Annotated in this window: 44 protein-coding genes and 1 tRNA gene (2 of these 45 only partly in view); 28 read left to right on the forward strand and 17 right to left on the reverse strand. The window is 64.6% G+C overall.

Going from position 1 to position 57671, the window contains the following annotated elements; genetic code table 11:
* The 4 genes from galT to B843_RS13790 form a co-directional block, all read left to right on the forward strand.
* Positions 1-198 carry the end of a galactose-1-phosphate uridylyltransferase gene (gene galT, locus B843_RS05600; RefSeq protein WP_025252536.1) on the forward strand. 933 nt of this gene lie to the left of the window's left edge, so only the last 198 of its 1131 coding nucleotides appear in the window; the start codon falls outside the window, past its left edge; its stop codon occupies positions 196-198.
* On the forward strand, positions 198-1409 hold the full coding sequence (gene galK, locus B843_RS05605) for a galactokinase (protein WP_025252537.1): 1212 nt from the start codon (positions 198-200) through the stop codon (positions 1407-1409). Before galT ends, galK begins: the two co-directional genes overlap by 1 nt.
* A 527-nt stretch (positions 1410-1936) precedes the next feature.
* Positions 1937-2329 carry a hypothetical protein gene (locus B843_RS05610; RefSeq protein WP_025252538.1) on the forward strand — a complete coding sequence of 131 codons (393 nt, stop codon included), beginning with the start codon at positions 1937-1939 and terminating at the stop codon, positions 2327-2329.
* A gap of 75 nt (positions 2330-2404) precedes the next feature.
* Positions 2405-4351 carry a hypothetical protein gene (locus B843_RS13790; protein ID WP_155895111.1) on the forward strand — a complete coding sequence of 649 codons (1947 nt, stop codon included), beginning with the start codon at positions 2405-2407 and terminating at the stop codon, positions 4349-4351.
* Between the two features lie 234 nt (positions 4352-4585).
* On the opposite strand, the gene B843_RS13475 is transcribed toward B843_RS13790, so the two are convergent.
* Together B843_RS13475 and B843_RS13480 are read right to left on the reverse strand one after the other, a co-directional pair.
* On the reverse strand, positions 4586-5497 hold the full coding sequence (locus B843_RS13475) for a NaeI family type II restriction endonuclease (protein WP_081751505.1): 912 nt from the start codon (positions 5495-5497) through the stop codon (positions 4586-4588).
* A 9-nt stretch (positions 5498-5506) separates the two neighbouring features.
* On the reverse strand, positions 5507-6610 hold the full coding sequence (locus B843_RS13480) for a DNA cytosine methyltransferase (protein ID WP_244877358.1): 1104 nt from the start codon (positions 6608-6610) through the stop codon (positions 5507-5509).
* A 306-nt stretch (positions 6611-6916) separates the two neighbouring features.
* Between B843_RS13480 and B843_RS05620 the strand changes: the two genes are divergently transcribed.
* Entirely contained in the window at positions 6917-9061 is a 2145-nt protein-coding gene (locus B843_RS05620) for a DEAD/DEAH box helicase (protein ID WP_025252540.1), read from the forward strand.
* A 57-nt stretch (positions 9062-9118) separates the two neighbouring features.
* On the opposite strand, the gene B843_RS05625 is transcribed toward B843_RS05620, so the two are convergent.
* The 4 genes from B843_RS05625 to B843_RS05640 form a co-directional block, all read right to left on the reverse strand.
* Positions 9119-9949 (reverse strand): sulfurtransferase, encoded by an 831-nt coding sequence (locus B843_RS05625; RefSeq protein ID WP_025252541.1) that lies wholly within the window; start codon positions 9947-9949, stop codon positions 9119-9121.
* A gap of 73 nt (positions 9950-10022) precedes the next feature.
* Positions 10023-11045, reverse strand: a complete 1023-nt coding sequence (locus B843_RS05630; RefSeq protein WP_025252542.1) for an alpha/beta hydrolase family protein — start codon at positions 11043-11045, stop codon at positions 10023-10025.
* Positions 11046-11223: 178 nt separating this feature from the next.
* Entirely contained in the window at positions 11224-11658 is a 435-nt protein-coding gene (locus B843_RS05635) for a hypothetical protein (RefSeq protein ID WP_051483557.1), read from the reverse strand.
* Between the two features lie 179 nt (positions 11659-11837).
* Positions 11838-13178 (reverse strand): helix-turn-helix domain-containing protein, encoded by a 1341-nt coding sequence (locus B843_RS05640; RefSeq protein ID WP_025252544.1) that lies wholly within the window; start codon positions 13176-13178, stop codon positions 11838-11840.
* A 242-nt stretch (positions 13179-13420) separates the two neighbouring features.
* Here B843_RS05640 and prpD point away from each other — a divergent pair, with 242 nt between their 5' ends.
* The 4 genes from prpD (at position 13421) to B843_RS05660 (ending at position 21017) form a co-directional block, all read left to right on the forward strand.
* Positions 13421-14917, forward strand: a complete 1497-nt coding sequence (gene prpD / locus B843_RS05645) for a 2-methylcitrate dehydratase PrpD (protein ID WP_025252545.1) — start codon at positions 13421-13423, stop codon at positions 14915-14917.
* Positions 14917-15846 (forward strand): methylisocitrate lyase, encoded by a 930-nt coding sequence (prpB, locus tag B843_RS05650; protein WP_025252546.1) that lies wholly within the window; start codon positions 14917-14919, stop codon positions 15844-15846. The genes prpD and prpB overlap by 1 nt, the downstream gene beginning before the upstream one ends.
* A gap of 486 nt (positions 15847-16332) precedes the next feature.
* The gene (locus B843_RS05655) at positions 16333-17505 is read left to right on the forward strand and encodes a bifunctional 2-methylcitrate synthase/citrate synthase (RefSeq protein ID WP_025252547.1); all 1173 of its coding nucleotides are present in this window, start codon (positions 16333-16335) and stop codon (positions 17503-17505) included.
* An 89-nt stretch (positions 17506-17594) separates the two neighbouring features.
* Complete coding sequence (locus B843_RS05660; RefSeq protein WP_025252548.1) at positions 17595-21017, forward strand: pyruvate carboxylase; 3423 nt, start codon at positions 17595-17597, stop codon at positions 21015-21017.
* Here B843_RS05660 and B843_RS05665 read toward each other — a convergent pair.
* Positions 21001-21633, reverse strand: coding sequence for an HNH endonuclease family protein (locus B843_RS05665; protein ID WP_025252549.1), 633 nt, complete (start codon positions 21631-21633; stop codon positions 21001-21003). The two genes, B843_RS05660 and B843_RS05665, sit on opposite strands and share 17 nt — an antisense overlap.
* 49 nt (positions 21634-21682) lie before the next feature.
* Positions 21683-23245: a sodium/proline symporter PutP gene (gene putP / locus B843_RS05670; protein WP_025252550.1), complete on the reverse strand. Its 1563-nt coding sequence runs from the start codon at positions 23243-23245 to the stop codon at positions 21683-21685.
* 354 nt (positions 23246-23599) lie between these two features.
* Here putP and B843_RS05675 point away from each other — a divergent pair, with 354 nt between their 5' ends.
* The 4 genes from B843_RS05675 (at position 23600) to B843_RS05690 (ending at position 31446) form a co-directional block, all read left to right on the forward strand.
* Positions 23600-26716, forward strand: coding sequence for a DEAD/DEAH box helicase (locus B843_RS05675; protein ID WP_025252551.1), 3117 nt, complete (start codon positions 23600-23602; stop codon positions 26714-26716).
* A complete protein-coding gene (locus tag B843_RS05680; protein ID WP_025252552.1) occupies positions 26713-27558 on the forward strand; it encodes an SWIM zinc finger family protein in 846 nt (281 codons plus the stop codon). The genes B843_RS05675 and B843_RS05680 overlap by 4 nt, the downstream gene beginning before the upstream one ends.
* Positions 27559-27638: 80 nt before the next feature.
* On the forward strand, positions 27639-28865 hold the full coding sequence (locus B843_RS05685) for a metallophosphoesterase family protein (RefSeq protein WP_025252553.1): 1227 nt from the start codon (positions 27639-27641) through the stop codon (positions 28863-28865).
* Position 28866: 1 nt separating this feature from the next.
* Positions 28867-31446: an AAA family ATPase gene (locus tag B843_RS05690; protein WP_025252554.1), complete on the forward strand. Its 2580-nt coding sequence runs from the start codon at positions 28867-28869 to the stop codon at positions 31444-31446.
* A 99-nt stretch (positions 31447-31545) separates the two neighbouring features.
* On the opposite strand, the gene B843_RS05695 is transcribed toward B843_RS05690, so the two are convergent.
* Positions 31546-32082, reverse strand: a complete 537-nt coding sequence (locus tag B843_RS05695) for a YceI family protein (RefSeq protein ID WP_025252555.1) — start codon at positions 32080-32082, stop codon at positions 31546-31548.
* Between the two features lie 212 nt (positions 32083-32294).
* On the opposite strand from B843_RS05695, the gene B843_RS05700 reads away from it, so the two are divergent.
* The 7 genes from B843_RS05700 (at position 32295) to metS (ending at position 38442) form a co-directional block, all read left to right on the forward strand.
* The gene (locus B843_RS05700; RefSeq protein WP_025252556.1) at positions 32295-32783 is read left to right on the forward strand and encodes a MarR family winged helix-turn-helix transcriptional regulator; all 489 of its coding nucleotides are present in this window, start codon (positions 32295-32297) and stop codon (positions 32781-32783) included.
* Between the two features lie 244 nt (positions 32784-33027).
* Positions 33028-33273, forward strand: a complete 246-nt coding sequence (locus tag B843_RS05705; RefSeq protein ID WP_025252557.1) for a PspC domain-containing protein — start codon at positions 33028-33030, stop codon at positions 33271-33273.
* Positions 33274-33568: 295 nt separating this feature from the next.
* Complete coding sequence (locus B843_RS05710) at positions 33569-34435, forward strand: cation diffusion facilitator family transporter (RefSeq protein ID WP_210766210.1); 867 nt, start codon at positions 33569-33571, stop codon at positions 34433-34435.
* Between the two features lie 142 nt (positions 34436-34577).
* Positions 34578-35753: an Nramp family divalent metal transporter gene (locus B843_RS05715; RefSeq protein WP_025252559.1), complete on the forward strand. Its 1176-nt coding sequence runs from the start codon at positions 34578-34580 to the stop codon at positions 35751-35753.
* A 316-nt stretch (positions 35754-36069) separates the two neighbouring features.
* Positions 36070-36204 (forward strand): hypothetical protein, encoded by a 135-nt coding sequence (locus tag B843_RS14180; protein WP_269319741.1) that lies wholly within the window; start codon positions 36070-36072, stop codon positions 36202-36204.
* A gap of 462 nt (positions 36205-36666) precedes the next feature.
* On the forward strand, positions 36667-38253 hold the full coding sequence (locus B843_RS05720; RefSeq protein WP_025252560.1) for a sodium-dependent transporter: 1587 nt from the start codon (positions 36667-36669) through the stop codon (positions 38251-38253).
* 15 nt (positions 38254-38268) lie between these two features.
* A complete protein-coding gene (gene metS / locus B843_RS05725) occupies positions 38269-38442 on the forward strand; it encodes a methionine/alanine import NSS transporter subunit MetS (protein WP_025252561.1) in 174 nt (57 codons plus the stop codon).
* A gap of 155 nt (positions 38443-38597) precedes the next feature.
* Here the strand turns inward: metS and B843_RS05730 are convergent.
* The 6 genes from B843_RS05730 to B843_RS05755 all read right to left on the reverse strand — a co-directional run bounded on the left by B843_RS05730 (position 38598) and on the right by B843_RS05755 (position 44189).
* Positions 38598-38670, reverse strand: a tRNA-Arg gene (locus tag B843_RS05730).
* A 68-nt stretch (positions 38671-38738) separates the two neighbouring features.
* Positions 38739-40292 carry an alpha/beta fold hydrolase gene (locus tag B843_RS05735; RefSeq protein ID WP_051483461.1) on the reverse strand — a complete coding sequence of 518 codons (1554 nt, stop codon included), beginning with the start codon at positions 40290-40292 and terminating at the stop codon, positions 38739-38741.
* Positions 40293-40389: 97 nt separating this feature from the next.
* Positions 40390-41028 (reverse strand): Ltp family lipoprotein, encoded by a 639-nt coding sequence (locus tag B843_RS05740; RefSeq protein WP_025252563.1) that lies wholly within the window; start codon positions 41026-41028, stop codon positions 40390-40392.
* Between the two features lie 204 nt (positions 41029-41232).
* Positions 41233-41862 (reverse strand): LutC/YkgG family protein, encoded by a 630-nt coding sequence (locus B843_RS05745; protein ID WP_025252564.1) that lies wholly within the window; start codon positions 41860-41862, stop codon positions 41233-41235.
* Between the two features lie 15 nt (positions 41863-41877).
* Positions 41878-43407, reverse strand: coding sequence for a LutB/LldF family L-lactate oxidation iron-sulfur protein (locus tag B843_RS05750; protein WP_025252565.1), 1530 nt, complete (start codon positions 43405-43407; stop codon positions 41878-41880).
* Positions 43404-44189, reverse strand: coding sequence for a (Fe-S)-binding protein (locus B843_RS05755; RefSeq protein WP_025252566.1), 786 nt, complete (start codon positions 44187-44189; stop codon positions 43404-43406). Before B843_RS05755 ends, B843_RS05750 begins: the two co-directional genes overlap by 4 nt.
* Before the next feature lie 1190 nt (positions 44190-45379).
* Here B843_RS05755 and B843_RS05760 point away from each other — a divergent pair.
* The 5 genes from B843_RS05760 to thrB all read left to right on the forward strand — a co-directional run bounded on the left by B843_RS05760 (position 45380) and on the right by thrB (position 52737).
* Complete coding sequence (locus B843_RS05760; RefSeq protein ID WP_025252567.1) at positions 45380-47029, forward strand: L-lactate permease; 1650 nt, start codon at positions 45380-45382, stop codon at positions 47027-47029.
* Between the two features lie 11 nt (positions 47030-47040).
* Positions 47041-48693, forward strand: coding sequence for an arginine--tRNA ligase (gene argS, locus B843_RS05765; RefSeq protein WP_025252568.1), 1653 nt, complete (start codon positions 47041-47043; stop codon positions 48691-48693).
* A 1-nt stretch (position 48694) separates the two neighbouring features.
* The gene (gene lysA, locus B843_RS05770) at positions 48695-50023 is read left to right on the forward strand and encodes a diaminopimelate decarboxylase (protein ID WP_025252569.1); all 1329 of its coding nucleotides are present in this window, start codon (positions 48695-48697) and stop codon (positions 50021-50023) included.
* A gap of 347 nt (positions 50024-50370) precedes the next feature.
* On the forward strand, positions 50371-51723 hold the full coding sequence (locus B843_RS05775; RefSeq protein WP_025252570.1) for a homoserine dehydrogenase: 1353 nt from the start codon (positions 50371-50373) through the stop codon (positions 51721-51723).
* A gap of 90 nt (positions 51724-51813) precedes the next feature.
* Positions 51814-52737, forward strand: a complete 924-nt coding sequence (thrB, locus tag B843_RS05780; RefSeq protein WP_025252571.1) for a homoserine kinase — start codon at positions 51814-51816, stop codon at positions 52735-52737.
* Between the two features lie 94 nt (positions 52738-52831).
* On the opposite strand, the gene B843_RS05785 is transcribed toward thrB, so the two are convergent.
* Entirely contained in the window at positions 52832-53551 is a 720-nt protein-coding gene (locus B843_RS05785; protein WP_025252572.1) for a helix-turn-helix transcriptional regulator, read from the reverse strand.
* 195 nt (positions 53552-53746) lie between these two features.
* On the opposite strand from B843_RS05785, the gene B843_RS05790 reads away from it, so the two are divergent.
* From B843_RS05790 to B843_RS05800, 3 genes are read left to right on the forward strand one after another with little or no spacing between them, the layout of a single operon-like run.
* Complete coding sequence (locus B843_RS05790; protein WP_025252573.1) at positions 53747-54844, forward strand: hypothetical protein; 1098 nt, start codon at positions 53747-53749, stop codon at positions 54842-54844.
* The gene (locus tag B843_RS05795) at positions 54841-56046 is read left to right on the forward strand and encodes a hypothetical protein (protein ID WP_025252574.1); all 1206 of its coding nucleotides are present in this window, start codon (positions 54841-54843) and stop codon (positions 56044-56046) included. Before B843_RS05790 ends, B843_RS05795 begins: the two co-directional genes overlap by 4 nt.
* Before the next feature lie 13 nt (positions 56047-56059).
* Positions 56060-56563 (forward strand): cupredoxin domain-containing protein, encoded by a 504-nt coding sequence (locus B843_RS05800; RefSeq protein ID WP_025252575.1) that lies wholly within the window; start codon positions 56060-56062, stop codon positions 56561-56563.
* Positions 56564-56657: 94 nt separating this feature from the next.
* Here B843_RS05800 and B843_RS05805 read toward each other — a convergent pair whose 3' ends face one another.
* Positions 56658-57671, reverse strand: the 3' portion of a protein-coding gene (locus B843_RS05805; RefSeq protein ID WP_038595329.1) for an MFS transporter. The gene runs 318 nt beyond the window's last position; 1014 of the gene's 1332 nt are visible here — the last part of the coding sequence; the start codon falls outside the window, past its right edge — the gene reads right to left on this strand; the stop codon is at positions 56658-56660.

Genomic DNA, 57671 nt, shown 5'->3' on the forward strand with positions numbered 1-57671 from the left:
TACATCGCGGGCTGGAACCAGGCACCGGTCGACCCGGCGCTTCGCCCGTATTCCCGGCTGCACCTGCAGCTGTTCTCGCTCATGCGCTCGCCGAACCGCATGAAGTTCCTCGCTGGCAGCGAGTCCTCCCAGGCCGTGTGGATCAACGACACCACCCCGGAGCGCATTGCCGCACGATTCAAGGAGGTCTGGCACTAATGCCACGCTGGATTCACACCCGCACCCCGGACGCCATCGCCCACGACGCCGCCCGCCTGTTCAAGGAGGCCTACGGCTACGAGCCGAAGGGCGTGTGGGGCGCGCCGGGCCGCGTCAACGTCATCGGCGACCACGTCGACTACGCCGACGGCGTCTCCATCCCCTTCGCGCTCGAACAGCTCACCGCCGTCGCGATGGCGCCCAACGACAAAAACGCCTACCGCCTGGTCTCCGTCGCCCCCGACGGGAAGAAGATGGAGGCGACCGTCCCCGTCGACCAGGTCGGGCCGCTGAGCCCCGCCGACTGGTCCGGCTACGTGGTGGGCACCATCTGGGCGGGCACCGAGTCGAAGGTCATCGGCGCCACCCAGGGCTACGACATCGCCATCGTCTCCGACGTGCCGCTCGGCTCCGGCCTGTCCTCCTCGGCCGCGCTCGAGTGCTCGACCGCCGTCGCCGCCTTCGAGCTGGCCAACGGGCACGCGCCCACCCACGCGGACCTGCCCGGGCTCGTCGACGCCGCCATCCGCGCGGAGAACGAGGTCGTGGGCGCGTCCACCGGCGGGCTCGACCAGCGCTCGAGCCTCTACGGCGAGCACGGAAAGGCGCTGGTCATCGACTTCCGCAAGGGCACCACCACGCCGGTGCCCTTTGACCTCGAAGCCCACGGCCTGGCGCTGCTCATCGCGGACACCAACGCCCCGCACACCTTGAGCGACGGCCAGTACGCCTCCCGCCGCGGCGTCATCGACGCCTTCACCTCTTACCAGCCGGAGGACTCCTTCCGCGACATCGACGACGCGCCCGCCAAGGCCCGCGCGTGGGCCACGGCCCAGGGCCGCGACGTGGACGAGGTCTTCCGCCGCGTCAACCACGTCGTGGAGGAGACCAACCGCACCATCGCGGCCGCAGGCGCGCTCGAGGCCGACGACATGGACGCCTTCCGCCAGCTCATGCAGGACTCCCACGAGTCCCTGCGCGACCAGTACGAGGTGACCACGCCCGAGCTCAATTCCGCCTTTGAGGCCGCAGGCCGTTACGGTTCGCGCATGACCGGCGGCGGCTTCGGCGGCAGCGTTATCACGCTTGTCGACGCCAAGGCCATCGAGGACACTGCCCAGAAGATCGAGGACGCCGCCCTTGCCCAGGGCTTCCCGGCGCCGACCTTCCTCGTGGCGCGCCCCGGCGACGGCGCACGCCGGCTCAGCTAGCAGTAAAAAGAGAAACGCTCGATCCGAAACAATCCGGACCGGGCGTTTTCTCTCGTCCACAAGCCCTTAGCCGTTGATACTGCGGCGGACATGGTGAAGAGCGTGAGCATGCCGCGTGAGGCGGTCTTGCCCACAGTGAGCTTCTGGGTTCCGTCCTCACATAAGCGCTAGGAACAGACTGGGCGCAAAGGCTCGCCGTCGTTGCTTACAACCGTCTTCCCAAAAGGGCCGCGTGGGGGAGTGCGGCCTCACCCTGCCACAATCTAGGTCGGGAACGGCCACGACTACTCCCACCCTGATCCGCGCAGGATGCCTGCTGCGCCCGCCGCCGACACGCGGCGCGGCCTACGAGCCAGTCTTCTTCGTTGTGTGGCGTCCCAAAAAGATCTAGCGGTGATGGTGAAAAACGATTCCAGTTAGTTCTTAGTAAAGCTTAGGGCAAGCCGCCCGCCGACACCCCCACCGGCAACCCGACCAGCAAGACGTATCACCCGCCGTTTGTATGATGGTGGCGAAAGGGGAGCCCCATGACCATCAGCCACTTCGGAAACACCGAGCCGCTCCGGCTTGTCGACATCTGCACCTTCGACCTCATCGCCGAGATCGTCTCCAGCTTCTCCACCACCGAGGTCTACTCGATCCTCAACGCGCTCGCCAACGCAGGCAAGTACGACGCCGTGGTCTGGGCGATGTACAACTGGGTGCGCAACGACCCCGACTCCCGCATGCTCATCCCGCAGGCCGACGATCCCCACCCCACACTCACCGCCGAGTGCCCAACGGAAGACTTCAGCTTCTCCATCGCCGCCCCCTACGCCGAGCTGGAAACCCTGTCCGGGTTCCACGAGATCGTGGGGGAGGAGCGGACCTTAATGCGGTTGGGGGAATCAGCTCTAAAATCCCAAAGCGCAGGCTCATAATTGGTTGGTGGAAAGAACCGGGTAAAGCATTTATGGGGCGGAATAGGAGTGAAAGCGCGAGTGAAATACTATCCAATGAGTGACTTGGCATACGGCTACGCATTGAATAGAGCAGTTGAGAGAATCACCGATTCCAATCTTCACTTCAATTACGAAGATGTGAATGACATCCTTGAACTAGAGAACATTCGAATGTACTTGGATGACTTAGCTCGTCATCAATTCAAGTTGGAACGTAACGTGCCGGATTCCAAAACCATGGCCGATTCTATCAGGGAACGGGTTAGAAGATTCTTTGGTGCACTTGAGTTGAGTGGTCTGCCACTGCAAGCACAGAAAGTGAAACCAGTGTACAGAGATGACTTTCTTCGTTGTCTTTTGGAAACTAAGAAAAATCCGTGGTTCAGCGGCAACGACATCGCTGATGTGCTGGTGCGCATGGGATTTCCGTTAAAGATGCTCCTAAAATCGCGGCGACTTGTTCGACTTCAAGGAAACCAACTTTCGGCTGCAATTGAGGAATCGATTGGGAGCGCTGAAATGCTCATCGATGCGGAGTATGAAATGGGCGAATTTAAGGAAATTTACTTTCCAAGCTGCCTGGGTTTAGACGCGAAGAGGGGGCTCATAAAGAAATACATTGATTGGGAGAATGCGAACCCCAACTACTTGAAAGTTCTTGCGCAATGTAAGCCTAAGAATGATGAACTCGTAGACCCCGTACTACGTTTGAACGCAAGTAGGCGGCACCGACAACTTGTGGATGATCTTTTTTCTACGCAAGAGTGCATCAATCAAACTTCCGAAGTCGTATTTGATCCGAGTGAGGAGATGGAATCAAAGCTCATCGAGTACGACCTGAACGGAAGTGACATTCGTGTCACAATCTCGACCAAATACTTATTGTCTTCGTTGGATTTTGAATCAATTTTGGACAATTTTGTCTACTTATTTGGCTACACGAGATTTGATGGAATGCTATCTTACGTACCCATTCGCGGGCAAGAATCAGTTTTTGAATCCATATTAGGTATGAACAGACCACAAGATTTTCCGGATACTTGGGTATCCATGTCTTCGGTGCAACTCGGGATTCTTTTGGCACAAGGGTATTTCAATTTCCTCAGGAGCCAAAACATCGAGCTTGAAGAAGTGATTAGTTGGTTCTTCAAAGAATACCTGAATAGAGAGTTTGGAATAGAAAATTTCGAATTCGTTGCGAACAGTAGGGATTCGGACTATTACACCAGGTGCCACCAGCTTTTTCCGCAGTTTGATGGTGTACTTTCCCAATTTGTTCAAATCGCAAGGCACGGCCACATCGAGCAAGAATTGCGTCGATTCGAAAGGCAGCCTATAAACTTTCGGGAAGTACCTTCATTGCTTAAGGGGAAGTATGTCAGAGTCCCATCATCAGACCCTATTCTTGTCAGCATTCTGAAAGATCTTTTCTCACAGAATTCCGACCTAGGCTTGGTCTCGATGAAATCTCAATCCAGTTGTCTTGTGGACCTTGTTTCAGATTGGAGAGTTTCCATAGAAGATTTCCATCCATATCGACAGAATTTGCTCGAAGAACTCCTAGCTAGAGGAATTTTGGTCATGCAGGATGAATCAAAATCAACTCTTGCATTCAAATCAACGACTCAGCTCGAGGTACTTCGGATGATCTATGAAGCTGGCGCAGTAATGAGACTTGGTCTACGGGGGAACCTTCTTGATGCGTGCAATGAGCTTGTAAAGTCCGGCGTCCTGCAGTTCGAGGATTATCTACTTTCGAAGGAGGAAGGAGAGTATTTTGACTACTGTCTAAATGACAAGTTTCCCAATTCTCTTTTCATTCGAAACTCCTATGCTCATGCACGAACTTCCGCATCCGGGGATGACGAAGAACATTTCCAGAATTACTTACTGGGTGTTCAACTGATGATATTTCTGGTGATCAAGATCAACGATGAGCTTTGTATTCGCTCAAGAATTCGGGAACGAGTAGATAATTCGCTAAAACAAAATAAACATTGAGTCTCACTCGTCGGATTGCTTTGCGTAGGGTGGCGCGTACTGGATGCGGCACTGAAATTTACATAATATAATCAGTTTCTCGCAGCCTGAGACTCCTTTGAGCAAGAAATGCATTGATGGATCGTGCATCTCTCTACACAAGTGTAAGATGCCCCAAATCCAGCGGAATTGTTTCAATGGCGATCTTAGGTGATGTAGAACGAGACTGGGGAATTACCGAAGCAAAAATAGAAATCATATTTCGGGAGCTGGTTCTATTGGGTCATCCTGAGTTGCTACTCTCCAGGAGCTACCTAAGAGATCTACTTTTGGTCCGAGAAATCCTTCCTCACATCGTACGACTCGCACGGAGACTGATTCGCCTCTCAAGGGAACCGGAATCTCGAGTCTTGCGGCTATTTCCTGGTCTTTTTCGTACTGTCCAAGGACAAGGATTCCCTCAGCGGCTAGGTTGGTTCGAGATCCTCCATTCTTCCGTGCCCTCTTCATGAAGTCCTTTTGCTGTCCGACAGTTGCAAGCACGCCGCGGGGAATACGCATTTTCTGAGCTCGTCTGAAGAGTTCGTCAATTCGCTTTTGTCCAGATTTGGGAGCCATAATAGCCTCAACATCCTCTTTCGGAAGATGAAGGAGAGTGTTTGGCGGAAGCGCTGCGTTGTACCATGCCCAGGAGATCGCATTCCTTCCTTGCGCTGAAATCGTGCGCTTTTGGTCACGGTTTCCGCCTTTATTAAGGATTTCATTAGTGATCGAAACAAAGCCAAGTCGCCAACTGGATTCGTGATCATTTGCATGGCAGACCATCGCGGTGTGCCCAAGAGCTTCGTTTGGGATCATCCAACCGAACGGGTGCTTGGAATATTTGCAATCGACTTCATGTCCGAGGATCTCAAAATCCATTACTTGTCCGTCTTTTATGAATCCGTCGAGTGCTCGGCGAATATTGATTTCGACAAGAGACCCAATGTGAGCAGATTCGGTCTTTGACAATTCCTCGGGTCTAAAGCGGCCAGTCTGCTGGCCGTTGTAGGCGTAGTCCATCGATTCACGAATTGCGTTCGCGATTTTAGAGCCGTCGGGATCTTCTTTTCGAATTGCCTCAGTAAGCTCCAGTGCAACGGGGGACGGGGAGAATGAACCTTCCAAAAATAGTCCTCAATTCTTGACGGTTGGTTTGGCAGGAACCAGATTTGTAGACAGTGGTGTCTTGTTTAGTGCACGCGAAATAGATATGCCAAGGGCCTTAGCCACAGGCGGGGGAAAAGCATTTCCTACCTGACGCCATTGTGCAGTCTTGCCTCCAGCCCACTGCCAGTCGTCAGGGAATCCTTGGATCACCCCGCCCATCCGGACGGTGAGTCGTGGAAGGTGCGAAGGGTCATTTACAGGGAAGTCGTGTCCAGGTGCTTCTTCTGCAATTGAAGTCCCTTTCACGCCCAATTTCTTCCATGCCTCTTTCGCACGGGTCGGACCAACATCTGGGCCACCGTGCTTCTTGGAACCACCAACAAGGGTAGGCGCAACAGTATTTGCGGTGCGGGCCCAAGTACGAGCTCCAGGCCATCCATTCTCTGCCATCAAATGACCGATTGCCTCGCCGACAGTCTTTTGTGAGGGAAAGGGGGTAGGCCAGGAAAAATAGGGGCTGTACTCATGCTTTAGCGCAATCAAGACGAAGCGTGGTCGTAGCTGTGGGACTCCAAATTCTGAAGCATAGATGAGCTGCCAAAAGGCATCGAAGCCCAATGAATTGAGGCGATCGATGATGCTGGATCGATAGTTGTCAAAACGTCGCTGTGACAAGCCTTTGACGTTTTCAAGTAGGACTGCTCGAGGGTTTACCTGCTCGATAAGGTCTAGCGCACGGGGAAAGAGGTCGCGCTCATCGTCTGCGCCAAGCTGCTGGCCGGCGATTGAGAAAGGGGGGCAAGGTACTCCACCGGCGAAGAGGTCAATTTTTCCCTCCCACGGAGAAATGTCGAACTCGTGGACATCCATCTCGAAGATGGGCCAAGGGGCAACGGTGTTTGGATTCTCCCTGTTGAGTCGGAGTGTTTCTGCTGCCCAGTTGTCGATCTCGACTACCGCATCGTGGATAAAACCTGCTTCTTCGAGACCTAGAGCTTGGCCGCCGGCACCGGCGCAAATCTCAATAGATCGAAGAGGCTTGGTCACGGTTGTACTTTCACTAAGTTGAGACTTTCCACGGGTGCTTGGTGGAAAAAAATTTGGGATTGGATCTTGGTAGATCATAGTCATTTCTTGCTCAAACTCCTACTTCGAGGAAGAACGCTTCTTGAACTTAAATTAAGTGGTGGACAAGGAGTGTGAAATTCGAACAAATGTACTAACCGTATGTAAGTCTTACACATCCTCAACGGCTATTCAAGGGGCATATTCCCCAGGAAGGGGGGTGTCTTGAATATGGTTCAATTCCAACTTCAGCCGTAGACAAGCACCCTGCGTGACGTGACCGCGATCGCACTCGCAGTTGGGCGGTGGGGTTGTCACGTTTGTGGCGGTAAATAGGAAAAAGGGGGTCGTTTAGCGTAAGTTTGAGGGGCAATGAGTATTACCGATGACGCCACCAGCGGCGAGAACGAGCTGGACGTGAATAATGTGTCGGAATCTCAGGAAAATTCGCAGGTAGACAATGGCCCCACGTCCTTGGAGGACGTGCTGGGCGATGTAGACGACTCCAGGGTTGCGAACACTTCTGAGGGCACCGGCTCCGCGGACGACGCGGACAATGAAGAGAACAATGTAGATAAGGGTGACTCAGAAAGTGACTCCTCTTCGGAGGAGGCCCAGGGCGAGTCGAACGAGAAGAGCGAGGGGCCAAGCTTCGATAACTTGGGGCTGCCCAAGGATGTGCTGAAGGCCGTCGCTAAGGTCGGTTTTGAGACCCCGTCGCCGATTCAGGCGCAGACGATCCCTCTGCTCATGGAAGGCCACGACGTGTTGGGCCTGGCCCAGACCGGCACGGGCAAGACGGCGGCCTTCGCGCTGCCGATTCTTTCGCGTATCGACGTCCATGTGCGCCACCCCCAGGCCCTCGTGCTGGCCCCGACTCGTGAGCTGGCCCTGCAGGTGGCCGACTCCTTCCAGTCGTTCGCCGATCACCTGGGTGACATCCACGTGCTGCCCATCTACGGTGGCCAGGCATACGGCATCCAGCTGTCGGGCCTGCGCCGCGGCGCGCAGATCATCGTGGGCACCCCGGGCCGCGTCATCGACCACCTGGAGAAGGGCTCGCTGGACATCTCCGAGCTGCGCTTCCTGGTGCTCGACGAGGCGGACGAGATGCTCAACATGGGCTTCCAGGAGGATGTCGAGCGCATCCTCGAGGACACCCCGGAGGACAAGCAGGTCGCTTTGTTCTCCGCGACGATGCCCAACGGCATTCGCCGGATCTCCCGCGACTACATGAAGGATCCGCACGAGATCCAGGTCAAGAGCGAGACCCGCACCAACACGAACATCACCCAGCGCTACCTCAACGTTGCCCACCGCAACAAGCTGGACGCGCTGACCCGCATCCTCGAGGTCACCGAGTTCGAGGCCATGATCATGTTCGTGCGCACCAAGCACGAGACCGAAGAACTGGCCGAGAAGCTGCGCGCCCGCGGGTTCTCCGCGGCGGCCATCAACGGCGACATCGCCCAGGCCCAGCGCGAGCGCACGGTCGATCAGCTCAAGGACGGCCGCCTGGACATCCTGGTGGCCACCGACGTCGCCGCCCGCGGCCTCGACGTCGAGCGCATCACCCACGTGTTCAACTACGACATCCCGAACGACACCGAGAGCTACGTCCACCGCATCGGCCGCACCGGCCGTGCCGGCCGCTCCGGCGAGGCGATCCTGTTCGTTACCCCGCGCGAGCGTCGCATGCTGCGCTCCATCGAGCGCGCGACCAACGCAACGCTGGTGGAGATGGACCTGCCCACCGTCGACGAGGTCAACGAGTCCCGCAAGGCGAAGTTCGCCGACTCGATCACCGAGTCGCTGGAGGATTCGCAGATCGACGTCTTCCGCACGCTGGTCAAGGCGTACTCCGAGGAGCACGACGTGCCGCTGGAGGACATCGCCGCGGCGCTTGCCACCCAGGCCCGCGCGGGTGATGAGTTCCTCATGAAGGAGCCGCCGCAGGAGAAGCGCCGCGACCGCCGCGACCGCTTCGACCGCGACGACCGCCGTGGTGGCCGCGATCGCTTCGATCGTGACGATCGTCGCGACCGTGACCGCGGGGAGCGCGGCGCCCGCTTCGAGCGCAACGACAAGGACATGGCCACCTACCGCCTCGCGGTGGGCAAGCGCCAGCACGTGCGCCCGGGTGCCATCGTCGGCGCCCTCGCTAACGAGGGCGGGCTCAATCACAAGGACTTCGGCCGCATCACCATCGCCGTGGACCACACGCTGGTGGAGCTGCCCAAGGACCTGCCGAAGTCCGTCTTCGACAACCTGCGCGATACGCGCATCTCGGGCCAGCTCATCCACATCGAGAAGGACAACGGCGGCCCCCGCGGCGGTCGTGGGGACTACCGCGACCGGGACGATTACCGCGGCGGACGCGGTGGTTACCGCGATGATCGCCGTGGCGGTTACCGTGACCGGGACGAACGCCGTGGCGGACGCGGCGGCTACCGTGACCGCGACGATCGCCGTGGCCGCGCCGACCGCGAGCGCGGTGAGCGCGGCTGGCGAGACTAGCCCCTAGCACTTATGAGTTAATGCCCCTTCCTGCTTCCGCAGGAAGGGGCATTGGCGTTAGTCGGTCACGATCTCGCAGCCGGGAGTGCCGGCCCATTCGGTCCACGAGCCGTCGAAGATGGCCACGTCCTCGTAACCCGCGAGGCGAGCGCCGAGCCCGATGATCGCGGCGGTCACCCCTGAGCCGCAGGAGGTGACAAGCGCCTTCTTCTCGCCCGCGAGATCGGCGAAGATCTCCTTGAGCTCCTCGGGGCTCTTGTAGAGCCCGCCCTCGAGCACCTCGGTGAACGGCAGGTTCTTTGCCCCCGGCATGTGGCCAGACGGTACGCCTTCGCGCGGCTCCGGGTCGGTGCCGGCAAAGCGGCCCGCGGAGCGGGCGTCGAGCACGGGCTTCTCGCCGCTTGCCAGGTAGCCCTTGAGCTCGTCGACGGGGATGACGTACCAGCTCGGGTCGAAGCGGGCGGTGAAGTCGCCCTCGGCAGCAGGCTCCTCGCGGTGGCCGACGGTGTCGAAGCCCGCGGCCTTCCACGCGCGCATGCCGCCGTCGAGCACGTAGGTCTCATCGTGGCCCATGGACTTCAAGAGCCACCAGGCGCGCGGGCTGGCGAACACGCCCTTGGCCTCGTAAACCACGATGATCGAGTCGTCGTTGAGGCCGAGCCTGCGGGCGGCGGCCTGGAACTCCTCCGCAGACTGCAGCCCGTGGGGGAAGGGGTTGGCGAGGTCGGAGAAGTCGCGGTCGATGTCGAAGTAGCGCGCGCCGGGCAGGAACTCGGTGGCCTTGGCGGCGCCGGCCATGGAGGCGTCGAGGACGACGAGGCGGGGGTCGCCGAGCAGCGGTGCCAGCTGCTCGCTATTGATGACGGGGGTAGCGAAAGCGTTGGTCATTGGCCCATCGTAACGCGCAGTCGGGCGGCCGCGCGCGGGATTGAGAGGGAAGCCATGGGCGTCTGCACGCGCGCTACAGAACGCCGTGCCAGCGATTCAAACGGTCGAGCAGTACCGCCTGTGACTCGCGGTAGGCCGTGGCCGCGCCCGCGGCCGTGCCGCCGAACATGATCTCCCAGCCCGTGCCGAAGGACGCGATGTCCTCGGAGAACAGGTGCCCGGCGCCGGGGTAGACGATCGCCTCGAGGTTGGGCGCGCTGCCAGACAGCCCGGTCGCGGCGAGCTCCGACTGCCACATCGCGTCCTCGGCGCCGGCGAAGAGGAGGCCGTTGCCTTTGAAGTTCCTCAGGTCGATCCGCGTGGAGGCGTCGGCGCACTCCGCGGCCTGGACGTAGGTCTCGCGGTAGCGGGGCGGGCGGCCAATCATGAGGTCCCAGATCATCGCCCGCGACGTTGCGCCGTCGACGGTGCGGAAGGAGGCGAAGGGGACGTCCTCGCCGCGGTAGGCAAACGAGGGCTTCTCGTCGCGGGAGGAGAAGTCGAGGCCGGCGTAGGTGTGGTCGGCGGGAGCGTAGTTGACGAGGTTGTCGAAGGCGTAGCCGTGCGCGGCCAGCTCCGCGGTGAACTCCGCGCCCTTCGAGGAGCCGATGAGCGTGATCGGGGTGGGGCGCTCGATGTTCGCGTGGATATACTCGCTGACCTCGTCGAACTGATCGAGCGGCACGCGCGCCAGCGTGGGCACCTGGTTCGGTTGCCCGAAGAAGAACAGGGACAGCACCTCGTAGCCCTGCTCGCTGAGCGCCTTGGCCTGCTCGTAGTTGGGCGAGCCCTCCGAGCCGCCGAAGACCACGAGCGTGCCCGGGTGCTGGCGGCGCTCCGGGATGAAGTGGAAGCCGTTGAGGTACTCGCCCTCGATGGGCACGACGTGGTCGTTGGTCTGGTAGGTGGACTTGTCCTTCAGCGGCGCGGAGGTGGACATGATCGTGTACTTGTCCGCGTTGTGCCTGCGCACGGCCCACAGCGCGACCCCGCACAGCACCACCACGAGCACGATGACGCCGAAGATAGAACCGAGGATGGTGAAGGCTTTCCTCATGATCAAGCCTGCTTCCGGGAAGGTGAGTCGGTACGTGCCCCAGTCTAGTTCGGCCCGTTGGGATTTGTTTTCGCTTGTCGACGCCTACGGTATCCGGCCGGTGGGAGGGCGGCAGCTATAGACGTCGACAAGCAAAAACCGGCCCACGAGGGACCGGTTGCAGCGTGCGGGGCAGTGCTTAGTGCCACATCATGAGGATCGCGATGACCACCCAGAGCAGGGAGAAGATGCCGCCGAACATGGACAGCTGGCCCTTGGCCTTGTCCCAGTCGGCGACCTCGTAGGTCTCGGCGGCCTGCTCGTCGGCCTCCAGCAGGCCGAGCGCGCCCATCATCTTCTTCTGGCGCGGGTAGATGACGAAGTAGAGCAGCACCCACGCGATGACCGCCAGCAGGATCGAGGCGTGGAAGCGGCCCTCGTGCCAGAACTTCGAGTTGGTGAACATGATGGCGAAGCCGATGAGCGGGACGAGGATCGACAGGTTGCCGTAGGCCTGGGTGATCTTGTACAGCGTGGAGGCCGCACCCTTGGCGTTGTCCTCGCCGTTGTGGGCGGCGAGCGCGCGCGTGTGGAAGGTGGACACGGCCACGGTCACGGGGCCGAGGAAGAGCATCGCGGTGAGGATGTGCAGGATGATGAGGAAGTGAGCCACGAAAAGGAAGCCTCTCTGGAAAATAGGTGTTAGAAGGGCAAAGCCTCCGCCGGCGGGCTGTTTTCTCGTGCCAGCGGTGTTTTTGTCAACAACAGGACATCGTAGCCCACGGCCAGCGGCGCGGCCAACGGGGCGCGGGCCTAGGAATAGGGGATATCCGAGGACTCGCTCTCCCGCGTGGCAAGCTCCCGGCCGGTGAAGGGGAAGGCGCGCTGGCGACAATCCTCGCGCGAGCACACGCGACAGCCCGTGCCGATGGGGTCGGCGACGTCGGGGGAGAGGTTGAGCCCGCGGGAATAGACGAGGTTCTCTGCCTGGTCGATGTCGCAGCCGAGCCCGATCGCGAACTCCTTCGGGGCCTCGCCGAACCCAAACGAGGTGGACGAGATGGTGCGGGCGATCCACAGGTACGTGCGCCCGTCGGGCATCTGCGCCACCTGCCGCAGGATCCGCCCCGAAGACTCAAAGCTGCGGTGTAACACCCACAACGGGCACGAGCCGCCCGAGCGCGAGAAGTGGAAGCTTGCCGACGACTGGCGCTTGGAAATGTTCCCGGCCCGGTCGGTGCGGATAAAGAAGAAGGGCACGCCCTCGTCGCCAGGGCGCTGGAGGGTGGACAGGCGATGGCAGGTGGACTCGAAGCTGGTGCCGAACCGACTGCTGAGCAGGTCGATGTCGTAGTGAAGTTCCCTGGCGGCCGCGATGAAGTCGCCGTAGGGCATGACCACCGCGGCGCCGAAGTACTGCGCGAGCGCGACGTGGGCCAGCGCCCGCGACTGCTCGTCGGGCAGCCAGGGTGAGTCGTGGGTGAGATCGACGAGAACGTCCTCGTAGCGCAGGTGCGCCACCTGTCGCGCAAGCTCGAAACACTGCTGGGCCTCGTTGAGGTTGTTTCGCAGGTACACCGTGCGTGTCGCGGGGTTGTAGGAGCGCCGGGAGGTGGGCAGTTCCTTGTGGAAACTCACGGTGACCGAGAACTCTTGGTCCAGCAGCGAGCTGAGCCGGGTCACGCGCAGGCCCGGGATGCCGATCTCCTTTGCCAGCTTCTCGGCGAGCTCATCGAGCTCTTCTACGTGGTTGCGCTTGGAGAATAGGAAGTTCTTCACGTGCTCGTAGGCGTCGACCTGATCGACGGGGGCCTGCGAATAGGCGAGCTGGCTCATCGTCGCCGCGAGCTTGGGATAGCGGGCAGAGAGGTCGCGCAGGCTGCGCTCGTCGAAGTCGGTGATGCCCGCCAGCGCGAGCGCGTCCTTGAGTTTTCCGGCGTTGCGCTTGGCCTCCTCGGGGGAGAAGAGGCTGGGATCCACGTCGAAGGTCCTTGCCAGGTTGAGCAGCATCGAGGCGGACAGAGCGCGGTTGTCGTTTTCTATCTGATTGAGGTAGCTCGTGGAGATCCCCAACTTCCGCGCCATGCTGAGTTGGGTCAATCCGTGAAGGTCACGGAGCATGCGGATCGTTGCCCCCGCGAAGACCTTGGACATAGGTGATTCCTTTGCTGAAAAACGCCCTGAACAGCGATGTTAAATAATTTTGCAAAAGTGGGACTTCTTGTTGAAATTATTTTACAAAATCCACTGGGTGACTCAGGGCACAGGTGGGTTCTAGCGTGATGAGTGCAGCAACGCCACGGCTTGAGCTCACGAGCCGAGGGAAACAAACCTACGACGCTTCGGCGTCCACGGCGTCCACGACGTTTCGACTTCTACGACTAGGAGACTATTCGATGATTACCCATCACGTGTGCACACACAAGTCCGCCGAGGACTTCCCGCGCGAGGAGCACCTCGCCTACGCCATCGCCCAGGTTGCGGCGGATCCCGTCGAGGTTCCCGCGGACACCGAGGAGATGATCAAGAACCGCATCATCGATAACGCCTCCGTCTCGGCGGCCTCCGTCCTTCGCCGCCCGGTCACCGTCGCCCGCCGCCAGGCCGAGGCACACCCGGGCCGCGCCACCGTCTTCGGCCTGCTGGGCACCTACTCCGCCGAATGGGCGGCCTGGGCAAACGGCGTCGCCGTCCGCGAACTCGACTTCCACGACACCTTCCTGGCCGCCGAGTACTCCCACCCGGGCGACAACATCCCACCGATCCTCGCCGCCTGCCAACACCGCGGGCTGGGCGGTCGCGAGCTCATCCGCGGCATCGCCACCGGCTACGAGATCCAGGTCGACCTCGTCCGCGGCATCTGCCTGCACGAGCACAAGATCGACCACGTCGCCCACCTCGGTCCATCGGTGGCCGCCGGCATCGGCACGGCGTTCGGACTCGGCACCGACGTCATCTACGAGGCTGTCGGCCAGGCGTTGCACACCACCACCGCCACCCGCCAGTCCCGCAAGGGCTCCATCTCCTCGTGGAAGGCCTACGCGCCAGCCTTCGCAGGCAAGATGGGCATCGAGGCGATCGACCGCGCCATGCGCGGCGAGGGTGCCCCGAACCCGATCTGGGAGGGTGAGGACGGATTCATCGCCTGGATGCTGTCCGGTCCCGACCACGTCTACGACGTGCCGCTGCCCGCGCCGGGCGAGGAGAAGCGCGCGATCCTGGACACCTTCACCAAGGAGCACTCCGCCGAATACCAGTCGCAGGCCCCGATCGACCTGGCCCGCAAGATGCGCAGCCAGATCGCGGACACCCGCGACATCGACTCCATCGTCCTGCACACCAGCCACCACACCCACTACGTGATCGGCACCGGCTCCCAGGACCCGCAGAAGTTCGACCCGGACGCAACCCGCGAGACCCTCGACCACTCGATCATGTACATCTTCGCCGTGGCCCTCGAGGACGGCACGTGGCACCACGAGCGCTCCTACGCCCCGGAGCGCGCGCACCGACCGGAGACCATCGAGCTGTGGAAGAAGATCTCCACCGTTGAAGACCCGGAGTGGACCCGCCGCTATCATTCCCAGGACCCGGCCGAGAAGGCCTTCGGCGCCCGCGCCGTGATCACCTTCAAGGATGGCAGCGTCCTCGAGGACGAGCTCGCCGTGGCCGACGCCCACCCGCTCGGCGCGCGCCCGTTCGCCCGCCCGCAGTACGTGGAGAAGTTCCGCACGCTGGCCGAGGGCGTGGTCTCCGAGGCCGAGCAGAACCGCTTCCTCGAGGCGGTGGAGAACCTCTCTGAACTGAGCGCAGGCGACCTCGGACAGCTCAACATCGAGCTGGACACCGCGGTTTTGGCCAAGGCTCCCGCCACCCCGGAGGGACTGTTCTAATGTCGCTCTACGCATCGTCTATCACCGCCAACGAGCGACGCAAGGCCTTCCGCGCGGGACTCAACTCCGGCACGATCCAGCGCCTGCCCGGTGCCTTCTCTCCGCTGGTGTCCCGCGCGATCGAAGAGAAGGGCTTCGAGGGAGTCTACGTCTCCGGCGCCGTGGTCGCCGCCGACCTGGGCCTGCCCGACATCGGGCTGACCACCCTCACTGAGGTCGCCGGCCGCGCCCGCCAGATCGTTGGCACCACCAGCCTGCCGGTGCTTGTCGACGCCGACACCGGCTTCGGCGAGCCCATGTCCGCGGCGCGCACGGTCTCCGAGCTCGAGGACGCCGGGATCGCCGGCTGCCACTTCGAGGACCAAGTCAACCCCAAGCGCTGTGGACACCTTGACGGCAAGCAGGTGGTCAGCACTGAGGAAATGGTCCGCCGGCTCAACGCCGCCGTGAGCGAGCGCCGCGACCCCGACTTCCTCATCTGCGCGCGTACCGACGCCGCCGGTATCGAAGGAATAGACTCTGCGATCGAGCGCGCCAAGGCCTACGCCGACGCAGGAGCCGACCTCATCTTCACCGAGGCGCTGCACAGTCCTGCCGAGTTCGAGAAGTTCCGCGCCGCCGTGGACGTCCCTCTGCTCGCCAACATGACCGAGTTCGGCAAGACGGAGCTGCTCAGCGCGCAGACCCTCCAGGATCTGGGCTACAACGCGGTGATCTACCCGGTGACCACGCTGCGCATCGCAATGGGACAGGTGGAAAGCGCGCTCGACGACATCGCCGCGACCGGCACCCAGGCGGGGTGGCTGGATCGGATGCAGCACCGTTCACGGCTGTACGAGCTCCTGCGTTACCAGGAATACAACGACTTTGACCAGGGAGTATTCACCTATTCACGCGAGCAGTACAACTCCCAGGGATTCGCACACTAACCCTGCTCGCGTGTTCACGTTCGAAGGGAGGTGACGCCTAAAGAGTCGCCCCAAGAATCTATCCAAAACGCAATGTCCGCTGCGCCTTGGTTCCCTTTCAGCAAGGCGCAGTGAGATAGAAAGCCAGCCCTAGTGTGCGGCAGTCATCACCCCACCAAAAGCGGCTCGCTTTCTATCCTCTCCTAATACGCACCCTCTGCCACAGCGTTGAGCCGCTGGTCGGCGGAACACGGTGCAGGCTCTCTTAGCGATAGAGCACTCAACTCCGAATGGCCACGGGCCGCGAACCCGAGGGCATTCGCCTCCACCCAGCCGGGCCCCTGCGTTAGTTACACATCCTCTTCACCGCAGGGAGACAGTTCCATCACCAGGGCATTTTCCTAGTTCATGCCCTGACCTGAAGGCCCGGCTGGGTGGGCACACACTCCCCACACTTTTCAAGGCCTTGGCACAAGGCCTTCCCTAGGCATACGAAGGAAGCCCACCATGAGCACTCCCAACATCAAGCCTGAGCCGGAAATCGAGGTTCGCAAGGGTCTCGCCGGCGTGATCGCCGACTACACCGCGATCTCCAAGGTCGTCCCCGAAACAAACTCGCTGACCTACCGCGGTTACCCCGTCCAGGAGCTAGCACGCTACTGCTGCTTCGAGGAGGTCGCGTACCTGTTGTGGAACAAGGAACTGCCGACCAGCAGCGAGCTGCGCCGCTTCTCCATCCGTGAGAAGGCCTTGCGCCACATCGATCGCCACCTCATCGACCTCATCAACGCGATGCCAATGACCTGCCACCCGATGGACGTCCTGCGCACCGCCGTGTCCTACATCGGCTCGCTCGACCCGGAGGCCTACACCAAGGACTCTGACCACATCCGCCGCACCTCGCTCGAGCTCATGGCCAAGCTGCCCACCGTGGTCGCCTACGACATCCGCCGCCGCAAGGGGCTAGACTACCGGGAACCGTCGACCACCAAGAGCTTTTCCGAGAACTTCCTCTACATGGTCTTCGGTGATGATGAGGGCTCCCCGGCCAACGACCGCGCCGACGTCGAGGCCTTCGACAAGTCGCTCATCCTCTACGCCGAGCACAGCTTCAACGCTTCCACCTTCACCGCCCGCGTGATCACCTCCACCATGTCCGACACCTATTCCGCGGTCGTAGGCGCTATCGGAGCCCTCAAGGGCCCACTCCACGGCGGTGCTAACGAGGCCGTCATGCACAACATGCTGGAGATCGACGACCCGGCGAAGGCCGAGCAGTGGGTGATGGACAAACTGTCCAACAAGGAATTGGTCATGGGCTTTGGTCACCGCGTGTACAAGCAGGGCGACTCTCGCGTCCCGACCATGGAGGCCGCGTTTAAGGAGCTCGGGCTCAAGCACGGGGGCACCAAGTGGGTCGAGATGTACGACATCATGGCCAAGACCATGTACGAGAACACCTCCATCAAGATCCGCCCGAATCTAGACTTCCCGTCCGGCCCCGCCTATCACCTCCTCGGGTTCGACGTCGAGTTCTTCACCCCGATCTTCGTGATGGCCCGCATTACAGGTTGGACCGCGCACATCATCGAGCAGAACGAGTCCAATTCGCTCATCCGCCCGCTGTCCGCCTACAACGGTGAGCCCCAGCGCTCCGTGCCGACCAGCAGCAACGAATAAATAGGAGCGACATGTCGACGTGGGGAATGCCAACCAAGGTGTCCCCACGTCGCCTTTTTACTTTCTGCAACCAGATGAAAGAAGAGACAATGACTATTCAGAAACGACCAAGTTTCGACAAGATTCTCGTCGCTAATCGTGGTGAGATTGCTGTTCGTGCGTTTCGTGCCGCGTTTGAGACCGGTGCCGCGACGGTTGCGGTGTATCCGCGGGATGATCGTAATTCTTTCCATCGTTCGTTTGCCTCGGAGGCGGTGTTGATCGGTGAGGGGGGTTCGGCGGTCAAGGCGTATTTGGATATTGATGAGATCATCCGGGCGGCGAAGCTCACCGGTGCGTCGGCGGTGTATCCGGGGTATGGGTTTTTGTCGGAGAATGCCCAGTTGGCTAGGGAGTGCGCGGAAAACGGGTTGACGTTTATCGGCCCGCCGCCGGAGGTTTTGGAGCTCACCGGTGATAAGGCGGCCGCTGTGGCGGCGGCGCGTGAGGCGGGGTTGCCGACGCTGCAGGAGTCGGAGGCCACTGACGACGTGGATGTGCTCTACGAGTACGCGCAGGGGCAAAAGTTTCCGTTGTTTGTCAAGGCCGTGGCCGGTGGCGGCGGGCGTGGCATGCGGTTTGTGCCCCAGTTGGAGGATTTGAAGGCGTTGGCGGCGGAGGCGTCGCGTGAGGCGGCCGCGGCGTTTGGCGATGGTCGTATCTATGTGGAGCGGGCGGTGATCAAGCCGCAGCATATTGAGGTGCAGATCTTGGCGGATGCTCAGGGCCATGTGATTCATTTGTTTGAGCGTGATTGTTCGTTGCAGCGTCGTCATCAGAAGGTGGTGGAGATCGCCCCGGCGCAGCATTTGGATCCTTCGTTGCGGGAGGTGATCTGTGCGGATGCGGTGCGTTTTTGTGAGCACATTGGGTATGTGGGTGCCGGTACGGTGGAGTTTTTGGTTGATGAGCAGGGCAATCATGTGTTCATTGAGATGAATCCGCGTATCCAGGTGGAGCATACGGTGACCGAGGAGGTCACGCAGGTGGATCTGGTGAAGTCGCAGATTCTTATTGCTGCGGGGGCGACGCTTGAGGATTTGGGGTTGTCGCAGGAGGGTATTTCGACGATTGGTGCTGCGTTGCAGTGTCGTATTACCACCGAGGATCCGTCGAATGGTTTCCGTCCGGATACGGGTACGATTTCTGCGTATCGTTCTCCGGGTGGTGCGGGTGTGCGCTTGGATGGTGCGGCGATGTTGGGTGGGGAGATCACCCCGAATTTCGATTCGATGTTGGTGAAGATGACCTGTCGGGGTGCGGATTTCGCGACCGCGGTGGCGCGCGCCGAGCGCGCACTCGCCGAATTTGAGATCGCGGGGGTCGCGACCAACATCGGCTTCCTCAGGGCGCTCCTGCATGACTCGGACTTCCAACATGAGCGGATTTCCACGGCGTTTATCACTGAGCACCCGCTCCTATTGCAGGCCCCTCCGGCAGACAATGAGCAGGACAAGATCCTGCATTTCCTCGCCGACACCACCGTCAACCGCCCTCAGGGTGCCCGCCCGGTGATCGCCAACCCGAAGCGCAAGCTTCCCCCGAAGGAGCACAAGCTGCACCCGGTCGAGCCCGGAAGCCGCGACAAGCTGCTTCGCCTCGGCCCCTCGGAATTCGCTCGTGAGCTGCGGGAACAGGTCGCGCTCGCCGTCACCGACACGAGCTACCGCGATGCCCACCAATCCCTCCTCGCAACACGGCTGCGCTCGAACACCTTGATCGCGGCGGCAGAACATCAGGCGCGCTTGACGCCGGGGTTGTTGTCGGTGGAGGCGTGGGGTGGTGCGACCTACGATGTGGCGATGCGGTTTTTGCACGAGGATCCGTGGGAGCGCCTGGATCAGTTGCGTGAGGCGATGCCGAACATCAACATTCAGATGCTTCTGCGTGGGCGCAACACTGTGGGGTATACCCCGTACCCGGATTCGGTGTGTCGGGCGTTCGTGACCGAGGCGGCACGAAGCGGGGTGGATATTTTCCGTATTTTTGATGCGCTTAATGATGTCTCTCAGATGCGTCCGGCGATCGAGGCGGTTCTGGAGACCAACACGACCGTCGCTGAGGTTGCGATGGCGTATTCCGGGGATCTGACCAACCCGGCAGAAAACCTGTACACCCTGGATTACTACCTGAAGCTGGCCGAGCAGATCGTTAACACCGGCGCGCACGTGCTGGCGATCAAGGACATGGCTGGTTTGTTGAAGCCAGCTGCAGCGTCGAAGTTGGTGTCCGCGTTGCGGAAGAATTTCGACCTTCCGGTGCATGTGCACACCCATGACACCGCCGGTGGGCAGTTGGCGACGTATTGGGCTGCTGCGTCGGCGGGTGCGGATGCGGTCGATGGGGCCTCGGCGCCGCTGTCGGGGACGACGTCGCAGCCGTCGTTGTCGGCGATCGTGGCGGCGTTTGCGAACACCTACCGTGATACCGGTCTGGATCTGGCGGCGGTGGGGTCGTTGGAGCCGTATTGGGAGGCGGTGCGCAAGATGTATGCCCCGTTTGAGTCGGGCACTCCTGGGCCGACGGGTCGGGTGTATGCGCATGAGATTCCGGGTGGTCAGTTGTCGAATCTTCGGGCGCAGGCGACCGCGTTGGGGTTGGCGGATCGGTTTGAGTTGATCGAGGATAATTATGCGGCGGTCAATGAGATGCTGGGGCGCCCGACGAAGGTAACACCCTCGTCGAAGGTCGTCGGTGACCTCGCGTTGTATCTGGTGGGTGCGGGTGTTGATCCGGCGGACTTTGCCGCGGACCCGCAGAAGTACGATATTCCGGATTCGGTGATCGCGTTCCTACGCGGCGAGTTGGGTACCCCGCCTGGTGGGTGGCCGGAGCCTTTGCGTTCGAAGGCACTCGCCGGGCGCAAGGAGGCGCCCACCGCAACAATGTCGATCACGGGCGAGGAGGAGGCGACCCTCGCCTCCGAGGACCACGCAAAAGTCCGTGGCACCCTCAATCACCTGCTCTTCCCCAAGCCGTCCGAGGAGTTTGCCGAGCACCGCCGCCACTTCGGCGACACCACAGCGTTGGAGGATGCGGAGTTCCTCTACGGCCTGGCCGAGGGTAAGGAGACCGTCATCCGCACCGCCGATCGCACGGTCCCGATGATCGTGCGTCTCGACGCCGTTGGCGAGCCGGATGAGAAGGGCATGCGCAATGTGGTGTGCAACGTCAACGGTCAGATCCGTCCGATCCTCGTGCGCGATCGCAGCGTGGAGTCGGTGACGGCGACGACGGAGAAGGCCGACGCGCACAACCAGGGGCATGTGGCGGCACCGTTTGCGGGCGTGGTCACCGTGACCGCGAAGGCAGGCGAGGCGGTCAAGGCGGGTGATCCGGTCGCGATCATCGAGGCGATGAAGATGGAGGCGACGATCACCGCCACCTGCGACGGTGTCGTCGACCGCGTCGTGCTCACCCAGCCCACCAAGGTCGAAGGCGGCGACCTCCTCGTCGTCATCGCCGCTTACTAAGGGGGTGGACCCGGTCGATGGGCGAGCACTGCCGCTTCATCGCCCGCAGGTCGGCCCGGGGGAGCGGGAGCTCGTACTTGACTGCCACCCGGGCTAGCCGCCCCGCGTACCAGCAGCGGTTCCCGCGGTCAGACGGCAGCCACTGGCTGGGCAGCTGATCCGACTTGTCCTGGTTTTCCTCCCGCGACACCGCGACGAGGTTGAGCGGGTCGTTGGCGAAGTCGCTTCGCCGCGCGTCGCCCCACTGGCTGGCCCCCAGGTCCCAGGCGGCGGACAGCGGGAAGACGTGGTCGATCTCCACGGGGCTGGCTCCTCCCGGGGCGAGGGTGAGCGAGTCGCCGGAGTAGGGGTCGGTGAGCGTCCCCTCGTCAATGGCGCACGGCGCCTTCGTGCCGGGGGAAAGCGCCGCACCGATGACCACCGCCCGCATGTCGCAGCCCATCCCGCGCTCCGTGCGCCAGCCCGGCCCGAAGCGCGAGCGCTCGTAGCCGGGGGCCTTGGTGCGCGAGGCCACCGCCGCCACCTGCGCGATCGCCGGGTCCGCCCGCTCGCGGGGCAGGGCAATGAGGGCCAACGCGACCGTGGCCAGGCAGAGGGCAAGAAAAACGCGCCGCATGAATCCCTTGGACTCGTGCGGCGCGTTTCCGGTTCCGGAACGAGGACGGCTAGGCCTTCTTGTAGGCCTTGTCGAAGTCGAGGTCGGGGTTCGCGGCGGCACCGTAGGAGCGCTCGGTGGCGGTGTCGAAGCGATCGGTGATCTCGCTGGTCGGCGCCTTGGTTGCGAGGGTGACCAGGACGGTGACCACGACGGAGGACAGGAAGCCCGGGACCATCTCGTAGAGGGAGTCCGACAGCGGCGACTGGCCCCACGCGAAGGCGACCACGGCGCCGGTGATCATGCCGGCCACCGCACCCGGCACGTTGAGCCGGCGCCAGTAGAGCATGAACAGCACCAGCGGGCCGAAGGCGGAGCCGAAGCCCGCCCACGCGAAGGCCACCAGCCCGAGGATCGAGTCGGACGGGTTGATGGCGAGCACGCCCGCCACCACCGCGACGGCGACGACCGCGGTGCGCGAGAGGTTGATCATGACGTTCTCGTTCGGCAGGTCCTTCTTCAGCAGCTTGAAGAGGTCCTCGATGAGCGAGGTGGAGGTCACCAGCAGCTGCGAGGAGATGGTGGACATGATCGCGGCGAGCACGGCGGTGAGGATAAGCCCCGCGATGAGCGGGTGGAACAGCACGCGGCCCATGTCGAGGAAGATCGTCTCGTAGGACTTCTGGTCGACGATGGCGATGTCCGGGTTCTGGCCGAAGAAGACGGTGCCCACGATCGCCACGAAGGTGGCGCCCGCGATGGAAAAGAGCATCCAGCCCACGCCGATGAGGCGGCCCTGCTTGGCGTCGGCGGGCGAACGCAGCGCCATGAAGCGGACGATGATGTGCGGCTGCCCGAAGTAGCCCAGGCCCCAGGCCAGGTTGCCGATGACCGCGGCCGCGGATACGCCCGAGATCAGGTTGAAGTAGGTCGGGTTGCCCACCCCGTCCTTGTACGGGCCGTAGTCGTGGGAGGTGGCCCAGGTCCAGATGTCACCCGGGTGATCGAGGAACAGCAGCCCCGCGACGGGGACGACGATGAGCGACACGAACATGATCGTTCCCTGCACGGCGTCGGTGTAGCTCACCGCGAGGAAGCCGCCGATGAAGGTGTAGGTCACCGTGATGACGGCGACGATGAGCATGCCGTCGATGTAGGCGGCGCCGAAGGTCGACTCGAAGTAGCGGCCGCCGGAGACCATGCCGGAGGAGACGTAGAAGGTGAAGAACACGATGATGATGATCGAGCTGACCACGCGCAGCAGGTGCGAGCGGTCGGCCAGGCGGTTCTCAAAGAAGCTCGGCAGCGTGATCGAGTCGTCGGCGACCTCCGTGTAGGCGCGCAGGCGCGGGGCGACCCACTTCCAGTTGGCCCAGGCGCCGATGAGCAGTCCGATCGCGATCCAGAGCTCGGACATGCCGGTAACGAACAGCGCGCCGGGAAGGCCGAGCAGCAGCCAGCCGGACATGTCGGAGGCGCCCGCCGACAGGGCAGCGACGAACGGGTTGAGCCCGCGGCCGGCGAGCACGTAGTCGTCGTACTCGTCGGTCTGGCGGTAGCTCCAGTAGCCGATGGCGAGCATGACGGCCATATAAATAATGATGGCGATGATGAACCAGGTGTGTTGGGACATTCTCCATCCTTTCTTCCTTTTTCGGGACGCGAGGGGCGCGACGATCCCTTCCCTGCGAGCGGGTGTTTCCCGCCAATGTGCGAGACGTCGAGGACCTCATCCCACAAGTCGGGGCGGGCCCTGGCCCCACGCGCGGCGGCGTGTTGCCCGGCCGGGGCCGGGCAATGCAGGTGTCTTCCAACCTTATCCCACCGGTCGGTTCGATTTGGTGGCTACCGCCCGGAATTCCGCGCGGCGGGGAATAAAGGTGCGGTGCCGTAGGCGTCGACAAGCGAATGCAAAGCGATTTCGCTGGCACACCTGTTCGAGTAGAGCGGTTCCCGGCCGCGCGGAAAGGCTGGTAAGAATATAAGAATGACTTCGCATCTGATTCACGGGCTCTGGCACAAGGACAGCGGCCTGCACCTGTGGATCGAGCAGATCGAAGGACACCGCATCGTCGGCCCCGCGGAGGTTCCAGAGGGGACGTTTCCGTCGACGATCGAGGCGCTGATCAGGGGAAAGGAATTCCGGCACCGCGTGCGCACCACGCTGCTCACGCCGAAGGGGCGCCAGGTGCAGCTGCCCATCCCCACGCTCGCGTTCACGCCCGAGCAGGCCGTGCAGGTGCTTGCTCAGGTACAGGCGATCTCGCCGGTGACGGCCTCCAAGGAGCAGCTTGCTAGCCTTGCCGACGATCTGAAGTGGCTGGCCCACATGGAGGCAGGGCTCGAGCAGTTCGTGCGAGCGGGGCGGGTGACCATCAAGCTGGGCTTCGTCGACCACCAGTGGTGGCCCACCTGGCAGCTGTCGAGCGGGCTGGGTGAGCGCGGCTGGATCGCGCAGATGACCGCCGCCGCGCCGGGAGTGCTCGTGGCCAACGCGGGGCCCGGCGTGGCCGAGGACATCGCCGCCGAGCTGCCGCACTGGATCGCCAACTCCATCCTGCGCGAGCTCGCCGACCGCCCGCGGGCCTCCGCCTGGCACGACTTCTCCCACGCGCTCTTGCACTCCGACCCGCTGCGGCGCGGCTCGGCGCAGCTCGTCTCCGCGCTCAACGCGTGGAAGGACTCGATCACCAGCGTCGACATCCAGCTGGTGTTCATCGTGGAGGAGCCGCCCCGCGACATCGAGGAGTACGACGTCGAGGACGTCTCCGAGATCGTGTGGCCGGTGCGCGTGCAGGTGCGCTCGGGCGTGGACTCGCCCATCCCGATCACCTCCGAGCAGCTCGACCGCTCCACCATGCAGCGCCTGGCCGTGCTGCGGCGCGAGGCGATCCTGTGCACCGAGCTGCTCGACTCCGAGCGCCCGCTTCCCGACGGCCACCCCGCCAAGGGCACGCCCATGCGCTGGGGGCTGGAGATGGAACCCACCGCGGGGCAGTGGGACTGCTACCTCAACACCGACGAGCTGGTCCGGTTCATTCAGGTCGATTCGCCCGTGCTCAAGCTACGCGGGTTCACCGTCATGCTGCCGCGCGCGTGGAGCTCGCAGGAGACCACCGCCCGCATCGAGGTGGGCGACCCCTCCGACGGGCCCACGCAGTCGACCTTCGGGCTGGAGCAGATCGTCAACTACAACTGGCGCGTCTCCGTCGGCGACGTCGACCTCACCGACCAGGAGATGCGCGAGCTCGTCGAATCCAAGTCGGGGCTCATCCGGCTGCGCGGCGACTGGGTGCTCGCCGACACCGCCACGGTCAAGCGCATCGGCGACTACATGTCCCAGCTCGCCGACCTGCAGCAGAAGAAGCGCAAGTCGGAGCTGGACGCCGCCATCCTCAAGGCGGAGATGGCCCGCAAGCTCGAGCAGCCCGGCTGGCAGCAGCTGGCCGCCCACGCCGAGACCCTGGCCAGGAGCTTCAACGAGACCTTCCACACCGGCGGCGAGGTCTCGCTCGCCGAGCTGCGCCAGCTGGCCATCGAGCGCATCGACTCCGAGCCCATCGAATATGTGGGTAACGACTGGCAGGCGGCGCTCGCGGGCGGCTTGGCCGGCATCGAGTCGCCCGCGCCCACCCGCATCGAGCTGCCGGGTTCCGTGCACGCGGAGCTGCGCGAGTACCAGCGCCGCGGCGTGGACTGGCTGCACTGGATGGCCGCGAACCACCTGGGCGCCGTGCTCGCCGACGACATGGGCCTGGGCAAGACCCTGCAGCTGCTGAGCCTCGAGGCGGTAGATAAGGCGGAGTCCGGTGCCGCGGGCCCCTCGCTGGTGGTGGCGCCGACCTCGGTGGTGGGCAACTGGGCGCGCGAGGCGGCGAAGTTCGTGCCGGAGTTCCGCGTGCTCGTCCACCACGGCACCTCCCGGCTCAAGGACGAGGAGTTCCTGGACGCCGTGGGCGACTACGACCTGGTGATCACCAGCTACGGCACCATCGCCCGCGACCACAAGCTCCTGTCCCAGGTCACCTGGCACCGGGTGACCTTGGACGAGGCGCAGCAGATCAAGAACTCGGGCACCAAGGTGTCCAAGGCCGTGCGCTCGCTGAAGTCCGCGCAGCGCGTGGCGCTGACCGGCACGCCGGTGGAAAACCGCCTGTCCGAGCTGCGCAATATCCTGGACTTCTGCAACCCCGGCATCCTGGGCGACGCGAAAACCTTCCGCACGCACTTCGCCACCGCGATCGAGAAGAGCAAGGACGACGTGAAGACCGAGCGCCTGCGCGCGCTCACGGCCCCGTTCATCCTGCGCAGGCTCAAGACCGACCCGGCCATCATCGACGACCTGCCGGAGAAGACCGAGGTCGTGCTCACCGTGGAGATGACCACCGAGCAGGCGGCGCTGTACACCGCGTATGTCGACTCCATGCAGAAGGCGATCCAGGAGGCCCAGGGCATGTCGCGCCGCGGGCTGGTGCTGGCCTCCCTGACCAAGATCAAGCAGATCTGCAACCACCCGGCGCACTTCCTGGGCGACGGCTCGCCGGTGATCATCAAAGGCAAGCACCGCTCCGGCAAGGTCGCCGAGCTCATGCGGCTGATCGAGGAGGCCCAGGAGTCCGGCCAGCGCATGCTCATCTTCACCCAGTACAAGGCCTTCGGAGACATCCTCACCGAGTACCTGTCCGACTACTTCGGCTCGACCATCCCGTTCCTGCACGGCGGCGTGACCAAGACCGGACGCGACAAGATGGTGGAGGCCTTCCAGCAGCCCGACGGCGCGCCGGTCATGGTGCTCTCGCTCAAGGCCGGCGGCACGGGGCTCAACCTCACCGCCGCCTCCATCGTGGTCCACATGGACCGCTGGTGGAACCCGGCGGTGGAAAACCAGGCCACCGACCGCGCCTTCCGCATCGGGCAGCTCAAAGACGTCACCGTGTACAAGATGATCACGGCGGGCACGCTCGAGCAGTCGATCCAGGACATCCTCGACGGCAAGATGCAGCTGGCCAGCGCCGTCGTCGACGAGGGCGAGGGCTGGCTGACGGAGCTGAGCATGGACGAGCTGGCGATGCTCATGAGTTACCGAGGAGGGACCCAGCTGTGAGCGAGGAGAACCAGGAGCGCCGGGTGGTCGCCCGGGACAACGTCATCTACGCGAACTTCGGCGCGAAGAAGCGGATCGCCCCGCCCGAGGGTTCGGCGCCGAAGGTGAACGTCGAAAAGCAACTGCAGGCGCAGCAGGTCCCGCTGGACACCGCGAGCGCGTTTCTCAGGCGCGCGGCGGAGATGCTCACCGATTCCGGCAGGCTGCGGCGCGGGCGCGAGTACGCCCAGGACGGCCACGTGCTCAACCCCACCTTCAAGCAGGGCGTGATCAGCGCGGACGTCGCGGGCTCGCAGAACCTCCCGTTCCAGGTCTCGATGAGCTTTGCCTACCGCTCCACGGACGACCTGGCCAAGATCACCGCGATCCTCGCCGCGGACCCGAACGGGATGACCAAGGCGCGCGCCGGGCAGCTTGGCCCTGAGATCGTGCGCTTGCTGCTCGCCGATTCGCCCGATGAGGTGCGCTTTCGCTGCAATTGCCCCGATCATTCCAGCTGTTGCAAGCACGCCGTTGCGCTCGCGGAGGTCGCGGCGTCGCTTATCGACGGCGATGCCGGGTTGGCCTTCAGCCTGCGCGGCATCAACCTCCTCCAGCTGGAGCAGGCGGTGGTGCAGCAGGCCAAGCACGAGTCGCAGGCCAAGGCCACCCTGTCCCAGGAATCCTTCTGGCGCGGCGGGGAGTTGCCCGACCTTCCGCGGCCGAAGAAGGCGCCCGCCCTCGACGACTCCGACCTCGTGCTGCTGAACAAGGCGATGCGGCTGGTGAGCTACACGAGCATCGACGAGCTCAAGGCGGTGGCCGACATCGAGGACATGTACGACTTCCTCACCCAGGAATAACCGCAGGCACCGGGCCCTTTTTGGGTGCGGGGGTAGGTGTGCGGGCACCCGTGTCGAGGGCGCGTGATACACATGAGTTCATGGGTCTAAAGTTCCTTCACACCTCGGATCTCCAGATCGGCATGACGCGCGGGTTCCTGGGCGCGGACGCGCAGCCGCGCTTCGAGGCCGCCCGCATCGAGGCGATCGCCCGGCTCGGCCGCGCCGCCGCCGACAACGGCTGCGCCTTCATCGTCATGGCGGGCGACGTCTTCGAGCACAACTCGCTGGCACCGCGCACCATCGGCCGCGCCGTCGAGGCGCTCAAGGCGCTGCCCGTTCCGGTGTTCTTGCTCTCCGGCAACCACGACCCGCTCACCGCGGATTCCTACTTCTATCAGGTCTCCGAGATAGCGGGTGTGACGGTCTTCTACGACTCGGAGCCGATCGAGTTCACCGCCCCTGGCGGCGAGGTGGTCGAGCTGGTCGGCGCGCCGCTGCGCAGCCGCCACACCTCGGAGGACTTGGTGGCCCAGGCCATCGCGGGCCTCGAGCCTACCTCTAGGATCCGCATCGCGGTGGGCCACGGCCAGGTCTTCTCCCGTGGCGACGAGGACGCGCCCAACCTCATCGACCTCCCGCTGGTCGAGCGCAAGCTCGCCGAGGGCGCGATCGACTATCTGGCCATGGGGGACACCCACTCGGCGCAGCCCATCGGATCGAGCGGGCGCGTGTGGTACTCGGGCGCGCCGGAGGCCACGGACTTCCGGGAGCTGGCCACCGGAGGCGGGGAGAACAACTCCGGCAAGGCGCTCGTGGTGGAGGTGACCAAGCCCGGGGTGGAGCAAGCCGAGGTCTCCGTCGAGGAGGTCGAGGTGGGGCAGTGGACCTTCGAGGCCCCGGTGGTGGAGGTCAACTCGCGCGCCGAGGCCGAGGAGTTCATCTCCTTCCTCGACGCCTACCCGCACAAGGAACGCACGGTGATCAAGTACGCGCTGGTGGGCACGGTGGACATCGCCACCAAGCGCTACCTGGAGTCCGCCCTGGCGGAGCGCGAGGAGGTGTTCGCCGTCCTCTACGAGCGCGAGCGGCTCATGGACCTGCACCTCGAGCCCAGCGAGGACGACCTCGCCGAGCTCGCCCAGGGCGGCTTCGTCGGGCGCGCCCTGGAGGAGCTCATCGCCCAGGCGGGCGCGGAGAGCGAGGGCTTCGACGCGGCCGCGGCCATCGAGGCGGAGGCCGCGGGCGGCGGGGGAGCGGACCCCGACCGCGGCACGGTCGCCCGCGACGCCATCAACCTGCTGTTTCGTCTGAGCAAGGAGAGCTAGCATGCGCATCAAGAGCCTGCACATTCACAACTTCCGCGCGCTGGCCTCGCTCGATCTGGAGGATCTCCCGGACAGCGGAGTGGTGCTCATCTCGGGCGAGAACGAGAAGGGCAAGTCCACGATCCTGGAGGCCGTGCGCACGGTTCTCACGGTGAAGTCCAAGTCCACCTCCCGGGCGGTCAAGGCGCTCAAAACCATCGGCGGCACCGAGCCGCCCGAGGTACGTCTGCGCGCCGTGGTCGGCAATTACGAGTTCGAGCTGTACAAGCGATTCGTCAACCGCGCCACCACCAGCCTCGAGATCCTCGCCCCTGCGCCTGCCAGCTACTCCGACAGCGAGGCGGAGGACAAGCTCGCAGAGATCCTGGCCGCGAACCTGGATCCGCAGCTGCGCGATGCCATGTTCATCACCCCGGAGGAATCGGGGCTGGGGCTCAAGGCCGCGATGATCGGCTCGCTCACCGCCGCCCTCGACGAGCGCTCCGGCGGCGACTCCGGCTCGGACGCGAGTGGCATTATCGCCGCGGTGGAAAAGGAGGCGGCGCGCTACTACAGCCCCAAGAACCAGTCCCCGACGCAGGAGCTCAAGGCGGCCGAGGCGGCCTACGCCCAGGCCCAGGCAGAGCGCGAAGAAGCCGAGACCAAGGTCGCGAGCCTCGAGGAGGCGGTGGGCAGCGTGGAGGCCTACACGCTGCGCAAGTCCCAGGCCGAGGGGGAGCTGCCGCAGGCGGCGCAGCGGTGCGCGGCCGCCGCCGCGGAGCTCGAGCGCGCCACCACGGCCTCCGAGGAGGTGGCGCGCGCCGCTGAGCTGCTCGAGCAGGCGCGGCTGGTGGAGGGGATCGCCAGAGAGAAGCTCGAGGATCGCAGGCAGAGGGCAAATGCCCTGAAGTCGGCGGAGGAAGAGCTAGACTCCTTGGTACCGCAGGTCGAGGAGGCGAGGGCGAGCCGCGACGAGGAGCGCGAGCTGGTCGTCGGGGCCAAGCAAGAAATCGAGGCGGCGTTGGACTCGCAGGCGAAGGCCAAGGAACGGCGCGCGCGGGCGGCGCAGGCCCTGCGTCTTTCGCAGTTGGCGGGCCTGCTCGAGGAAAAGCGGTCGCTGCTGCGCGAGCTCTCGGAGCTCGTGATCCCGGAGACCGAGCTCGAGGAGATCACCCAGGAGCAGGTCGCGGCGATCGCGAAGGCCTCCCAGGAGCTCGAGGTGGCCACCGCGGTGCTCGAAGCGCAGGCGACGAGCGTGACCCTGCGCGCGGCTTCACCCACGACGGTCGAGCGCGACGGCGAGCCGCTGGAGGTAAGCGATGCCCAGGAACTCCTGCTCACCCAGCCGACCACGCTGAGCGTGGGCGAGCTCAGCCTCGAGATCCGCCCCGGCGGCGGCGCCGACGAGTCCGCCGTCGCCCGCGCCAAGGCGAACCTGGAAGGCCTGCTGGACGAGGCCGGTTGCGGGTCGCTGGAGGACGCCGAGACCCGGTTGACGGCGTGGCGCGAGCACGTGGCCGAGCGCCGCGCGGTGGAGGTCCAGCGCAGGGGGCTGCTCCGCGATCGCAGCGTCGAGGACATCGAGCGCGAGGTCGAGGCGACCGAAGAACAGCTCGCAGGCCACGAGGAGATCCCGACGGTGGCTGAGGCGACCGAGCGTCTCGCCGACGCCGAGGCCGCGCTCGCCGAGGCGGAGGCAGCCGTTTCCGCCGCCCAGGCGAAGGCGAGCGGCTTCAGCGAGCAACCGGCCGCCCAGAAGCTGGCGCGCCTCGAGGCGACGCTCGCCGCGGCGCAGTCCGGCGCGGAACGCGAGCGCTCGTTGCTCGCCGAGGCGGAGGCGGCGCATCCCACAGAGGAGCTGGAAAACGCCCTTGCGGCGGCCGAGGAGGCTACCGCGGAGAAGAAGCGGGCCCACGCCGCCGCCGAGGAGGCCGCCCGCGGCAGCGACCTCGGCCTCGCCCAGGCCAGCTTCGATGCCGCCCAGGCGAAGGCGGATTCCGTGCGCGCCCGCGTGGACGACGCCACCGCCCAGCTGCTCCGGCTCGAGGGCGTGATCAAGGTCGCCGAGGGCTCCGCGGAGGAGCTCGAACGCGCCAAGGCCACGGAGGAGGCGGCCCGCACCCGCCGCGACCAGGTCCTAAGGAGGGCCCGTGCGGCGCGCCTGCTGCTGGATACCCTGCTCAGGCACCGGGAGGAGGCGCGGCAGAAGTACCACGCGCCTTTCCTCGCGGAGCTCGAGCAGCTTGCCCGCCCGGTCTTCGGCGGAAGGACCACCTTCATGCTGGGCGACGACCTCGACGTGCAGACCCGCACCGTCGACGGTGCGACCGTCCCGGTCTCCGAGCTCTCGAGCGGCGCGCGTGAGCAGCTCGCCCTGCTCACCCGCTTCGCCGTCGCGCGGCTGGTCTCCAGCGAGGGCGTGCCCATCTTCATCGATGACCAGCTGGGATCCACCGACGAGCTGCGTCTCATGCACATGGGCGCGGTCCTGCGCCAGCTGGGGTCGACGGAGCAGGTTCTCATCTTCAGCTGCGCGCCGAACCGCTTCGACTACATCCGCGACCTTGACGTCCGCGAGATGCGCGACATCGCGACGTACTAACCAGCGGGCAAACGCGAAGGAAAAGCCTTGGACCCCGGCCGCTAAAGCGGTCGGGGCCCAAGGCGCGCAGTAGGTTCCTTCTAGAAGGAATCTAGGAGATTAGGCCTGCTTGATGGCGGAAGCCTCGATCTCGATCTTGATCTCCTCGGAGACCAGGACGCCGCCGGTCTTCAGCGGGGCGTTGAAGTCGATGCCGAAGTCGAGGCGGTTGATCTTGGTCTTGGCCTCGAAGCCCAGCCGGGTGTTGCCGAACGGATCCTCGGCGACACCGTCGATCTCGACGTCCAGCTTGACGGACTTGGTAACACCCTTGATGGTCAGGTCGCCGGTGACGGTGCCCTCGTCGCCATCGATGTCGAAGGAGGTGGCGGTGAAGGTCAGGGTGGGGAACTTATCGACGGCGAAGAAGTCGTCGCCCTTGACGTGGCCGTCGCGGTCAGCGTTGCCGGTGTTGATGGACGCTGCCTGGATGGTAGCGGTCGCGGAGGAAGCGGAAGGATCCTCGGCGTTGAAGGTAAAGGACGACTCGAACTCCTCGAACTTGCCGCGGACCTTGGTAACCATTGCGTGGCGAGCCACGAAGGAAATGGTGGTGTGTGCCGGGTCCAGGGCGTAGGTGCCGTTGAAGTCGCTCATGATGATTCTCCTTGGAAGTAATTAATTAGGAAGGCGATGCGGGCCGTTCCCGCTCACCAACTTTTCGTTGTCCGCCGTGCTGGCGACGAACACCACTATACACCCCCATAGTGACATGTCAACAAAAACGGGCAACTTTTTCCGCGGAAACAAGTCGACGCAGCTCATCGGCACATTTTGCCATTCTAATAGGGGCGGCTACTGTGTATGGCATGGAAGGCGAACTCGACAAGCCTCGTTGGCTCGATGAAGAAGAACAGAAGTTTTGGCGTTTGATGCTGGCTGCCAACCGCAAGATTGAGCGTACGATCGACGTCGCGCTGCAGCAGGCGAACGGTCTCACCTCATCTGAGTTTGCCGTTCTGGTGACGCTGTCGGAGGCCCCCGAGCGCCAGCTGCGCCTGCGGGACCTGTGCGCGGGGCTCGACTGGGACCGCAGCCGAACCTCCCACCAGATTACCCGCATGGAGCGCCGCGGGCTGGTCAACAAGGTCAAGTGCGAGGGCGACGGCCGCGGCGTCATCGTCTCCCTGACCGCCGACGGCCTGGCCCGCCTCGACGAGGCTGCCCCGAGCCACGTCGAGACCGTGCGCAGGCTCGTCATCGACGACCTCAACCACCAGGACATCCCCGTCATCAGCCGCTTCTTTCAGGGGATCCTCGACGAAGAGGTCCTCGAGGACTGCGACTGCCAGGACTAGAGTTTTTCTTCGGCTGTGCCCGCTTGCCGACGCCTGTCGGCCGGCGGGCTTTTCCATTTCGCCTCCGTGACGAAAGACTGTTCGTCACCCCCAGGGATGAGACGCGCGAACGAGGGGAGCAGATCTCAGGGTGTTTTTCGGTGGTTTCCCCGATGCGCGAAGGTGCAACCCCCACGCACAATGGAGTCACAAAGAAAGAACACCGACCCGCGGACCCCGCGGATTTAGAAAGGATCTGACCACCATGTCCGACTTCAACTCCACCAACGTCTACGGCACCGGCGACGACCAGCGCCCCGTCCTCCAGCGCCGCCTCCACCGGAGCCGCTCCGAGCGTTGGGTGGCTGGTGTCCTGGGCGGGTTCGCTGAGACCTACAACATCAACGTCACCCTCCTGCGCGTCGCCTTCGTCGCCTCCATCCTGCTGCCCGGCCCGCAGGTGATTGCCTACTTGGCCGCGTGGCTCATCATGCCCGAGGGCGAGCAGTAGCCCCAAAGGTGCGGTGGCGTAGCCGTCGACAAGCGAACTGCTCAAAGCCCTGCTATCATGTGAGGTCTTGAAGGGGAGTAGTTCACGGCCGCGCGCGGCGAAGTGGCTGGTCGACATACTGGCGGGTTCGTGCCCGCCCGGCCATCCAGCTCAGGATACGAGCGAACGAGACCTTCGGATCGACCTTTTTGCGTCGGCCGGAAGTCTCGTTTTTGTGTTTCCGCCGGCGCCCTCGCTGAAAGAGGTGCCTTCCGTGGCCGCCATTCCGACCGAGCAGCGCGTGCTCGAGCTGTTCATGAAACTGTCCATCGCCACCGCCGTGGCCACCATCGCCCTGAAGGTCTGGGCGGCGGTGATCACCGGCTCGGTCGGCTTCCTTTCCGACGCCATGGAGTCCGGCGTCAACCTCGCCGCCGCGATCGTGGGCTTCCTTGCGCTGAAGATCTCCATCAAACCAGCCGACGCCAACCACCACTTCGGCCACGGCAAGGCCGAGTACGTCTCCGCCCTCGTCGAGGGCGCGATGATCTTCGTCGCCTCCGGGTTCATCATCTACTCCGCGATCGAGCGCCTCATGGCGCCGCAGCCGCTGGAGCAGCCCGGCATCGGCCTCCTGCTCTCGACGCTCGCCTCGGTCCTCAACCTCGTGGTGGGTCTCGCGCTGGTGCGCGCGGGCACGGCCAACCGCTCGGCGACGCTCAAGGCGGACGGCAAGCACCTGCTCACCGACGTGTGGACCTCCGCTGGCGTCCTCGTTGGAATCGCGGCCGTGGCCTTGACCGGCTGGCTCTGGCTGGACCCGGTCATCGCGCTGGTGGTGGGCGTCAACATCCTCTACACCGGCTACAAGCTGCTGCGCGAGTCCCTCTCGGGGCTTTTGTCTGAGGTCATCCCCGACGCCGAGCGCGCGGTCCTCGACGACTACCTCGCAGGCTTCGAGGAAAGCAACGACGTCACCTTCACCGAGGTCCGCACGGTCGCGGGCGGTCGCCAGCGCTTCGTCTACCTCATCATGCAGGTGCCCGCCGAGCTCACCGTCGCCCGCAGCCACGAGATCGCCGACTTGGTCGAGCGCGGCGTCGACGAGGCGCTCGGCGGCGCGGAGACGTTCATCCACATCGAGCCGCGCGGGAAGCGGTTGAAGGTGAGGCGTGCTAGCTAGCTTGTCGACGCCTACGGCACCGTTAGCCCCAGACGAGGGAGCCGATCCGAGGGCCAATTGGTCCCCGTTGTAGATTGTTGGGGTGACTCGTTCAGCCCGAAACAAGCAGCCCGGACGCTTCGCTGGCGCGGGGCTTGCCGGGATGTTGGGGCCCGCGTTCGTGGCCGCGGTGGCCTACGTGGATCCGGGAAACGTTGCCGCCAATGTCACCGCGGGCGCCCACTACGGCTACCTGCTGGTGTGGGTCCTCGTGCTCTCGAACCTCATGGCCGTGCTCATTCAGTACCAGTCAGCCAAGCTGGGGATCGTGACCGGCGCGTCGCTGCCGGAGACGCTCGGTGCCCGCCTGCCTCGGTGGGCGCGCATCGGATTCTGGGTCCAGGCGGAGATCGTCGCCGCCGCCACCGACCTCGCGGAGGTCATCGGCGGGGCCATAGCGCTGACCCTGCTTTTCGGCATTCCGTTGCTGTGGGGAGCCGTGATCACGGCTGCCGTCTCCTTCGTCTTGTTGGTCGCGCAGGGAAAACGGCAGCGCATCTTCGAGCGCGTTGTCATCGGTTTGCTCATCGTCATCGCCTTCGGATTCCTCGCGGGGCTTGCGATCTCTCCACCTCCCCTCGGACAGGTCGCCTCCGGGTTGATTCCCCGGTTTGAGGGTTCCGAAACCGTCCTGCTGGCGGCGTCCATGCTGGGCGCGACGGTCATGCCTCACGCCATCTACCTTCACTCCGCGCTGGTCAACGACCGCTTCGGCGGCTCGCGTCGCGGGATCGGCGTGCTGCTTCGCGCCAGCAAGTTCGATGTCGCCTGGGCCCTGCTCGTCGCGGGGCTCGTCAACATCGGGCTGCTCGTACTCGCGGCCCACTCCCTCTTCGGTGTGGCAGGTACCGACTCCATCGAGGGCGCGCACGCGGCCATCGTCGCGGGCCTCGGGGGCGTGGTGGGCACGATCTTCGCCATCGGCCTGCTCGCCTCCGGCTTGGCGTCAACCTCGGTCGGCGCGTATGCTGGCTCCGAGATCATGAAGGGCCTCCTGCACGTATCCATCCCGCTGTGGGTGCGCAGGCTGGTGACGATCATTCCCGCCCTCGTCGTCCTCGGGTTTCACGTCCCGCCGACGGTCGCCCTGGTGTGGAGCCAGGCCGTGCTCTCCCTCGGCATCCCCTTCGCCATCGTGCCGCTGTTTTGGGCAACGGGATCAACGTCCGTGATGGGAAAGCACGCGGATAGCCGGATTACCCGGGCGGTGGTGTGGGCCGTGGCGGCGGCCGTCGTTGCGCTCAACATCGCGCTCGTGGCCCTCACAATCGCGGAATGACCCCTCGATTTCTCGCTTGAAAAGCGCCCTGAGCTGGGTCTATGGTTTTCCACATAAAGCTTGTAGCGATCAGACAGCAACCGACTTTGGCGAGTATTTCCCGAGTTCGCTTTAGCGGCCTTTAGCTGTGAAAATGACTTGCTGAAAGCGTCTCCAAGCTTCTTACAGAATCGGAAAACGTGCAGGTCAGGGCGTTGTTTGCGGTGCTTGCCGACGTTTCTGAGCGGGCATAGTATTCATCTCATCGGCAGCACAGAGCTTCCGCTTCTACTTCCCGAAGTCGCGTACTTCGCCACCCGCTTAAGGAGCACACACCATGTTCGATCAGTTCGCACACGTTGCAGACCAGGTTTCCCAGTTCAACCCCTTCCAGCACGTTCAGGACTTCGGTGCCCAGATCGGCCAGCACCTGAACCCCCAGAACTGGTTCTCCAGCCTGTCTTCTCGCTAAGACAACCGATTTTCAGCCCGGCGATGCGCAGCGCATCGCCGGGCTTGTGGGTTTTCTGGCCCCCCTCCGGCAAACAAGCGCTTTCTTGACAAGCTTCAGATGTGACCACCTGCGGATTTGCAGGCGGGGTCGTGTCAAAAAAGCGCTTGTTTGCAGCAGCGGGTGCGGCTACCGAGAAAGGACGGGGAAGGACTCGCGTGTTCCGGTTTTCCGTGGGCGCTTGCTTTAGACGTCGATAAGCGAAATGCGATGAAAACCTGCGCCGCTGGGGGAGGTTATGGGTGACGAGTTCATCTCATTCCCTGGGACACTCAGCTCAATGTCTCCCTATTGGGGGATCGATAGTCTATATTTAGCTGCCTACCTCCCGTGGCGGGAGGTGCAGTGTCGCGCGCACGCGAAAGGCGGCGAGGCACAGTCTCAGTAGTCGGCCCTCGGGCCTAAGTAAAAGGTTCTCTCATCATGACGAATGAAACGACCACTCGGAATACCCGAGATACGTTTAACACGCGCCTGGTGTTCCTCATGGCTGCTATCGGCTCTGCCGTCGGCCTCGGCAACATTTGGCGCTTCCCGTACGTTGCCTACGAAAACGGCGGCGGTGCCTTCCTCGTTCCCTACATCGTCGCCCTGCTGACCGCGGGTATCCCGATCCTGTGGTTCGATCTCGCTTTCGGGCACCGCTTCCGCGGCTCCACGCCGCTGGCCTTCCGACGCCTTGACAAGCGCTTCGAGTCCATCGGCTGGTTCAAGGTGGGCGTGAACTTCTTCATCGCCATCTATTACGCGGCGATCATCGCGTGGGCGGCGCTGTACACCATCAAGTCGGTCAACCACGCCTGGGGCGATGACCCGGAGTCCTACTTCATGAAGGACTTCCTCAACGCCGATCCGTCCTCGACCTACTCCGGCAACGTTGTGTGGTCCATCCTGATCGTCATGATCCTGGTGTGGCTTCTGTGCATCGTCACCCTGGCCACCGACATCAACAAGGGCATCGGCAAGATGACCTCCATCTTCCTGCCGCTGCTGGCCGTCATGTTCATCATCCTCGTGGTGCGCGCCCTGTTCCTGCCGGGTGCCGTCGATGGCCTCAACGCCTTCTTCACCCCGAACTGGTCGGTCCTGTCCGACCCGCACGTGTGGATCGCCGCCTACGGCCAGATCTTCTTCTCGCTGTCCATCGGCTTCGGCATCATGATCACCTACGCGTCCTACCTCAAGCCGCGCACCAACCTGACCAACACCGGCATGGTGACCGCGTTCGCTAACTCCTCCTTCGAAGTCCTCGCGGGCATCGGCGTCTTCGCGACCTTGGGCTACATGGCCGCCCAGCAGGGCGTCCAGGTCGACGAGGTGGCCTCCTCCGGCATCGGCCTGGCCTTCATCGCCTTCCCGACGATCATTAACCTCATGCCGCTCGGCGGCCTGTTCGGCATCCTGTTCTTCGGATCCCTGTTCCTGGCCGGTATCACCTCGCTGATCTCCATCATGGAGGTCGTCATCTCCGCCGTTGCCGACAAGTTCGACATCGAGCGCCGCCGCGCCGCCGTCTACACCGGCACCGTGATGGCGGTGCTGTCCTGCTTCCTGTTCTCCACGGCGTCCGGCCTGGTGACCCTGGACATCATGGACAAGTTCACCAACAACATCGGCATCGTCTTCGGCGCCGTCTGCGCCCTGCTCACCGTCGGCTGGATCACCGGCCGCCGCCGCGAGATGGAGCAGCACATCAACGCCGTCTCCTCCGTCCGCGTCGGCCCGTTCTGGCAGTTCCTCACCTTTGCCGCCACCCCGGTCCTGCTCATCTACTTCCTCGCGAACGAGATCATCACCCTCATCAATGAGGGCTACGAGGGCTACTCCTCGACCCAGATCGGCCTGTTCGGCTGGGCGGTCGTCGCCGTCATGCTGATCGGCAGCTTCGTCATGCCGCTCATCCCGTTCCGCGGCGCGCAGTACCTCGACGGCCTTGCGACCTCCGACTACGGCGTGCCCACCGGCGGCCGCGAGAAGGGCGCCCCGAACCCCCTTGCTGCCGGAAAGTAGAAAGAGAACTACATCATGAATACCAGCGCAGTTTTGCTCATGCTCCTGTTCATCATCGTCATCTGGGGAGGCCTCGCGTTCTCCGTCTTCCTGCTCTCCCGCACCGACGACAACACCACCGGTGAGCTTGGCGATGCACCGGGCACCGACGACGCCTCTCTGCTGCACCGCGTGCACAAGACGGCCTAATAAGCCGCACGGCGCCTCTTCAAACGAATCAATCCCGCGTTCCTGGTTGCAGGGCGCGGGATTCTCGCTTTTCGACGCCTATCGGCCCGCGATCGCGCGGGCGAAAGATGAAACCCCGTGGCGACGCATTGTGCGAGGTCACGGGGTAGATTTTGTGTCCCCGACAGGATTCGAACCTGCGACCTTTGGTACCGGAAACCAATGCTCTATCCACTGAGCTACGGAGACTTGAAATAAGCGGTGACCGAGTGTTACCTCGGTCTTCAACGCTTTTGAAATACTACCACCGATGTGGTTTAGGTATGTAATCCGGGAAGGTCGGTCGTGGCGACCTCGCCGGTGAGCAGGTAGTGTGCCACGAGCGCCTCGGCGGCGTCGTTGCCCAGCCCCACGTGACCGTGGCCGGGGCCGTGGACGGTGACCACGGTCGAGCCCATCGGGTCGGACATGCCGTGATAGAGGCCGTAGGGGGTCTGCGGGTCGCCGGTGCCTTGGAGCTCCAGCGGCCGGGTTGCCAGCTGGCTACCGTCGAGTGCCGGGACGCGGGTCGTGGGCTCCGCGCCCGCGCAGACCGCGCCGGAGCCGAAGGCGGCGGGCGGGGTGGCGATCGGGTCGTTGGAGACTAGAACGCCCCACAGGTACTTCGGCCATAGCAGCGGGTCGGTGGGGGAGTAGCCCTCGTTGCACATGATGACCTGCTGCATGAGCTGCGAGTTGACGATGATATTCTTTGTCGCCTCCGACAGGGCGGAGGCGTCCACGTTGGGCGTCTGTTCCTGTCCACTGACGATGGCGGCGAGGTGATCCCACTCGCGTGGGATCGGGGCGATCTGGCGGGTGAGCTGCACCGTCGGGGAGGCGGCCTGGTTGCCGCCTGTGGTCGCCTGGCTGCTCAGTCCCTGGGAGCTGGCCTGCGTAGGTGCTGCGGCGTTGAAGGCGTCGAGTCCCGCGGGGCCGAGCGCGGCGAGCTCGGCGGGGAGGTCGGCCATGGTCGCCTTCGGCGGGGTGATCGTCGGCCACGCGCCGGATTCCTGCTGCACCTTCTTCGCCCAGCTCGTGTAGACCGCGTACGGGGTGGTTCCCAAGCCGTAGGCGTCGTTACGCGTTGCAACGTAGGCGAAGAAGTCGTGGAAGGCCTGCGTGTATCCGGCCTCCTGGGCCTGCATGAGCTCCGACCAGAACGTCGTGGGCGAGGTGCCGGAGTCGAGGACGACCTTGTCGGCGACGTGCGGGAAGAGCGTCGCGTAGACCGAGCCGAGGATGGTGCCGTAGCTGAGCCCCAGGATGTTGATCTTCTCGTAGCCGAGCGCGCGGCGGACCTCCTCCCAGTCGCGGGCGGTGTTCTCCGTGGTGATGTGGGGGCCGTAGCCGGGGTTGCTCGCCTCGCACGCCTGGCGTAGTGCCGCGCCGTTGCTGAACAGGGCGCTCGCCAGGTCGATGCTCTCGCCCTGGCCGCAGTCGATCGGGGTGGATCCGACCAAGCCGCGCGGCTGCACCCATACCATGTCCCACTGGCTCGTGATGGAATCGGGCAGGGTGAACGGCTGGTCCGCGCCGACGTAGCTGTACGCGGAGCCGCCGGGTCCGCCGGGGTTGGTGAACACGGCGCCGTGCGAGTTCGCGCCCTTGACGCGGATGAAGCCCACGCTGATCGTCGCCCCATCCGGCTGCGAGTAGTCCAGCGGCACGTCGATGCGCCCGCACTCGGCGCCGGGCTTGGTCACCCCGTCCGGGCACTGCTCCCAGGTAATTTGCTGTTGCTTGTCGACGCCTACGGCTACCGGAGCCAGCCCGATGGCGGCCGCGGCAATCGTCGTTGCCAGCGCGGCGGCGGTCCCGATGGTTCTCATCGCACCCAGCTCCCTTCATATACAAAATCGATTATGTGAATCAGGATAGCAATAAGCCCGGGCCGCGGCAGGGAAACCGCAACCCGGGCACGACCGGTTACTGGGGCAGGTTGTCCACGGCGTACTGTGCCTCAGAGGGCGTGAACTGCTCGCCGTAGGCGCTGGTGAGCTGGTCGTAGATCGCGCTCGGCGACATGGCCATCATGTCCTGGTAGCTCTTGGCCTTCGCCAGCGCGTTCGCGTTGTAGTCGGCCTTGAGGTTGTCCACGGCGTACTGGGCGGCCTCGGCACTGAAGCCCTCGCCGTACTCGCTGGTCAGCTGGTCGTAGATGCCCTGCTTGGACATGTGCATGGTCTTGGAGTAGCTCTCCGCCTTGCGCAGGGCGTTCGTGTACTCGCGGGGCACCGAGCCCTGGTCGCTGGCGGTGCTGGCAGAGCCGGTGGAACCGCTCCCGGAGGGGGCGAGCGCGGCCACGGCGTCCTGCAGCTGCTCGACGGCCTCGCTGACGGCGGTGGGGGAGGTGGTGCCAGCGGTGTCGGCGGAGACCGCGTCGGCCGCGACCGTCGCGACCGCCGTGCTCGACGCGCTCGAAGAGCTCGTGCCGCTGTCGCCGCCCTGGCTGGTGGCGACGCCGAGGGCGACGAGCGCCGCGCCGCCGACGGCGACCCACTTGAGCTTGCCGGACTTCTTCTTCGGGGCCGGCGCGGGAGTAGGGGTGGTGTACGGGTTGGGCATGGTCATGATGACTCCTAGGGGTGAAGGCGCGCCGTTGGGGAGGGGAGCCCGCGGGAGCGGAGTGGGGGAAGATGGAGGATTTCTTTCTTCCGTGATCTTCAAGCTAGGAGCCCTGCGCGACGCGGCGATGCGCCGATTCGAACGCGTGTACAGGAAAACCCCGGCTGGCCAAGGCGAAGCCGGGGTTGCAAGGTGCGTCGATCGCTAGTCGACGATCACGCAGATGAGCGTGCGGGGGCCGTGCACGCCCTCAACGCGGTTGAGCTCGATGTCGGAGGTGGCCGACGGGCCCGAGATCATCGTGTTGGGCAGCGTGTGGCTCAGCCGCGCGACCATCTCCGGCACGCCGTAGACCACGTTTTCCATGCGCACGATGCACACGTGGCAGTCGGGCACGAGCGTGAGCGCGCGGCGGCCGCACAGCGGGCCGGACTCGAGGCAGATGGTGCCGGTCTGCGCCGACGCCACGTGCGAGTCGGTGACCACGGCGTCGACGTCGTTGAGCAGGCGCGGGTCGGAGTCACGATCGTCCGGGGTGGCCGTGCCGCCGAAGGCGTCGAAAAGCGAAGCATCGAGCCCCTCGGCGAAGCGAACGTCCTTGGCGCCGCGATCGTTGAGGATCTTCACGATGTCCTCGGCGAGCTTCTCCTTCGAGGAGTGGACCACCTGGGCCTTGTAGTCGACGAGGCGGTCGATGAGCAGGTCGCGCAGCTCGTCGTGGGGCAGGGTCGTCTCGTGGATGTAGTCGCGCGAGGTGGGGTAGGCGCCCTCCGGCACGTTGGCGAGCTTATTCGCATTGCGGATGCGGGTCAGGATCTCAGTTTTTGCGTCCATGTTCCTTATAGCTCCTTATGCCTTGTCGCTGTCGGTGGTGGGGATGCCCTCGCGGCGGGCGTCGGCAAGCAACTGCTTGGCCTCGTCGGTGTCGAACCACTGGCGGAAGGACTTCTTCGGCGGCACGGCGGTGTCACGGACGTCGGTCCAGCCTGCGAGGAAGCTCGGCAGGTGCGTGATCTTGCCGTTGGATCCGCCGAGGAGGCGGCCCATGAACACCATCTTGGTGACGTTGTTCCAGACCATCTTGTTGCCCCAGGCCAGCTGCATGGCGCCCATGATGCCGGCCTCGATTTTCGGCTTGTCCGTCTCGATCTTCTGGTGGCGCAGCTCCAAGAGGATGTCTGTGAAGGGGATCTTCACCGGGCAGACCTCGTTGCAGCGGCCGCACAGGGAGGAGGCGTACGGCAGGTAGGCGGAAGGATCGTGCTTGTCCTTGATGCCGGTCAGCTGCGGGGTGAGGATGGCGCCGATCGGGCCCGGGTAGGTGGAGCCGTAGGCGTGGCCGCCAGCGCGCTCGTAGACCGGGCAGACGTTGAGGCAGGCCGAGCAGCGGATGCACTTGAGCGCCTCGCGGCCCTGCTCGTCGGCGAGCACCGCGGTGCGCCCGTTGTCGACGAGCACGATGTGGAAGTTCTTCGGGCCGTCGCCCTCGGTAACCCCCGACCAGGTGGACACGTACGGGGCTTGGCGCTCGCCGGTGGAGGAGCGCGGCAGGAGCTGGAGGAAGACCTCGAGGTCCTGGAAGGTGGGCAGGATCTTCTCGATGCCCATGACGGAGATGAGTGTCTCCGGCATGGTCAAGCACATGCGCCCGTTGCCCTCGGACTCCATGATGGTGACGGTGCCGGTCTCGGCGATGCCGAAGTTCGCGCCGGAGATGGCCACCTTGGCCTTCATGAACTGCTCGCGCAGGAAGGTGCGGGAGGCCTCGGCGAGATCCGCGGGCTCGGTGGACAGCGACTCGTCGGTATTCGGCATCTCGCGGATGAAGATGTCGCGGATCTCCGCGCGGTTGCGGTGGATCGCGGGCACGAGGATGTGGGAGGGGCGGTCGTGGCCCAGCTGGACGATGAGCTCGGCCAGGTCGGTCTCCTGTGCGGAGATGCCCTCCTTCTTGAGGTGGTCGTTCAGCCCGATCTCCATGGTGGCCATGGACTTGATCTTGACCACGTGCTCCTCGCCGGTCTCCTTGACCAGGCCGGTGACGATCTCGCAGGCCTCCTCGGCGTTGCGCGCCCAGTGGACGTGGCCGCCGCGGGCGGTGACGGCCTCCTCGAACTGGACGAGCAGCTCGTCGAGGCGAGCTCCCACGTCGCGCTTGATGTCGGATCCCGCCTGGCGAAGGGCCTCCCAGTCGCTGATCTCGCTGGTCACGCGGGCGCGCTTCTCGCGGATAGTGGTGGTGGCTTTGGTCAGGTTGCGGCGCTGGGTGGCGTTGTTGAGGCCATCGTTGGCGGCCTTGACGAAGTTCGGGCCAAGCCGCAGCTCCGAGGACTCGGACGCGCGCGGCGGCAGGGTCGGGGTGCCCAGGTTGACGCTCACAGCATGAACTCCTTCGAGTAGACGGCCGAGGTGGGGGTCCACGGGTGCTCCTTGGTGGAGGCGAGGATCTCGGCGAGGTGAATGGCGCGGATGCCCACGTGCTGGCGCGACAGGGAACCCGCGATGTTCATGAGGCAGGAGGAGTCGCCGCCGGTGACGAACTCTGCGCCGGTGGACTCGATGTTGCGGGACTTATCGGAGACCATCGCCGCGGAGGTGGCCGCGTTCTTCAGGGAGAAGGTTCCGCCGAAGCCGCAGCACTCTTCCTTGTTGGGGAGGTCGATGAGCTCTAGGCCCTCGACGTTCTGGAGCAGGCGGTAGGGGCGGTCGCCCAGCTTGATAAACCGCAGGCCGTGGCAGGAGGGGTGGTAGGTCACCTTGTGCGGGAAGAAGGCGCCGAGCTGGTCGGTGCCGGCGACGTCGATGAGGAACTCTGGGAGGTCCAGCGTCTTCTTGGAGGCGGTGCGGGCGCCGTCCTGGAGGGCCTTGGAGCCGTAGCGATCGGCGATGTGCTCGTGCTGCTCGCGGACCGCGCCCACGCAGGAGCCGGAAGGAGCCACGACGTAGTCGATCGACGGATCGGAGAAGGCGTCGACGTAGTTCTCGATGAGCGGGATGGCTTCCTTCTGGTAGCCGGTGTTGACGTGCATCTGACCGCAGCAGGTCTGCGCCTCGGGGAAGACGACCTCGTATCCCAGACGGGAGAGGATCACTGCGGTGGCCTTGGAGGCATCGGGGAACATGGCGTCGCCGATGCACGTGGAAAAGAGCGCAACTCTCACGGTTTCGAGCTCCTTTGAGTTGTGGGCTGAATCTGTCGCCCCGGCTCCCGAAAACGGGGGCCGACGACTTTTAGTGGACATGTTTCATAGTAGCGAAGAATGAAAAATCATGAACTCGCAAAAGGGCGTTTAAGCAGCGATTATTTACGCAACGTTAGTGTTTCTTAAACGCCGAAAAGGTCGTGTGAAGTGGGGGAAGGTTTGTGATGTGGGTCTCTGAACTTTCCGGCAAGTGGGCGTTGAGGTGCGGGAAATTGGCTTCGACCCGTGGTGTGCGGGTGGAGTGAACGGGGGTGGAAAATGTGGGAACGCATCGCCCCTTTGGTCTGACCAGAATGGGTGAGCTGCGAAAAATGGGGAAAAATTATCCCGAAAATTCCGCTGTGATGTTTTTCACCCGGTGAAACCGGTTCTTTTTGGCTCACTCGGCTAGCAATCTGTGCGGCGTTGCATAGTAGGGTTGTGGGAAGGGAATCGAGCGGCGGAAAGATGGTCCTCTGCCAATTTGGTCGACAAAAATGATTCATTTTTGCGCGATGAGATTCCATTAATAAACTGAATTACCGGCGAATTAATTCGGCTTTTAAAAGCGTAGGAAATGATTTATCGGTCGGAATTGGGGATGTAAATTCCTGAATTAGCCCGGCCGTTTCTTAGGTGTTTCCTCGATGCTTGTCCACCTCCCCCTCGATCTTTGCGCGGGGCCCTTTTAGGGCCTCAACCTTGACCGATTAAGAACGGCGGTGAGGGAAGGCCGGGCCTTTCGGCGGCGGGCGTTTCGCGCTCGGCGAGGAAATGCCGCATCAATTTGTGGCCTCTTTATGGCAAAGGTGCCCACATTCGCACCGCCTTTGCGCCAAACGTTTTCGCGGCGGCGAAATCGATTGCTTAAAGGGATAAGGAATTGTCCCGGAAGCCCAGACAAAAAGGCCGCGGGTCCGATCCGGCGAATTCTCGCACACCGCCGGCATTCGCCCACAATCTTTGTGCTACGCGCACAGGCACAACTTCATAGTCCTTTTATGCATTGGCTCTTGGAGCCTCCTCCTGAAGCCCGCCACCGATCACCGCGGCGCAGCGGGGGGAGGGGAACCCATCCTCGGATCGATCCCCGGGGCGGCGCTTGACCAGCTCGTCCCCGCGGAAGGGCCGATGCAGTCGATCCTCGAATCCGAAATGAGGCACCGAATATGTTCACACCGACCACACACGCGGTCGCTGGCAGCCTGGAGCTATCCGCCCTCTGCGCCATCATCCCCCTCTTCGCCTTCTTCCTCTTCCTCATGGTGTTGAAGTGGAAGGCGCACTGGTCGGCGCTCGCGTCGGTCGTCGTCGCCCTCGTGGTGGGCATCCTCGCCTTCAAGATGCCCACTCACTTAGCTGTGCTCTCCTTTACCCAGGGCGCCTTCTTCGGGTTGTTCCCGATCGTCTACATCATCTGGATGGCGGTGTGGATCTACGACCTCACCGTCAAGACCGGGCGCTTCGAGGACATGCGCACCATCTTCTCCAAGATCGGCCGCGGCGACATGCGCGTGCAGGCGATGCTCATCGGCTTCGCCTTCGGCGGTCTGCTGGAGGCCTTGGCCGGATTCGGCGCCCCAGTGGCGATCGTTGCGGCGATGCTCGTGGCCATCGGGTTGAAGCCGATGAAGGCCGTGCTCGTGACCTTCGTGGCCAACTGCTCGCCGGTCGCCTTCGGCGCCATGGGCATCCCTGTGGCCACCGGCGGCCTGCTCACCGGCATCCCAGGCGAGCAGGTGGCCGCGATGGCCGGCCGCCAGGTCTCCTTCGTCGCGCTCATCGTGCCCTTCGTTCTAGCGTTCATCATGGACGGCATGCGCGGCATCCGCCAGACCTGGCCGATGGCCCTGCTGCTGGGTGTCGCCTTCGGCGGCGGGCAGTTCCTCGCCTCCAACTACTTCTCCTACGTGCTCACCGACGTCGTCGCCTGCCTGCTCTCGCTGACCTTGGGCGTGGCCTTCCTGCGCTTCTGGAAGCCCACCACCCCGGAGGACCAGGCCTCGGCCATCGACGCCGACTCCGTCCACCTCACCACCGAGCGCACAGTCATGGCGCTGTTCCCGTACCTGCTCATCGTCGTCGTCTTCTCGGTGACCAGCCTGTGGAAGATCGGCTTCGACCTGCCCGCGGCCCTGAAGTCCACCGACCTGAAGTTCGGCTGGCCGGGCCTGCACGGGCACGTGGTCAACGCGGCGGGCGAGCCGGTGTCCAACACGCTGTTCAACTTTAATTGGCTGTCGACGCCGGGCACCATCCTCTTCCTGTGCGGCGTGATCACGGTCCTCGTCTACGCGGCCAACACCTGCCACGGCAAGTACCCGCTGAGCATCGCGGGAGGATTCGGCGAGCTCGGCCGCGGTGGGTATAAGATGCGCTACTCGGCGCTGACTATCGCCGCGGTCATGGGCCTGGCCTACGTCATGAACATGTCCGGGCAGACCGCCGCCATCGGCGCCTTCCTCGCCGGAACCGGCGCGATCTTCCCGCTGCTGTCGCCGCTGCTCGGCTGGATCGGTACCTGGGTCACGGGCTCGGCGACCTCTGCCAACGCGCTGTTCGCCCAGATGCAGGCGACCACCGCTGGCCAGGTGGGGGTGAGCCCGACCCTGCTCGTCGGCGCCAACACCGCAGGTGCCACGCTCGGCAAGATGATGAGCCCGCAGACACTGACCATCGCCGCGACCGCGGTCAACATGGAAAACGGCGAGGCGAAGATCATGGGCCAGGCCTGGAAGTACTCGCTCGGTCTGCTCGTGTACGTCTGCGTGCTCGTCTTCCTGCAGTCTTCAGTTTTTGGTTTCATGGTTGTCGGCTAGACTGCTAGTTCATGACACCAGCGGATCTTTCTACTCTTATTAAGGACACAGCAGTCGCCGTTCTCACCGGGCGCGACTTGGACACCACGGCGCTTCCGGAGAAGGTTGTCGTGGAGCGTCCGCGCAACCCGGAGCACGGCGATTACGCCACCAACGTGGCGCTGCAGGTGGCCAAGAAGGTAGGAATGAACCCGCGCGAGCTCGGCACGCTGCTGGCCGAGGCGCTTTCGGCCAGCGACGCCATCGAGTCTGCGGAGATCGCGGGCCCGGGCTTCATTAACATCCGCCTGGCCGCCGCCGCCCAGGGGGCGATCGTCGCCAAGGTCCTCTCGGAGGGAGAGAGCTTCGGCCACAACGACGCCTACCAGGGCCTGCGCGTCAACCTCGAGTTCGTCTCCGCCAACCCTACGGGACCGATCCACCTCGGCGGCACCCGCTGGGCCGCTGTGGGCGACTCGCTCGGCCGCGTGCTTGCCGCCTCCGGCGCGAAGGTCACCCGCGAGTACTACTTCAACGACCACGGCCGCCAGATCGACCGCTTCTCCAACTCGCTGGTCGCGGCCGCCAAGGGCCTGCCCACGCCTGAGGACGGTTACGGCGGAGACTACATTCAGGACATCGCAGCCCGCGTCGTCGAAAAGCGCCCCGACGTCATGGACATGGAACCGGAAGCGATGCAGGAAACCTTCCGCGAGCTGGGCGTGGAGATGATGTTCGCGCACATCAAGGAATCCCTGCACGAGTTCGGCACCGACTTCGACGTCTACTTCCACGAGAATTCCCTGTTCGAGTCCGGCGCCGTCGAGCGCGCGATCCAGAAGCTGAAGGACAACGGCAACCTCTACGAAGCCGACGGCGCCTGGTGGCTGCGTTCCTCCAACTACGGCGACGACAAGGACCGCGTCGTGATCAAGTCGGACGGCGACGCCGCCTACATCGCCGGCGACATCGCCTACGTCGCGGACAAGTTCGATCGCGGCCACGACCTGTGCATCTACATGCTCGGCGCCGACCACCACGGATACATCTCCCGCCTGCGTGCCGCCGCCGCGGCCTTGGGCTACGACCCGAAGAACGTGGAGGTGCTCATCGGCCAGATGGTCAACCTGCTGCGCGACGGCCAGGCCGTGCGCATGTCCAAGCGCGCCGGAACCGTCATCACCCTCGACGATCTCGTGGAGGCCATCGGCATCGACGCCGCCCGCTACTCGATGATCCGCTCGTCGGTGGATTCCTCGCTGGACATCGACCTCGAGCTGTGGGCCTCGCAGTCCTCGGACAACCCGGTCTACTACGTGCAGTACGGGCATGCGCGCCTGTGCTCGATCGCCCGCAAGGCGGCCGACCTGGGCGTGACCCCCGACGGCGCCGACCTCTCGTTGCTCGTCCACGAGCGCGAGGGCGACCTCATCCGCACCCTCGGCGAGTTCCCGGCCGTGGTCAAGGCGGCGGCCGAGCTGCGCGAGCCGCACCGCGTGGCCCGCTACGCCGAGGAGCTGGCCGGTACGTTCCACCGTTTCTACGACTCCTGCCAGATCCTGCCCAAGCAGGGCGAGGAGCCGACCCCGCTGCACACCGCCCGCCTGGCGCTCGCCCGCGCGACCCGCCAGGTGCTCGCCAACGCGCTGGGTCTGGTCGGTGTGAGCGCACCGGAGCGTATGTAACGTGGGCTTCAACGACATCCCGGCCCACGTGTGGCCGCGTTCCGCCGTCCGCAACGCCGCTGGCCAGGTCGAGATCGGCGGCGTGTCCTTGCCTTCGCTTGCCGACGCCTACGGCACCCCGCTCATGGTCGTCGACAAGCGCGACTTCCTCTCGCGCTGCCAGGACATGGCCCGCGCCTTCGGCGGCGGCGAGAACGTCCACTACGCCTCCAAGGCGTTCCTCACTACCCAGGTCGCGAAGTGGGTAGCCGAGCAGGGGCTCCACCTCGACGTCGCCTCGCTGGGGGAGCTGGAGATCGCCCTGCACGCCGATTTCCCGGCCGCGGACATCACCGCCCACGGCAACAACAAGTCCGAGGCCTTCCTGCGCCGCTGCGTGACCGCGGGCGTGGGCACCGTCGTGCTGGACTCCTTCCAAGAGCTCGAGCGCCTCGAGAAGATCGCGGGCGAGGCGGGCATCGTGCAAAACGTCCTGGTCCGCGTGAAGCCGGGCGTGGAGGCGCACACCCACGAGTTCATCGCCACCAGCCACGAGGACCAGAAGTTCGGCTTCTCGCTGGCCTCCGGCTCCGCGCACAAGGCGGCCGTCATGGCGCACGAGTCGGGTTCGCTCAAGCTTCGGGGCCTGCACTGCCACGTGGGAAGCCAGGTCTTCGACGCGGAGGGCTTCAAGCTCGCCGCCGAGCGCGTCCTCGAGCTGTACAAGCAGCTTATCGACGCCGTTGGTGAGGAATCCCTCGCCGTTTTGGATCTCGGTGGTGGCTATGGCATCGCGTACACGGAGGACGAGGAGCCCCTCGACGTCGACGAGGTCGCCCACGACCTCATCACCGCCGTGGGCAAGACCGCGGCGGAGCTGGGAATCGAGGCCCCGCGCGTCATGGTGGAGCCAGGCCGCGCCATCGCTGGCCCGTCCACGGTGACCGTTTACGAGGTGGGAACCGTCAAGGACGTCCACGTCGACGACGACACCACCCGCCGCTACCTGAGCGTGGACGGCGGAATGAGCGACAATATTCGCCCGGCGCTCTACGACGCGAAGTACGACGTGCGCGTTGTCGATCGTGTGGTCGCCGGCACGCCGATCACCACGCGCATCGTCGGGTCTCACTGCGAGTCGGGGGACATTTTGCTGGATAGCGCGCAGCTTCCCAGCGACATCGGGGCGGGTACCCTGGTGGCCTTCGCGGCGACCGGCGCCTACTGCTACTCGATGAGCTCCCGATACAACATGGCGTTGCGTCCCGCCGTGGTCGTCGTCGAGGACGGAGCAGCCTCGCTCATGCTTCGGCGTGAAACCATGGACGATTTCTTCGCTCTCGAGGCGTAGCGGCACGATTCTGCGAAGGTGCTTCCGGCGCCGGGATGCCTGCGAACACGCGGTGCCCCCGCCGAGAGCCCGACCCTTCCATAGGCCAAGCCGTGGGCTGGGGGTGCGGGGCGGGTGGGAAGCAGCAGGAGCCCGCACGTTGACATAGACTCGGGGAGTTAGAGTCTGCTCGCCGGTGGTGCCGATGCGACGCGTCGGTGGCCCCGGCTGGCCCGGGCCTTGGGAGCTGGGCCACCCGGCATGGCTTGACGTCGAGCAGCAAGCCCCGGGACATACTCTGAATAAAACTGTTAGACCACATCAAGACGGCTTCGTGTAATCACTGGCGTCTACTAGACTGGAGCACCATGACGAACGCAACGACCAATCCGGCCACCACCTACAACTCAGGCAAGGGGGAGGGTGAGCCCGTGGGCATCGCCATCCTGGGTTACGGCACTGTCGGAAGCCAGGTCCTGCGCCTGATGCTCGAGAACGCCGAAGCCTTCGAGCACCGCTCCGGCGGCCCGCTCGAGGTCAAGGGCGTGGCCGTGAGCTCCGTGGACAAGCACGCGGGCTCCCTCGCCGACCAGAAGGGGCTGCTCACCACCGACGCCCGCGCGCTCATCGACCGCGACGACGTCGACATCGTGGTCGAGGTCATCGGCGGCATCGACTACCCGCGCGAGCTCGTGCTGAACGCCCTGCGCAACGGCAAGTCCGTGGTCACCGCCAACAAGGCGCTGGTGGCCGCCCACTCCGCCGAGCTTGCCGAGGCTGCCGACGCCGCGGGGGTCGACCTCTACTTCGAGGCCGCCGTCGCCGCCGCCATCCCGGTCGTGGGACCGCTGCGCCGCTCGCTGGCCGGCGACCAGGTCCAGTCCGTGGCGGGCATCGTCAACGGCACCACCAACTTCATCCTCGACGCCATGGACTCCACCGGCGCCTCCTACGACGACATGCTCGCCGAGGCCACCCGCCTGGGCTACGCCGAGGCCGACCCCACCGCCGACGTCGAGGGCTACGACGCCGCCTCCAAGGCCGCCATCCTCGCCTCCCTGGCCTTCCACACCCGCGTGACCGCCGACGACGTCCACCGCGAGGGCATCTCCTCGATCACCGCCGAGGACATCGAGGCCGCCAAGCAGTCCGGCAACACCATCAAGCTGCTGGCCATCTGCGAGCGGCTTGTCGACGACCAAGGCAACGAATCCATCTCCGCCCGCGTGCACCCCACCCTGATCTCCCGCTCCCACCCGCTGGCCAGCGTGGACAAGTCCTTCAACGCCGTGTTCATCGAGGCCGAGGCTGCCGGCCGTCTCATGTTCTACGGCAACGGCGCGGGCGGCAACCCGACCGCCTCCGCCGTGCTCGGCGACATCGTGGGCGCCGCCCGCAACAAGGTCTTCGGCGGCCGCGCGCCGGGCGAGTCCACCTACGCGAACCTGCCCATCGCCGACTTCGGCGACGTGCCCACCCGCTACCACATCGACATGGAGGTCGAGGACCGCATCGGCGTGCTGGCGCTGCTGACCCAGATCTTCGCCAACCACAGCATCTCCCTGCGCACCGTGCGCCAGGAGGAAAAGGACGGACACGCCCGCCTCATCTTCGTCACCCACACCGCCCGCGAGCGCGACCTTGCGGCCACCGTGGAAGAGGTTAAGGGGCTGGTGCCGGTCAAGGCGATCAAGAGCGTCATCCGCCTGGCCGCGCAGTAAGAGTCGGCACCCGAGCGAGAAACTCCTTCGCGGACGCGCGCTTTCACGGCGGGCGTCCGCACATCTTCAAGAAAGGTCTTTAGAACTTCCATGGCAATCGAGATCCCGGTGGGGAAGAAGGTCACCGTCACCGTCCCGGCCTCGTCCGCGAACCTGGGTCCGGGCTTCGACACCCTGGGCATGGCGCTGTCGCTCTTCGACACCGTCGAGGTCGAGGTCATCCCCGCGGGGCTCGAGGTCGAGGTCTTCGGTGAGGGCCAAGGCGAGCTGCCGCTGGACGGCTCCCACCTCGTGGTGAAGGCGATTCGCTCGGGGCTCAAGGCCTCCGATTGCGAGGTTCCGGGCCTGCGTGTGGTCTGCCACAACAACATTCCGCAGTCCCGTGGGCTCGGCTCCTCGGCGGCTGCCGCGGTCGCGGGCGTGAGCGCCGCCAACGGGCTGGCCGGTTTCCCGCTCACCGACGCCCAGGTGGTGCAGCTGTCCTCCTCCTTCGAGGGGCACCCGGACAACGCCGCGGCATCCGTGCTGGGCAAGGCCGTCGTGTCCTGGACAGAGATCCCGGTCGACGGTCGCACCGAGCCGCAGTACAAGGCGGTGAGCATCCCGGTCCACGAGTCCATCCACGCCACCGCGCTGGTCCCGAGCTTCCACGCCTCCACCGAGGCCGTGCGCCGGGTGCTCCCGAGCGATGTCACCCACGTCGACGCCCGGTTTAACGTCTCCCGCGTGGCCGTCATGACCGTGGCCCTGCAGCAGCACCCGGAGCTTCTGTGGGAGGGCACCCGCGATCGCCTCCACCAGCCCTACCGCGCAGACGTGCTGCCGGTGACCGCGGAGTGGGTCAACCGCCTGCGCAATCGCGGGTACGCGGCCTACCTCTCGGGCGCCGGCCCGACCGTCATGGTCTTGTCCACCAAGCCGGTGGAGGAGAAGATCCTCGACCAAGCTCGCGACGAGGGGCTGCGGGTGCTGCAGCTCGAGGTCGCCGGGCCGGTCAAGGTCGAGGTGAAGTAGGGGCGAAAAGCCACAACCGCCGCGGACGTTTTCGTCCACGGCGGTTTTTCGATGTTTTAGGCGCAATGGCCTAGCTGGGGGGCGTGCGCTCCGGCTAGCTCGCAGCGGGCACGGCATCGGCGGCTGCGACGCCGGTGACCGCGATGGTGCAGCACCCGGGGGCGTCGAAGGGCTTGAGCTTGAGGTTGACCGAGTCATCGCCGACGAACTCGTTGAGCATACCCTGGTGGATCATGCACAGGAACATCGACGGCTTGTGGTTGGCTAGGACGAACGGGCACGAGTGCATGGTGACGTTGACCTCGCCCGCCTCCTCGGTGGCCTGGTCGACCGTGGGATCGAAGCCCATCTGGCGCAGGTGCTGGAAGAGGTTGGTGACCGCGGACTGCATGTCACGAGCGGAGTAGCCCTCCTGCTTCATGCGGGTGCCCCACATCCGGCCGACTGCGAGCGCTGTCTCCTTGGCTTCAGCCGAATCTTGGTCGGCCAGCTGGGCGGCGAAAACCTCGATGAGGGTGAGGTACTCCCGGGCCACGGCCCGGTTGTCGGGGATGCGCACGGAGTAGATGAGCGAGGGGCGGCCCCGGCCGGTCGCTGCGGTGGGGACGGCCACCACGGCGTCGCGGTCGACGAGCTCGTCGAGGTGTCCGCGGGCGGTGTTGATGTGCATGCCGAGCGCCTTGGCGACGTCGCCGACCTTGGCGCCGTGGGAGAAGGTGCCCAGGGTGTCGAGCACTTGGCGCTGCTTCGGGCTGAGGTTCAAAGACTCCGGGAACAGCTCGGTGGCGGGGCGGGGAGCAACCTTCTTACTCATGGGTGGGCCTTGTCTATGGTCGGTCTCGTTCGGGCGCACTGGCTGTGTGGGCCCGCGCTTATCCTCAACATTTTCTAAGATTCTATCTTTTATTCGCAAAACCCGGGAAAATGCTACATGGGGGTGAAAACCGTAGGCGTCGTCAAGCAAATGCAACCTTTTCTTTCTCAGCCTACATTAACTACGATAAAAATCGTGAAAAAGATTCGCACGCCACTCGGACGGCTCGCGCTGCTGCTGGCGGCGGGGCTCGCGCTGCTCGGCGGGCTCTACGCCGCGACCGTGCTGCTTGGCTACAACGGGCATCGGCCGCTTTCGAGCCTCGCCTCGAGCCACGGCCCGCTCATGGTCTTCGGATTCGTCGGCGGCGCCATCGCCCTCGAGCGCGCCGTGGCGATCCGCCGGTGGTGGGGGTGGGGCGCGCCCATCGCAAGCGCCATTGCCGTCGCCGCCGTCTTCCTGCACGCGCCGGTGTGGGTTCCCGGCGCGGCGTGGGCAGTCTCGTTTGCGGTGCTCACGGGCGTCTACGCCGAGGCTTATCGACGCCAAGGCTCCCTCGCGCTCATCATCCAGGCGGCCGGATCCGTGGCGGCCGTCTTCGCCGCGCTCCGGTGGGCCGAGGCCGGAGTGTTTACCGACGCGCTGGGGCTGGCGATGATGTTCACCGTCGCGACGATCATCGGCGAGCGGGTGGAGCTCGCGCGGCTCTCGTTCAGCAGGGGACACCGCGAGGAGACCATCACCGTCCTCATCCTCGCCCTGCTCGCGGCGGCGGTGGTGGCGCCCGTGGGTGCGCTGGCCACCTCGATCGAGCGGGTGTTCGGCCTGCTCCTGGTCGCCGTCGCCGTCGCCAGCCTGCGCGCGGACGTGGCGCGAAACCTCGTGCGCACCTCGAAGCTGCCGCGGTTTTCCGCCGCCTGCATGCTGCTCGGCTACGGGTGGCTCGTCGTCGCAGGGCTGGCGATCGCCTTCTTCGGCCTGAGGACCACCGGATTCGCCTACGACGCCTGCGTGCACGGGGTCTTCCTCGGGTTCGTCATCTCCATGATCTTTGCGCACGCGCCAATCATCCTCGGGGCCGTTATCAGGAAGAATCTCCCGTACCACCCCATCCTGTACGCCCCGGTCGTGCTGCTGCACGGCGGGCTGCTCATTCGTCTCGGGGCGGGCGACCTGCTGCGGCACGACGGCATCTGGCGCGCGGGGGCGATCGTGACCATCGTCGCGGTGCTGGGCTTCATAGCGACGGGGATCTTTAGCGGAATAAGTAATCGCGGGAAGGGGAAGCGATGAGCACCCTCGATATTCGGGACCGATCGCTTGCCGCCCGCGGGTGGTGGCACACCGCCGTTGCTCTCATCATGCTGGGCTGGCTCGCCGCCGGGATCGCCATCGCGGTCGCGCGCTGGCTCGGCGCGGATCTTTCCTGGTGGCTGGCCGTCCACTCGTTCACCCTCGGTGTGGTGACGACGGCTCTTTTCACCTACATGACCCACTTCACCGAGGCGCTCACCCGCACCGCGAGCACCGGCTATGCGGGCGTGGCCGCGAGGGTGGTGCTCGTCCAACTCGGGTTGGCGGCACTCATCGCGGGTGGTGCCGGGAACACCTGGACGCCCACCGCCGACATCGGCGCGACCCTCGTGCTCGTGGCCACCGGCTCGCAGATCGTCGTCACGGTCGTGCGGCTGCGCGGCTCGCTCGCCGGGACCTTCGCGGTGACCGTGCCCTTCTACGTCGTGGGCGCGGGATTCATGGTCTGGGCGATCGGGCTCGCGATCGGCGCGAGCCACGGCGCGGGCAGCTACAACCTCGTCATCGCCGCGCACTCGCGGGCGATGATCTGGGGGCTCGTGCTGCTGGCGATGGAGGCCACCGTGGTCACCCTGCTGCCGACGCTCACGGGCACGCCGATCTCCGCGGCGGCGCGCTCGCGCTGCGGCAGGGCGCTGACCGTTCACGCGCTGGCCCTCGGCGCGGCCGAGATCGCGCTGCTGCTCGGGCAGCTCGCCCTCGCGGGCGCGGCGCTCCTGCTCGTGGCGGTCGCCGCGGCACAGCTCATCGTGCCCGTGTTGAGCCAGCTCATGGGCGGGCGCTCACGGCTTAGCTCGGCCCCGCTCGGGGTCATGGCGGGGTTGAGCTGGATGCTGTCGCTGGTGGTGCTCGACGGCCTAGCCCTCGCCACCGGCTTCAACCCGCGGGCGGTGACCCTGCTCATCGCCCCCGCGCTGGTGGGCGGGGGACTCGTGCAGACGATCGTGAGCGTCCTGCAGTTCCTCACCCCGACGCTGGTCGGCCGCGGGCCGGCCGCGCGGGAACGGGCCCAGCGCACGGGCGCCGCGCGGTTGGTGCTGGTCAACTTGGGCGCGCTCACGAGCCTCGCCGCCCCCGACGGCGACCCGCGGGTCCTGGGGCTTGCCTGCATGGGGCTGGGCTTGGTGTGGAGCTTCGCCGCCGTGGCGCGGGCCGTGGCCACTCAATATCGATCGGCATAGGAAGGACAAGGACATGACAATCCCCATCGGCCAGCCGCCGAAAACACCGAAGCCCTCGGCGGGCATCTCCCTGGGCGCGCAGGCGTCCCAGCCGCCCGAGACCCGTTCGCCGGAGTGGGCCGCGTGGGCGCTGGTGGGACTCGCGCTCGTGGCGGTCCTCGTCTTCGCCCTGCCGGGGCTGCGGGCGCTGAGCGCGCCGGGCGCCGCGGAGGGTGGCGCGTCCTCGGCCACGGCTGCTGTCTCGAGCACCGCCACCGTGTATCACATCGAGGCTTCCGACATGCGTTTCGTGCCGGATTCGATCACCGTTCCCGCAGGTCAGGAGGTGGCGCTCGAGATCACGAACGCCGACGCCATGACCCACGACCTCGAGGTTGCTGGCAGAAACAGCGGGCGCATCGCGCCGGGGGACACCGTCACCCTCGAACTCGGCGTGGTTGATTCCGACCTCGAGGGCTGGTGTACCGTGGCGGGCCACCGGCAGGCGGGGATGACCTTCTCGGTCGCGGTGAGTTAGCCGCGACCCCTTTTCGCGCAGCAAAAAACGCCCGCCGGCCTGGGAACTCGGTGTTCACCGGCCGGAGGGCGCCGTTTTCTTGTGCGCGTCGCGGCTACTTCCGCTTGTACGCGCTGCCGTGGGGATTATCGATCGTGGAGTGGGAGCGGCTGTCGTGGAGGAACGAGATGGCCACGAGGCCGATGGCCGCCATGATCGTCACGTAGGCCGGGAACAGGCTGGCGTGGCCGGCATTCTTCAGCCCCAGCGCCACGTACTCGGCGGAGCCGCCGAAGAGCGAGTTGCCCACTGCGTAGGTGAAGCCGACGCCCAGGCCACGGATGTGGATGGGAAACATCTCCGCCTTGAGGATGCCGGAGATCGACGTGTAGCAGGACTCGAAGGCGAGGATGACGATGATGATCGCCGCGGCCGAGACCAGCGAGGACTGGTGACCCAGCAGCATGAACGCCGGGATCGTCGCAAAGAGGGAGAACACGCCGAAGACGATCATGATGTTCTTGCGGCCGACGCGGTCGGAGAAGGCGCCGACGATGGGCTGCATGATCATGTAGATGAACAGGCAGATCGTCATCGTGCGGGCCACGTCGCCCTTGCTGAATCCGGCGGTGTTGATGAGGTACTTCTGCATGTAGGTCGTGTACGTGTAGAAGGTCAGCGAACCGACCGAGGTGATGCCCAACACGACCCAGAAGGAGCGCGGGTGGCGGAAGAGCTCGCGCAGGGAGCCCGCGCCCTCCACGCTGAGCTCCTGGTCGGATGCGGTTTCCTCCAGGCCGTTTCGCAGCCACAGGGAGACCACGGCGGCCAGGGCGCCGATGACGAAGGGCAGGCGCCACCAGCCGTTGGTGATGGCCTCGTCACCTAAGGCGGAGGTCATGATGACCGCAAGCAGGCTGGCCAGCAGCTGGCCTCCGATGAGCGTGACGTACTGGAAGGAGGAGTAGAACCCGCGTCGTCCGGTGGAGGCGATCTCGGACATGTAGGTGGCGGTGGAGCCGTACTCGCCGCCGACCGATAGGCCCTGGATGCAGCGCACGATGAGCATGAGCACGGGCGCGAGTGCGCCGACCGTGGCCGCGGTGGGCAGCGCCGCGAACATGAGGGA

Origin of the sequence: Corynebacterium vitaeruminis DSM 20294 (assembly GCF_000550805.1) — a bacterium.
Lineage (GTDB): Bacteria > Actinomycetota > Actinomycetes > Mycobacteriales > Mycobacteriaceae > Corynebacterium > Corynebacterium vitaeruminis.

Bases quoted from the DNA above. Each gene is read 5' to 3' on its own strand.
- galK (WP_025252537.1), top strand. From the start codon at position 198: ATGCCACGCTGGATTCACACCCGCACCCCGGACGCCATCGCCCACGAC.
- B843_RS05610 (WP_025252538.1), top strand. From the start codon at position 1,937: ATGACCATCAGCCACTTCGGAAACACCGAGCCGCTCCGGCTTGTCGAC.
- B843_RS13790 (WP_155895111.1), top strand. From the start codon at position 2,405: ATGAGTGACTTGGCATACGGCTACGCATTGAATAGAGCAGTTGAGAGA.
- B843_RS13480 (WP_244877358.1), bottom strand. From the start codon at position 6,610: ATGACTATGATCTACCAAGATCCAATCCCAAATTTTTTTCCACCAAGC.
- B843_RS05620 (WP_025252540.1), top strand. From the start codon at position 6,917: ATGAGTATTACCGATGACGCCACCAGCGGCGAGAACGAGCTGGACGTG.
- B843_RS05625 (WP_025252541.1), bottom strand. From the start codon at position 9,949: ATGACCAACGCTTTCGCTACCCCCGTCATCAATAGCGAGCAGCTGGCA.
- B843_RS05630 (WP_025252542.1), bottom strand. From the start codon at position 11,045: ATGAGGAAAGCCTTCACCATCCTCGGTTCTATCTTCGGCGTCATCGTG.
- B843_RS05635 (WP_051483557.1), bottom strand. From the start codon at position 11,658: ATGCTCTTCCTCGGCCCCGTGACCGTGGCCGTGTCCACCTTCCACACG.
- B843_RS05640 (WP_025252544.1), bottom strand. From the start codon at position 13,178: ATGTCCAAGGTCTTCGCGGGGGCAACGATCCGCATGCTCCGTGACCTT.
- prpD (WP_025252545.1), top strand. From the start codon at position 13,421: ATGATTACCCATCACGTGTGCACACACAAGTCCGCCGAGGACTTCCCG.
- prpB (WP_025252546.1), top strand. From the start codon at position 14,917: ATGTCGCTCTACGCATCGTCTATCACCGCCAACGAGCGACGCAAGGCC.
- B843_RS05655 (WP_025252547.1), top strand. From the start codon at position 16,333: ATGAGCACTCCCAACATCAAGCCTGAGCCGGAAATCGAGGTTCGCAAG.
- B843_RS05660 (WP_025252548.1), top strand. From the start codon at position 17,595: ATGACTATTCAGAAACGACCAAGTTTCGACAAGATTCTCGTCGCTAAT.
- B843_RS05665 (WP_025252549.1), bottom strand. From the start codon at position 21,633: ATGCGGCGCGTTTTTCTTGCCCTCTGCCTGGCCACGGTCGCGTTGGCC.
- putP (WP_025252550.1), bottom strand. From the start codon at position 23,245: ATGTCCCAACACACCTGGTTCATCATCGCCATCATTATTTATATGGCC.
- B843_RS05675 (WP_025252551.1), top strand. From the start codon at position 23,600: ATGACTTCGCATCTGATTCACGGGCTCTGGCACAAGGACAGCGGCCTG.
- B843_RS05685 (WP_025252553.1), top strand. From the start codon at position 27,639: ATGGGTCTAAAGTTCCTTCACACCTCGGATCTCCAGATCGGCATGACG.
- B843_RS05690 (WP_025252554.1), top strand. From the start codon at position 28,867: ATGCGCATCAAGAGCCTGCACATTCACAACTTCCGCGCGCTGGCCTCG.
- B843_RS05695 (WP_025252555.1), bottom strand. From the start codon at position 32,082: ATGAGCGACTTCAACGGCACCTACGCCCTGGACCCGGCACACACCACC.
- B843_RS05700 (WP_025252556.1), top strand. From the start codon at position 32,295: ATGGAAGGCGAACTCGACAAGCCTCGTTGGCTCGATGAAGAAGAACAG.
- B843_RS05705 (WP_025252557.1), top strand. From the start codon at position 33,028: ATGTCCGACTTCAACTCCACCAACGTCTACGGCACCGGCGACGACCAG.
- B843_RS05710 (WP_210766210.1), top strand. From the start codon at position 33,569: ATGAAACTGTCCATCGCCACCGCCGTGGCCACCATCGCCCTGAAGGTC.
- B843_RS05715 (WP_025252559.1), top strand. From the start codon at position 34,578: ATGTTGGGGCCCGCGTTCGTGGCCGCGGTGGCCTACGTGGATCCGGGA.
- B843_RS14180 (WP_269319741.1), top strand. From the start codon at position 36,070: ATGTTCGATCAGTTCGCACACGTTGCAGACCAGGTTTCCCAGTTCAAC.
- B843_RS05720 (WP_025252560.1), top strand. From the start codon at position 36,667: ATGACGAATGAAACGACCACTCGGAATACCCGAGATACGTTTAACACG.
- metS (WP_025252561.1), top strand. From the start codon at position 38,269: ATGAATACCAGCGCAGTTTTGCTCATGCTCCTGTTCATCATCGTCATC.
- B843_RS05735 (WP_051483461.1), bottom strand. From the start codon at position 40,292: ATGAGAACCATCGGGACCGCCGCCGCGCTGGCAACGACGATTGCCGCG.
- B843_RS05740 (WP_025252563.1), bottom strand. From the start codon at position 41,028: ATGCCCAACCCGTACACCACCCCTACTCCCGCGCCGGCCCCGAAGAAG.
- B843_RS05745 (WP_025252564.1), bottom strand. From the start codon at position 41,862: ATGGACGCAAAAACTGAGATCCTGACCCGCATCCGCAATGCGAATAAG.
- B843_RS05760 (WP_025252567.1), top strand. From the start codon at position 45,380: ATGTTCACACCGACCACACACGCGGTCGCTGGCAGCCTGGAGCTATCC.
- argS (WP_025252568.1), top strand. From the start codon at position 47,041: ATGACACCAGCGGATCTTTCTACTCTTATTAAGGACACAGCAGTCGCC.
- B843_RS05775 (WP_025252570.1), top strand. From the start codon at position 50,371: ATGACGAACGCAACGACCAATCCGGCCACCACCTACAACTCAGGCAAG.
- thrB (WP_025252571.1), top strand. From the start codon at position 51,814: ATGGCAATCGAGATCCCGGTGGGGAAGAAGGTCACCGTCACCGTCCCG.
- B843_RS05785 (WP_025252572.1), bottom strand. From the start codon at position 53,551: ATGAGTAAGAAGGTTGCTCCCCGCCCCGCCACCGAGCTGTTCCCGGAG.
- B843_RS05795 (WP_025252574.1), top strand. From the start codon at position 54,841: ATGAGCACCCTCGATATTCGGGACCGATCGCTTGCCGCCCGCGGGTGG.
- B843_RS05800 (WP_025252575.1), top strand. From the start codon at position 56,060: ATGACAATCCCCATCGGCCAGCCGCCGAAAACACCGAAGCCCTCGGCG.